Source organism: Sphingobium sp. RC1 (assembly GCF_059738765.1).
On record NZ_AP027306.1, the window covers coordinates 2,496,930 to 2,551,115 of the forward strand.

The window sequence follows — 54,186 nt, forward strand, 5'->3', positions numbered from 1 at the left end:
GGAAGTGGAGAATGTTGCCAAAGGTGAACAGTGGCACATGGAGTAACGTGATCGTGCACAGCTTGCCCAGCAGCACCAGCGGCCAGAGGCGGGCGATATGGGCGAAGGCTCCGGATATCCAGAAGGCCGACGCCTGCGTCCCGCCCTCAGCCAGGCCCAGCGCCACCGCAAGATCGGCAGGTCGATACAATGTATCGTTCAGCTTGGTACGCGACGGGGCCATATGACGTGCGTAACGCACAGATGTTGAAAGAAACTTACCCGACCGGCTGGCAAAACGTTACGGGAGAGGGAACGCCCCTCTCGCGACGCCAAACTTGCCTCAATGTTCGTCCAACAGAGGCCAAAACAGACTGAGCAGAATGAGGCATGCGGTCCCGCAGGACCGCTCACCCTGTTTCCGACTAAACGCGCATCGGCATCAGGACATAGAGCGCAGGGCTGCGATCATTTTCCCGAATGAGCGTCGGCGCTGCCGCGTCGGCGAGGTGTAGTTCGACCGTCTCGCTGTCGATCTGGCCCAGAATGTCGAGCAGATAGCGGGCGTTGAAGCCGATATCAAAGCCCTCGCCCTGAAACGCACCCGGCACTTCTTCAGCCGCCGTGCCGTTTTCGGGACTGGTGACCGACAGGGTGATCTTGTCGCGATCGAGCGTCATCTTGACCGCCCGGGTCTTTTCCGTCGCGATCGTAGCGACGCGGTCCACGCCCTCCTCGAAGCTGCGCGGGTCGATCTTGAGCAGCTTGTCGTTCGCGGTGGGAATGACGCGGCTGTAATCGGGGAAAGTGCCGTCGATCAGCTTGCTGGTGAGGATCGCGCTGCCAAGCCCGAACCGGATCTTGCTCGCCGACAGGGTGATCTGGACCGAGCCCTCGACTTCATCGAGCAGCTTGCGGAGTTCGCCAATGCACTTGCGGGGGATGATGATGCCCGGCATGCCGTCGGCGCCATCGGGACGCGGCACGGTGACGCGGGCGAGGCGGTGCCCGTCGGTAGCCGCTGCCTTCAGGACCGGCTGGCCCTCATCCGACACATGGAAATAAATGCCGTTCAGATAATAGCGTGTCTCTTCGGTCGAGATGGCAAAGCGCGTCTTGTCGATGATCTGCTTCAGCGTCTCTGCGGGCAGTTCGAAGCTGGTCGGCAGGTCGCCTTCCGCGATAACCGGGAAGTCATCGCGCGGCAGGGTCGACAGGTTGAAGCGGGCGCGGCCCGCCTGGATCAGCATCTTGCCTTCCGCCGCCTGGAGCGACACCTGCGACCCTTCGGGCAGCTTGCGGGCGATGTCGAACAGGGTGTGCGCCGAAATGGTCGTCGCGCCGGGCTGTTCCACCTGCGCGGACACGCTTTCGACAATCTGGAGGTCGAGGTCGGTCGCCATCAGCTTGATCGCGCCATCGGCAGACGCTTCGATCAGCACGTTGGACAGGATCGGAATCGTATTGCGCCGCTCTACCACCGACTGGACGTGGCTGAGGCTCTTGAGGAGCGTGGCGCGTTCGATGGTGGCCTTCATGTCCCTGTTTGTCCGTTTCTTTTCTGCGCAAAGCCCGGATGCGGTCGAATCCGGGCGACAATGATGGATGATCCTTCATAACCACTGTTGCGGCGGCGGCAAGCACCTGCTGATCGTTTCGTGACGGCAAGGGTTGCAAAAGAGGACATGATGGGCTTTGCCAGCGTCATGAAGCACGTCTGGTTCCTGCCCCTGCTGATCGCGACGCCGACATTCGCAAGGGACTCGCTCGGCATGTTCGAGGCTTGGGGGGCGTTCCGTGACCCGGCGGCACCGCGTTGCTATGCCATCTCCAAACCCGTGAGCCGGGCTGGCAATGGCTTCGCCGCCGTTGGGAACTGGCCGCGCCAGCGCGTACGCGGACAGGTGCATTTCCGGCTGAGCCGGGTGCGGGCGGATAGCTCTCCCGTTATCCTGAATGTTGGGGAGAGGCGCTTCCCGCTGGTTGCGGGACAGGCTGATGCGTGGGCGCCCGACCCTCGCGCGGACGCGGCCATCATTGCGGCCATGCGATCGGCAGGCAGCATGAGCGTACAGACGCAGGGCGCAAATGGGCGCGGTTTCGCGGACACCTACACCTTGCGCGGCGCCGCAACAGCGATCGACGCGGCGGCATTGGGCTGCGCGCGGCTGCGGTGAGACGACGCATTGCGTGTTCCTGCGAAGGCAGGAACCCAGATCGAACGACGGGACTGGGCTCCTGCCGTCGTAGACGCACGGCGCATTGATCCACCGGTAGCGCCCGCCCTTTCAAAATTGCGCCAAATCCGCTATGGGCGCTGCCATGCATTCATCCGCCAGCCCCTTGATGCCGATTCCCGGCGCTATCGACCCTGTGCCCGTCCCGCGCGCGGTGACGCCCCGCGAAGATGGACGCACCGACCTGATGGGCCTGTCGCGCCCGCAGATCAAAAGCGCGCTGGAGGAAGCGGGGCTGGATGCCAAGCAGGCAAAGCTGCGGTCGAAACAGCTCTTCCACTGGCTCTATCATCGCGGCGAAACCGATTTCGATGTGATGACCGACCTTGCCAAGCCGATGCGCGGCTGGATGGCGGAGCGCTTTATCGTGGGGCGTCCCGAGGTCGTCGAAGCCCAAGTGTCGAGCGACGGCACCCGTAAATGGCTGCTCCGGTCGGACGACGGGCAGGATTATGAGATGGTGTTCATCCCGGACGCCGATCGCGGAACGCTCTGCGTTTCGAGCCAGGTGGGCTGCACGCTCAATTGCCGTTTCTGTCATACGGGCACCATGCGCCTCGTGCGCAACCTGACGCCCGGCGAAATTGTCGGGCAGGTCATGCTGGCCCGCGATGCGCTGGGCGAATGGCCGAAGGGCAGCATGGCGTCCGCCAATGATGACGAAGCGGACGATAGCTCGCAATATAGCCCCGACGGGCGAATGCTCACCAACATCGTGATGATGGGGATGGGCGAGCCGCTTTATAATTTCGATCATGTGCGCGACGCGCTGAAGGTCGTCATGGACGGCGATGGCCTCGCTCTGTCGAAGCGGCGGATCACCCTCTCCACCTCCGGCGTAGTGCCGATGATGGCGCGCGCGGGGGAAGAGATTGGCGTAAACCTTGCCGTGTCACTCCATGCCGTGACGAAGGACGTGCGCGACGAACTCGTGCCGCTCAACAAGAAGTTCGGGATCGAACAGCTGCTGCAAGCCTGCGCCGACTATCCGAACGCGAATAATGCGCGCCGCATCACATTCGAATATGTGATGATCAAGGACAAGAATGACAGCGACGAGGATGCGCGCGAACTGGTTCGCCTGCTGCGTCACTACAAGCTGCCTGCCAAGGTCAACCTGATCCCCTTCAACCCGTGGCCGGGCACCGACTATGAATGTTCGACGCCCGAGCGGATCAAGCGCTTTTCGGAAATCGTGTTCGAAGGCGGCATCTCCGCCCCGGTGCGCACGCCGCGCGGACGGGACATCATGGCCGCCTGCGGGCAGCTCAAGTCGGCGAGCGAGAAGAAGAGCCGGGCGGAGCTGGACCGGCTGGCGGCGGAAAAGCAGGCGGCGCTGGGGTAACTCCGCGCCTCAGCGCGGCGCGCCGGGTTCGCTGATCTTCTCTTCCGCGTCCCGTTCATTCTCCTCGGGCTTGAGCGGTGCCATGACCCAGAAAGTCAGTAGCGTGAAGCCGGTGAGAACCACCGCCACATCATAGCTGCCAAGCCCCGCTGCAACGCCAATCGCCCCCGTGATCCAGAGGCTCGCGGCGGTCGCGGTGCCCTTGACGGCATGTCTCTGCTGCAGGATCGCACCGCCGCCCAGAAATCCTATGCCCGCGATCACGCCTTCCAGCACACGGGCAAGCGCCGACGGATCCTGCGCCATCAGTCCTTCCACCGTCTGGACAAAGCCACAGCTGGCGACAGCGACCAGCGGAAAGGTGCGCAGGCCAGCGCTGCGTTCCGCTCGCTCCCGGTTCCAGCCGATAGGCAGAGCCAGGCAATAGGCGATGACGATAGGGACCAGATGCGGCAGCACCGAAAAATTGTCGCTCATCCACCCGAAACGCATAAAGGTGAATTCGGATGCGCAACGATGCAGCTAACTGTTGCCGGGCTCTTCCAGCAGACCGGGAATCAGCGGCAGCAATTCGCGCGCCAGAAATCCGACAGGCCCCATGGTGCGGGCAAGTTCGCGCCCTGCCCGGCCGTGCAGCCAGCTGCCCCAGGCGGCCGCCCGCAACGGGTCAGCACCGCGTGCCGCCAAACCGCCGACGATCCCGGCCAGCACATCGCCCGAACCGCCGGTGGCCAGGCCGACGCAACCGCCCTCATACAACAGGCAGGCGCCATCCGGAGCCGCGACCACGCTGCGGTCGCCCTTCAGGATGACCACCGCCTGAAATTCCCGGGCCACTTGCAGCGCGATCTTCGCGGGATCGGCCGAAACGGCCTCGACGCTTTGCCCGGTCAGGATCGCCATCTCGCCATGATGGGGCGTTAGGATGATATGCCCCTCATGCCCGGCAACAGTGGATCGCAACTCGCGCGCAGTAGTCAGCGCCGCCGCATCGAGGACGATGGTGACCGGCGGATCGGTGGCGGCTAATATGGCCGCGACCAGTTCGTCCGTCTGGGCACTCACGCTCATGCCCGGTCCCAGAACCAGAGCGTCGCAGCGGGCGAGCTGCGGCGCCAGACGCTCAGCTGCTCCAGCGGCGATCTCGCCATTCTCCTCCGCAGGCAGCGCCGTCATCGCGGCTTCGGGAACCAGCACGCCCAGCGACATGGCCGCGGAACGAACCGTCGCCATCTGCAACTTTCCAGCACCCGCCCGTAGTGCCGCTTCGCCCGTCAGGCGGAGCGCACCGGGCACGAATTCCGCGCCACCGACGACCAACACACGACCCCGCCCATCCTTGTCGGAGTCATGGTCGGGAATCGGGATGGGGTGCGTCCGCAACCATGCGATATCGAGAGTCTCTGGCGTCATCCGCGCGCTCCAGCGATGGCATCGGGTTCGCGTGTGACAGGGGTCGCCTCTTCCTCCATCGGCGCGGTCACATTGTAACGGCGCAGCACCAGCCCGCCATTGCGCCCGTGGGAAGGGTCATAAATATAGTCACTGATCGCGCAGTTCGCGACATCGCCAGCCCGATCGATCGCCAGTATTTCCGCTTCATTCAACCCTTCGATGATATAGCGAAGGCACAACACCACGACCTGATGCGTGAAGATCATCACGCGTCGTCCGGCATAATGCAGCGATATGGTATCCATCACCGACCGCAGCCGCAGGATGACGTCGCACCAGCTTTCTCCGCCCGGCGGCCGATGATAGAATTTTCCGAGCATCTGGCGGAATTCATACTGGTCGGCCTCCAGATTGCGGATGCCCGTCGTCGTCAGCCCATCCAATATTCCGAATTCCTTTTCGCGCAGCCGTTCATCGAAGCAGATCGGTTCCTCGGCGGCGGCTCCGCCGACCTTGCGGAAAATCTGCGCGGTCTGAAATGCCCGCAGATAGGGGGACGACAATAGAACCTCCGGCCTGTGATCTTCCGCCTCGCTGGCGAACCAATGGCCCAGCGCCTGCGCCTGCTCACGGCCCAACCCACTTAACGGAACGTCCGCATCACGCACGGACAAGGCTATACGATCGGACTGTGCTTCAGTTGCGGCGTCGCGCGCCACATTTCCGGCGCTCTGGCCATGACGTACGATGATGAGCTGGCTCGGCCAATGAAGTGACGCCACGAGTCCTGCTGCCTTCCATGCCGGTTGCTAAGGCATAAAGAACGACCGCGCTGCCGCTTTGATCCCGGCAGAACGCTGCTCATGATGAAGGTTGCGCCTGGAAAATGGTGACCCCTACGGGAATCGAACCCGTGTTTCAGCCGTGGAAGCATTTTCCTGTTTGTTTTCAATGTCGCTTCCCCCATTTTGCCACCACAGACACCCACGGTTTTCCGTGACTTTCAGAGGGGTGGGGGAACTCTGCAGCGCGGTCGGAGACGATTAAATCGCCGCCAATGTTCCTTCGGAAACCCGCTTCCGCGCCCGCTCTATGATGAGCCTGGCGGCGGCGATCGCTGCCAATCCAACTGCCACCCCAACAAGGATGTCGATCAGATAATGCGCGCCGATGATGAGCGCGGCGAAGATCATGGCCGCGTTGAGCAGATAGACTGGCCAGCGCAGTAGGCCCAGGTCGCGACACGTCCACATGAAAATCACGCCGGCGGCAGCATGGAAGCTCGGCAACGACGCCAAGCCGGACGGAACTTTCGCCATGTCGTGGATGCGGCCTTCGCGGAGCCCTTCGATCCAGCCGCCGAATTTCCACTGCCACGGCACGTCGCCCGCGATGGCGGGCAGATCGTTCAGGCTGATCCCATACCGGACATAGGGACCGACCGCCGGGAACAGGGGGAAGATGGCGATCGTGACGATGACCGCGAGCATATAGGCTAGCAGATAGGTCCACACCGTTTCAAACCGGCCGAACGCAAAGGCCAGCATCGGAATGAAGGACAACTGGAGGGCGAAGGAATAATAGGCCGTGCGCGATAGCTCCGCGAGATCAGGATATTGAATGTAGAGCTGGAACAGGCCGCGCCAATCGAACCAGAGGGCGGTATCGACCGCCGCGAGGCCACGATCGACGAACGGGCCACTGATCGTCGCCATGAACACCGACGACACGAACGCCAGCGATCCGATGATCGGCGGAATGGCGAATGTCTCGAGGAACAGGGCGATGCGTGGAAGACCATAGCGCCGGGCAAGAAGGCCGCTCACCGCCACCCAGCAGAAGCCGACGAATGCGAAGACGAGGCCCCGATTGCCGATGGTGAAGCGGCTGTTCGCTAGTCCCAGGACGCAGGCAACCAACCAAACAGCCAAGACGGCATAAAGAACATGAGATCGTCGGTCGAATGGCGATCCAGTTTTCAGCTGACCCGCTCGTAAACGAAAACTCGATAGTGCAGTCGACAGCATGACACCCCCACGCCAACCTCGTTTACATAGGACATTTTCAGCGCGCCGTCAGCAGCTTTACTAGGAACTGCTCGCCAATATGACAGGCGCGCCGGCGAAGGAGCTCAGGCCGCCGGCCGACGCAGCAGCGCCGTCACCATAGCTGTCTGAGAAATAGCGGCAGGTCTGCCCCGTATCGGCTCGCACGCCGAAATTGTTGTCCGTTTGGACGCACAGCGCATAAAGCGTTCCGGCAACGACATTAAGCGGGGACAGCAGCGCGACCTTCTTCGCTTGGTTGGCATTGATCCCCGACTGTGCAGCAGTCTCCGCCAGCTTCGCGCCCCAGGTCGTCGGGGACGAAGCGGCATAGATGACAAGCCGAAAGTTGCCGCCATAGGGCCCCGAGGTGCCGTAGAGAACGGTCAGGAAATTGACAGTGCCGGTGGCGTCGGCAGCCCATGTGCTGCCCGACGTGAACCCGCTGCCGATATTGGCGTTGGTGTTGCCAATCGTCAGGCCGAAGCTCACGGGGACGATGCCGGGACCGCCGCGCGGCGCACCTATCCCCAAAGGGAAGCCCAGCCTCATCAGTAGAGCGCCACGATCGAACTGGCCGTGGTGCTTGTCGAACGCACATGGCTGACGCGGATCGGAAGGATGGCGCCAGCCGTGACGCCCACGAACGTCACGTCCGCGCCATCATCCACCAGCCGACATGCGATATTGCCTGCTGCGCCGACATACAGCGCCTTTGGAACGTCGGTCAGGGGGTTCGTGTCATGCGGGGTGACGGCAACCGCCTTTCGCGCAGGGGCCTGCACCGAGTCGCTGTACTGGAATTTGTCGGCCATCGATCATCGTCCTTTCATGAAGTTGCGGTCACCGCCGACGGAGCGTCGGTCAGAAGAGCTTGAAGAGCTTCAGAATGAGGGTGGCGATCCTGCCAGCTGTGGTCGATTTGAAGTCGTTGAAGACTGACTGGACCAAGGCCCGCCCAATGTCCTCGATCTCGTCGATCGCCACCTCCATGCCCTTGCCGGTGAGGAAGTTCGCCACCAGCGGAAGCGTGTTCGCCAGCACCGCCTCGAACTTGTCCGCGCCCGTCAGGCTCTTCGACGAGATTGCCTCGATGTTGTTCGCCACGGCTGCGCCGATCTCGGTCTGCTTCAGGGCCAGTACCGCCTTCGCCGTTTCGCTGGGGACGATGTTGAGCGCCGTGTCGGCTGCGGCCTTCAGGTCATTAAACCGGCTGTTCGAGATGATGCGCAACCCGAATATCTTCATGGCAACCTCCTGCTGATGATGGGAAAGCGGCCTAGCCGCTGATGTCATTCCAGATGTGAACACAGGCGAGAATGAGCCCGCCGACGATGGTGGCCGCGCCCAGCATGAAGCCGGACGCGGGGGCGATCAGGACATCGCTCATAGGCCCACCATGCAGAGCCGAAATTCGTCTTCTCGGCGGTTGCTCAAGCCCTGCACAACCCGCCCGCCCGCCTTGTTCCAGAACTTGATCGCGGCGCATCCACTCTTGAAATCGCCAGCGTCAAAGCGGCGATCGGCAGTCGATCGGCAATAGGCACCCAAGCCGATATTGTATGCGAGGGAGGTAGCCGCCGCGAGCTGGTACGGCCGATCAGCGATCAGGGGCGTGCAACGCGCAACCGGGCGAGCAAAGCCATCCACCGCCCGATCGAGCATTGCCCGGCATTCAGCATCGGAATAGCGGCGCATCTCGACGCGCGTCTCGCCATAGCACACGGTACGCACGCCCACGATGTCGAAATAGGGATCGTTGCGCTTACCCTCCCACTGGCCGATCAGTGGCGCAGCCAGGAGGATCGCCGCGGCAATGCCTCCCCCGGCGACCTGCTTCCTACTTACGGCCATTCCGCGCCTCCTGCTTAGCCAAGCGCGCAAATGTCACCAGCACGAACACCGCGACGGGCGCCGCAGGCGGAACGATGTCGCGGAGTTCCGGCGGGACGGCGTCGAGCACCTGTTGGAGCTGGTCGGGATTGGCGAGCAGATAGGCCCAGCAGGCCGTTGCGGCCGCACTGATGCGCACGGACCATAGGCGCCACCACGAGCGCCATTCATCGATCAGCTTCATCAGCTGCTCCTTTATCGATTGCGATGTTGAGGGTCGCCGTCAGGCTTTGCGTTGCTTGAACCAATCAAACAGGCTCGCGCCCGCCGTGTCGATGAAGCGTGGCCCAAGATAGGCGATGGCGCCGATCAAGCCTGCGGCCACGGCACCCGGAAGCGCCATATAGACGCTGAGCGAGTAACCGATCATTGACATGCCGATTGCGATTAGCAGCTCAAAGGGCATGTCCTTGCCCCAAAAGCGGCGGCGGCCAGCTTGCACTTCCCTGCTGTGGAACATCAGACGTCCGATGATGCCGGGTGCCAGCCACCAACCATTGTTCGCGGCAGATTCGACCACTTCTTTCATGTCCAATTCTTGGCCCCCCGGCTGCATTGTTAAGTGATAATAATCTGTCGCCGGCGGCCGCCCGATGGAGCGGGACCGGGCGTATTTGGATCGAGGGCAACAAGCAGGTTGCCCTTGAACACCTTCACGCCTGGCGGAAGGCCGGTGAGGACAAGCAAATTTCCCTTTGTGACGGTAACTGCCATCAGACGACCTCATACCCCCATTCGAGATTGGCGGACTGCGCGTCGGACAGAACCCAGGGCGAACTAGTCGCTGGGTTGGTTTCCCATGTATATTGATAGGGCAGCAGGCTCGCCGTCAGGGCGATGCTGCTGGAATAATAGCGCGTGCCAGAAATCAGCAGATAGAACTTGATCGATTGACCGCTGTCGGTCGAAGCGCGGGCTGTCACGGTCACAGCAAGAGCGGTGCCGCTACCGCCTTGGGTCCGCGCCGCCGATTTGAAGCTCGCCTTGTTACCGCTCGACGTCAGGACCTTAAAATCGGAATCGTTGCGGTCATATTCGTCGATGTCGGTATAGGCGCCCGTTCCGTCCGTGTCCGTGCCGGCCGAAGTGGGGGGCTCGCTTTCCAGGCGGCAGCCGACTGTCGACGTGGTGCGGGCGAACACCTCGCTGTAGTAGGTCTGCTGATTCGTTGCGGCGAAGTTGCCCAAGCGGAATTTTGCGATGTTGTCGACCGAGGCCATGGACGCGGAGCCCGACGTCGCCAGCGTCCCATCCACATAGAATTCCATGGACCCCGACCCACCGCAGACGACCTTCAGATCCAGCGTGTATTTCGTCGAGGCCGAATAGGACCAATTGCTACCGATCTGGGTCCAGGAGCTTCCGTTCCAATATTGCACCTGCATGGTGCCGCCGGCCGTCGACTGGAGACGAAAAACGGCCGTGCCGGAATTATTATACAAGGTCAGAGCGGTGCCGGTGCCACTGCCCGACACATAGCCAGTCATGTGATGCCAATAGGTCGTCTGCTGCGCGAAATCGGCGCTGTCCCAAGTGGTCGAACTGTTGGCGTCCAGCCGGATCGGCGCGCGAGCATAATTGCTATCGAACGCGCCGCTCGGCGTCGTTGAGTAGAAGGCGGAGCCACCCTGCGTCAGAACCTCGGTCTCGGAAGCTGAATAGAGGTGCGTCATCAGATGGACCCCAGCAGCGTGATCGCCGCGTTCGCGATCGAGGCGTCGGCTGAGCTGGGGCCGACGATCTTGATCACATCATTGATGGCGATGCTCTTCGCCGTGCCGCTCGCAGTGGCGAAGGTGAAGGCCCCGCCTGTCGAGATAGTAATCGTCCCGATGGTGGAGAAAGCGCCGGTGGCGTTCACCTGCCGCTGCACGTCCAGCGCGAAGGAGGCTGCCGGATTAGAGCCAACCGCCCCCTTGCTGTTGGGCGATGCGAAATTGGCGGGGAAGGTGAACGCCTCCGCCGCGATGTGCAGCAGCAACACTTCCGATGATGCGGGAGCAGAGGTGAAGAAAAAGCCGATGCGGTACTGATTGGCCGACGATGCCACGGTGGACCAGCTCGTTCCATTATGCTGGATCGTCAGGTCCTCGTCACGAATATAGAGCTGATTGCCTTCCGCCGCGACCGTGACGAACAGCCAACCATTCGAGGCGTTGGCGCCGATGGCCAGCGCGAGCTTTCCCGCCTGACCAGACCAGGCGCCCGTGGGTGAAGCGGCGACAAGATAGCAGGCCCCGTCCGAACAGGAGCCAGGAGGCGCAGCGAGGTCGCGATCCTCGATGATGAAGCGTGTGGCCGCGGCGTCGAGCAGGCGGAGCGCGGCATTGACCGTCTCCCACGGCGAAGCCTGCGACGCGGCCCACTCGCCAGCGCCGGTATGCGGCAATGTCATGCTGTTTCCTTCTAGGCTGCGATTTCGAGGCCGAAGCCCCGCAAGGAGAGGGCTGGCGATACCTGATAGAGGTTCACCGTCAGGCTGGCCTGCGGCCCGCCGAAATCAGCAGTCTGCTGCGCGCTGCTGTAGGCGAGCGGCAAGCTGCTGCCGGTGATCGTCCGCACAGCATCGACGCCGTCCATGATGTCGCACGACCAGCTTTCGGCGGTTTCACCGAGCGGCACGTCCTGCCCGTCGATATTCCCGCCGCCGATCCGCGTGCGGCGGGTGGCGTCGATCGACCAGTCGCCCGATCCGCTGTCCAGCGTCAGGATGCCATGGACGGGCGAATAGGGCCTCTGCGCGGCGGCCGTGAACAACACGTCTTCGGCATAGGAGCTGCTCTCGTCCCGCCCTTGGCTGACGGCCTTGTAGTAGTCGATATCGCCGATCTCGCTCGCGCTCATCGCCCGCTTGGCCAGCGTGCTGTCAACCAGCAGGAACCTGTCGCCGGCTGCGTGTCCGCCGATATGCTGTTCCGTGCCACGGCACCCACGAGACAGCCCGGTGAGGGTCCAACTGCCATCGACCTCCAGCGTCGCCGTGCGGAAGCGCAGATATTCCCAACCCTCCGCGCTTTCCAGCAGGGCAAGGTTGAGGCTGTCGCTGGCATCGAACTCGGCATCGCTGACGCTTTCAAGCTCGCCAGTCCGCAGCGTGACACTAATGCTATTGGCGTCGTCACGCAGCCAGGGCAGCGCATCGCCAACTGCATCGATCGCCACGCCCCAGGTGCAGGAATCCAGCGGACCGATCGTGGCCCAGCCAGCCTCGAACGTGTCGTCTGCGCCGTCGTCGGACAGATAGAAGTCCCCGCCGCTCCAATAGCCGGCGGGCGTATAGGGCGCTGCGGCGATCGTCATGAATGGCGACGCCTGATCGTCGATGTCCCGCGCCAGCGGCACGTCGAGCACAAAGCCTCGCGTCAGGCCCGGCACCAGCATGACGGAAGGTGCGCGGCCTTCCATGGCCGCGCCGGTCGCGCCAGACAGCAAGGCGATGTTCGGGTCATCCCGTTCCCACCGTGCCTTGATCATGCCGCCGGCGCTTAACGTCTGCTCCAGCAGGCGAGCGGTGCGGCTGATCCCATCCAGCCCCAGCGTCTTCACATCGGTAGGTTCCAGCGCGAGATATTGAGCGGTGAGCGTGTTTTCGACCTTCTCCCGGCCCGCCCATATGCGGCGAAAATAGCGCTCGGCCAGTTCGCGTGCCTCATCCACTGAAAGCGCCAGGCTGGTCATATTGATATTGAGCTCGCGCACCCCATCGATCGCCACGCTGGGCCGCTGCACCAGAACGCTGTTCGTCTGCTGCTCGGCTGCCGTGTCCGCGAAGCTGAACGTCAATGCGCGGGGAAGATCCGCGTCTTGCGTAATGCTGATCCGGTATCGATCAGGATCTCGGACGAACTGGCCGACGTCGATCGTACCGCTGCTCGCCGCGCCCCGCTTGATGCCCCGCACGGAAAAATCGTGCGGCGCGATGTCGCTGTCGTAGGCGGTGAAGAGCGGATCGAGGATGTCCCTGCCAGCACCCTGCGTCCAATTATAGCCCGCGATCAGCTGATCCAGGTCGGAGAAATCATAGTTGCCAAAGGGCAGTCCGCACCGCTCAGCCACATCGTTGGCGATCTCGCCGAGCGTCACGCCTTCCCCGCCGACGCGATCAAGGTAGCGCCATACGAAATTGGACGATGCCCCTGATTGCGTCAGCAGCGCGTGATTATAGGGATCGTAGATGACCCAGTCGGCCAATTCGCCCACCGCCCAATCGAGAAGATCGACGGTGCGGATGATCGATGCGTCCATCGTCGAATATTCCGTGGGCCCGACCCACAGCGAGGTCTGTCCTGGCAGCGCATGACGGAACGCCATGGGCGGCGTCAGACTGTGGACGCCGACATTCGCGGTCGATGCGGTGATGGTCCAGCTGGACGTGTCCACCAGCATAACCTTGCCGCCCTGCCAAACGAAAAACTCGCCATTGCCGTTGTCGAGCGCGAACGCATCGCCCGTCTCGCCGGTCGTCACCTCATGCACCGCGCCGTTCGGCATCATCGAAAAGGCGATCTTCGGGTCGGTGCCGACCTGGCCGACGGCCCAGGCTTGGCCATTCACATCCTCGAAATAGTGGTTCGCGGAAAAGCCTGGATAGCGCGCTTCAACCCGACCGCTGAACGGGTTGAAATATTGTGTCTGTTGCCAGGAGAATATCGGATAGACGCACACCAGCCCGCCGACATAGGCGCAACCTGCCGGCGGCTCGTCGAAATCGCCGGGCCCAGCGAGAACGGACGATCCACCATCAGGGCCCGTCAGCGCGAGGTACACGCTCGGCCACACGCCGCTGGTGGAATAGAAGGAGCCGCTGGGCGTCATGCCGCCGAACCCGTAGTCCAAGGTCAGCTCGAACATGGCCGTGCGCGCGGCCGAGTCCCACACCGTGACGACGGGCGAGTTGAGATGCCCCGTGTAGAACCGGGAACCGTCAGGGCTCGCCATGATGGAGAAAAGCTGTGGACTCTCTCCCGTGCTCGGCGTGGCATCGACGCTGTCGAAGGGGAAGTTTTCCGCGCCACTGCAGGTGGCCTCGATGGTGATCTGGGGGATGCGGTTGCCGACTTTTTCGAGCGGAATATCCTCGAACACCGCACCGGAGATTCCTCGATAGGCGGGGCAAGAACCGGGACCATGTTCCGCTTCGACCGTCGCCAACATGCGCGGGTCCGGCATCTGATCTTCGGTGCCAAGGAAAAAGCGGATATGCTCCGCGATCCCGAAGCCCTTCTTCAGCGAAAAAGGCGATATCGGCCCGGTGCCGGTGGCGTCATAGACCAGATGCTTGTCGAACCAGATGCGGGTGACTGCGTCGATCTGATGCCCTGCGATCGCTATGGCCCAAGTGCCGTAATAGGTATATTCGTTATATTTGCCGCCCTTGGTCTTCCGCTTTTTCTTCACCTCCCGCAGCGGCTCAGCCCAGATGATCGGAACGCCCTCGAAGCGGCGCGTGCCATAGAAATAGTTGAGCGGGGTGCCATAGTCCGCGACCGTGACGGACAGGTCATCCAGGCGCGGCCCTTCGATCTTCTGACTGGCGGTCAGCGCCATCTGCGTCGCGGTGAGCGCGGCCGTGATGGCAAGGCTGACAGGATCGATTGTCACGCGATGTCCCTCCAGCGGAAGATGCCGACGACGGGCCAGGCCGGGTCGAGCGGAACTTCAATCACGCGGCGCGGCCCCTTGGCATAGGTATGGATCATCCGGCCTTGGCCGGCGTAGAGGCCGAGATGCTGGGGCTTGTCCGCGACGCGCATCAGCAGCACGTCGCCGGGCTCCATTTCCGCGACTTCATCGAACAGTTCGGACAGGCCGCGCCGCAGCAAGGCCGGGTCAACCCGGCGGCGATATTCGGCCGACATGAGCGCATAGACGCTCCGCGCCTCTGGACGGCCGAGCGCCAGCGCGACGCCCGAGATCAGCCCCTTGCAATCGCAGCCCTTGCCCTTGGCCGCCTGCTGCCAGCGGAACGGCGTGCCGATCCACCGGCGCGCCTCGGCGATCACATCGTCACGCACCGGCATTTCCCGGCACGGCATATTTCAGCACCTGGTCGCTGCCGGGCACTTCAGGGAAACCGCGAAAGTTGAGGATATTGTCGTAATCCATGCAGGCGGCACGGCTCTTCAGGCAGCCACGGCGGATCGCCAGCGTGTCGCCGACCTCCGGCGCGGCGGCGAGCGGCGCGAATAGCGTCACGACGCCGGCGGCGGTCCAGTCGAATATCTCGACGGGCGCGGTGCCGGCGAGCGCGCCCGTAGCGAACTCCACCTGGCCGGCATTGAAATAATCATCGGCATAGGAGCCGGTGAAGGTGACGGTGAAGGACAGATCGCCCGCCACCGCATTGACGGTGGCGCTGATCTCCTCCGGCGTCAGGCCGCACCGCGCATCGCCGAAGTCGGCGTTGCAATAGGGCGTGATGACGCTGCCGACGACCTGATTGAAGCGGGCGATGTCGGAGGTGAAGGCGAGGACGAACTTTCCGCCTTCCTTCCGCGCATCCGCGACGTCGACGGCGAGGATCTTGATCGCGCCCGATCCCAGCGATTTCCAGTTGACCTGGAACAGCCGCCCGCGCGCCTTGTTGAAACGACCGCCGAGCAACGCCTCCGCAGAGACAAGCCCTCCGATCGGCCCCGTCACCTCGAAATTATCGGCGTCGAAGCCAGCGGACAACTTTACGTCGCTGGGCAGGATGCCGGTCGCGGACGAATAGCTGATCGCGCCGTCGCCCAGGTCGAACGTCAGATCACGGTCGTGATCGGTGATGCCGATCGACGTCCCATCCTTCAGGTCGATCCGCAGCATCGTGCAGCGGGTGTGCGTGCGGGTGCCGATATGCGCGGTCAGCGGCCCGCCAAGGGTGCGGCTCACTCCCGCACCTCTTTGAGCGTGATCGTCTCGATATGCTCCAGGTCGCCCGTTGGTGCCATCGTCGCCAGGGGACCGTCGAAGCGGACCGGAATATCGAACTCGCCCGTCACGCTGACAACGACGCCGATCGCCGGCGCGACCGAGAATGTCAGAACGCCGGTGTCGTAGTCGATTGCATAGCCGGAGCCTTGCAGAACGCCATTTTTATAGACCTGCATGGCTGAGACGGGCCGCGTGATGTCGCGGCTCACCGTCTCGCCATCGACGGTCCAGCTTTGCGTGATCTGGAAGGCCGTCGTGGCGCCGTCGCCGGTGCCGATCGGTTCGGCCGTCAGCTGATAGTCCGCCCAGTCGCGAAAGCGGAAGCTGTGCAGCAGGCCGCGCGCGGCCTTGTACAGGGCGACGACCGCGAGGAAGACAGCCGCGTTCCGCCTGGACGTCGGGAAGCTCACGTCGAACTCGCGGAGCGATTGGGAGGCCCGCGCGTTGCGGACCTCCCAACCCCCATCGGTCGTCACGATGTCGATATCCTCGACGTCGCGGCGGACCGCCCCCAGCTCCACCTGCCGAGGCAATTGCTGATCAAGGAAGGCCATCAATATCCCTGCTTCTTCGCTGCGGCGACCTTCGCCTGGAACGCGGACGCTGCCTGGCGGCCCGCCTCGCGCGCCTCGCGGGCATTGGTGACGTTGGGAAACACCATCTGGCCGATATGCACCGCAGGCTGGTTATTGTTGGCGGCAATGTCCTGATACTTGCCGACCATGCCGCCCGCGGCGAAACGCGGCGCACCCGACCCTTTGTTGATCGCGTCGAGATGGGCTTTACCGAGCCGGCGCACCGTGGCGGCGTTCAGCACATATTCCCCATTGGAGAGCCATGCCTGGATGCTGTCGGAGGTGCTGGTGCCGGGCCCCATCACCATGCCGCCTCCGGCAAGAGCAAGGGGCATGGCGAAGCTGCCCATGTTCGCCACGGTCCCGGCATGGAGGGAGGCTTCGATCCCGGACAGCCCGGCCGTGTTCACGCCCGGCAGGCCAGAGCCGCCGAATAGCGAACCCGCGAATCCCAGCGCCTGCCCAAGGAAGCCGCCGCCACCACCCATGTGCGATTGCAGCGCCTGCGCGATCGGCCTGATCAGCACCTGATCGATGAACAGGTTGATCAGCCCCTTCAGCAACGGGTCTTCAACGCCAAGGGCGCTGGAGATGGCATCGTTGATGCCGCCGCGGACCGCCTCCAGTTCATCGACCATCAGGCCCTCGACCCGCTCGCCGATCAGCGCCGGATCATTCTGCCGGATATAATTTTCCAGCGGGCTTTCGGTGCTCCGCATGACGCCCTGCTGGCGGAAGCCATAGCGCGCATCGAGAGAGCCAAGGCGTCCCTCCGCGGCGGCGCGATCGGCGGCATTAGCCTGCGGATCGTTCGCGACGCGCTGCAGAGCACGACGCTCTTCCTCCTTTTCGATAGCCAGAATCGACAGCTGCAGGCGGCGCCGATCTTCCTGCGTCACAGCCAGCTGCTCCTGCAGGCTGAGCAGGTCTTTCTGGTTGTCGTTGGCGGCGGTCCAGATCGCCAGCTCTTCCGCCGACTTCCGGCGCATCTCCGCGGTGTTGATGGTGATGAGCTTCTGCTCGGCGATCTGCTTCGCCTTTCCCTCCAGCTCGTCCTTATGCGCCTTGATGATCGGGTTGAGCGCGGCCTTCGCCTCGATGTCCGCAACCAGCTTGTCGCGCTCCACCATGACCTGGTCGCGCGCATATTGCGCGATCTGCTCGGCATCGGTGACATTGGCGCGCTTGGCCGCCAGCAGGTCGCCATCGAGGCCCGCCTGCATGTCGACCAGTTCCTTCGCGCGACGGACCTGCTCGTCGGCAAGGCGTTGCGCCTTCTCCTGGGCGGAAGCCATGCGCCGCGCGGCCTCTTCGGGGGAAGCGGAACCAGTCCAGGCTACATGGAAATGGTCGTCATGATCGCCGGGCTTCGCCGCCGATCGACCAGGGCCAAAGAACTGTTCGACGCCCTTCGCGTTGCGACGGATGCTGACGCCAGCGTCCTTCAGCATCTGCTCGACCTGGGCGGTGCTGTATTGCCCCATGCCGCCCGCTGGCACGAAGTCCACCGCCCGACCGGCATAATGATCGCTGCCCGCGACATGCTTGCCGCCGGTGGTCGACGTGATCGACGCGCCGGGAAACAGCTGCTTGATGAGCGCGGTCATGTCGCCGACGCTGGCTTGGCTCGCGGCATTGCCGCCGGTCGCAGCCTTGGCGGCATCGCGGGCGGCCGCTTCTTCCCGCGCCTGCCGCTTGCCGACTTCGACGATCACGTCCTGGACGCGCACGCCGTCATAGAAGCCGCCCTTCGATCCCTTTTCGATCTCGCGGCGGATGTCGGCATATTTCTGCCGGATCTTCTCCAGCGGATCGAGCGCCTTGGCCGCGAAATCGCCCAGCTGCAGCGCCCGGTTGTTGATCTCAGTCTGGAGGCGGGCGATATCTTCCTGGTTCGCCTTCTGCCGTTCGGCCAGCTGGCCCTCCATCCGGAGCTGTTCCTGCACATAGCCCTGCGGGGCGAGGATGCCGCCTCTCTGGCTCTGCTGGCGCTCCAGGTCAGCCTTCAGCGCCTCGCGCGTGGCGAGCGCGCGCTTCAGGTCAGCTTCCGCCGCCTGCTTGGCCTGGATGACGTAGAGACGGGTATTCTCGGTCGTCTTGGCCTGCGACTGGTTATAATCGTCGATCGCTTTGCGGAGAGCTTCCTGGCTGGCTTTCTGCCGATCGATCGCGTCGGACAGGTCGACATGCGCTTCCTTGGCCTTCTCCGCCGCGTCATTGTCGTTGAGCAGCGCGGTCGCGAGCGCGCCGACGACCGCCGTGCCGACGCCGAGCGCCACGCCCCACGGTCCCGACATGAAGGTGGCGAAGCGGCTCGTGCCGCCCGACATCATCTGGATGGCCTGCACGACCTGCGGACCCTGCTGGGCGAAGATGATCGCCGCCTTGGTGCCGCCGGCGAACTGGACGGCGACGTCGCTCAGCTGGAAGCCGAGCTGCTGCAGGCCCGCCTTGTGCCCGCGGCCGGCGTCGTTGGCGGCTTTACCGAAATTCTTGATGTCGGTGACACTGCGCGAATATTCACCGCGGACCAGGCTCAACGCGGTGCGGGTTTCGAGAATCCGGGTCTTGTACGCCGCAAGGTCGATCTCTCCGGCCTTGTAGGCAGCCTTCGCATCGCGGAACTCGCTGTTGGCCTGGATCTGGGCGGCGGCAACTGCCTTGATCGCCGCCTGCAGCTGGTCATAACCCGACCGGGTGCCAGCGAGATCATTGGCCGTCTGCTTGGCTTCTGCCCCCACACCGTTGAAGCCCGCGCCGATCTGGCGCAGGCTGTCGAGCATGGTCGTCTTGGCGGTCTTCAGATTGTCGGCTGCGCCCTTGCACGCGGCATCCCAGGACGCGGTATTGCCAACGAAGTCGACGCCGATCTGCTGGCTCATCCGCCCATCCGATCCATTTTCAGCATGATCCTGCGTTCCTCTGGGCTCAGGTCGTCGGGCAGCTCATGCGCGTCGTCAGGGAACGGCATGAAGTCGATCGGGTCGATTCTCGATTTCGTGTGCGGCTGCAGCGCCGCCCACATGATGCGCGTCATCCGCAGGTCGGCGCGCTGCTCGCCCTGCGGGTCCAGTTCCCAGAAGGCTTTCCAGTCGGCATATTCGCTGGCCGACAGGCCGTGGGTCATTTCGACCACGGACCGCCAGCCCAGCGCCAGCGCGAGACGGTGCCGGAACCGAAGTTCCCCGTCCCGCTTCAGGCGTTTTTTGCGTCTTCCGCCGCCTTCGGGCCCATGCCGTTATGGGCGAGGATCGCCTTCGAGATCTTCGACACGATCCCCGCTGGCAGTGCCGCCAGGGCAGGTGCGTCGACGTCGGTGAACAGGCGCGTGCCTTTGTCGTCGCAAGCCCCAAGGATCGTGACGGCCACCGAGGCGGGCTTGCTGTCGTCAAGCCGGCCCAGCTGGTCCACTTCCGCGACGGTGAGGGTGGCGACGCCAACCTTGCCGCCCAGCTCTTCGACCTCGACGCTGCCGATGTTGGTATCGACATAGCCGAGCAGCTTATCGCGCGACAGCATCAGACGGTCGTCCAGCTGCCGGAGATGCGGAAGCTGGCGGAGAAGGGCACCTTGCCGTCCACCGCAGCCGAAGGCGCATATTTCTTCACCAGGGCCTTGGCATAGCGCACCGTGCCGTTCGAGAAGACGACCTTCAGCCAGCGGCGGTTCTGCGCGGCCTTCGCCGTTGCCAGTTCCTGCTGGCCCGTGTCGGAGGGCACGAAGTTGCCGGACGTGGTCATGTTGCCTTCATCGGGCAGGCCGATCAGATATTCCTTCGACGTGCTGCCGAGATGGGTGACGTCGATATCCGCCGCTTCGCCCGAGGGCTCGCCGACATCGGACACCTCGCCGACCTGGACGAACGAGGCCGAGCCATAGGCCGTGCTGTCGGCGTCGTTGGACGAGATATAGACCGCCGTGCCCTGCGACTTGATCGCATTGCTCATGGTTCACTTACCTTTCAACGGGAGTGGAAAACAAAATAGTCCTGTAACACGCGGAAATTGCGCGTTTCAGGATCAGGCTCTGGACCGTCCTGATTCTGGAAGGTGGCGGTGATCGTCGGATCGCCAGCCACGGTGATGTTATCGATCGCGAGGCGAACCGCCTCCGCCGTGTTCAGGGCGTCGAGCGCCGTCGCGCCCCAGCTGCTGACCTGGAAGCGCGGCCACTCCAGCGTGTTGGCGCCGTCAAGCCTGCGCGCGCCAGCGGTCGAAATTCGCTGGATCGTGACATAGGGATATTCCGCCCCTTGGCGGCCGCCGACGATGAACACGCGCGCCCCGACAACGCCGCCGACGCCGCTGCTGGCTTTCAGCGCCGCGATCAGCGCCGCCTCGACGCTGGCCATCAGCCGACCTTCAGCCCCAGCCTGCGCGCTACGTCCGCGATGCCCTTCAGCGCCGTGCCTCGGATCGCCTCGACCGCCTTCTGGCCTTTTTCGTCCACAGCCGGTCGCATGAACGGGCGAGCCGCCGAATGCTCGGTCCCATTCTCGACGAAATGGGCATATTTGGACGGGCGGGCAGGCGTCGGCTTCGACTTGCCCTTGCGAATGACCATCGTCCGCTTGCCGGACGGCTTCAGCGACACGACGACCTCACCCTGGCGCTGGTCCGCCTTGCGGCCGACGTGCAGCGTGTTGGCGAGCAGGCCGCTATCGACCGACCCATGCGCGATCAGGTTCGCCTTGGCCTGGTCGTGGATCACTTTCGCCCCGGCGCGCAGCGCCTTCACCACGACCGCCTCCTGCTCGACCTTCGACGGCAGCTGGCGCAACATCGCCTCGATGCCGTCCAGCCCCGTGATCCTGCTTTCGGCCATCAGTTCGCCCCGTTCGTGCTGGTGCAGTGCAGATAGGCGAAGCCGCCCCTGCGCGTGCCGGTGACACCGTCTATCCGCCATGTCCGCCCGCCCCACTGGACACGCGCCAGGCTGTCGATCGAGCGCCAGCGGATAATGAAGACGGCTTTCTCTTCAGCCCGATAATCGCCGACCAGGAATTCCCGGCCCGGCGTTTCCATGACTTTGGCCCAGGGCGTGCAGGCCACCGACCAGCTGTCGATTTCCTCGCCCAGGGCGTTGGTGGATTTGCCGGACGCCTCGACGACGATCTTCTGGTCGAGCGCGCCCGCGTCCATCAGAGGGCGACGCCCGACGCGTGAAACTTGACGTCAAGAACCGTGGTGGACGTCGCGATGCCGACGATGGTGACATACCAGCCCGTCGTCACGTCGGCGACCGGGGCGATGCCGCCCGCCGTCCCGGAGCAATAATAGGCGACGCCGGCGGTGAGCGTGGCGCCGATCGTGATCGGGCCCGCGGTCAGTACCGCGAGAGGCTGGCCCGACGCGGCGGCATGGAGCGCGATGCCCGTCGGCGTGCGAGCCTCCACGGTGGCACTGTTGCAGTCCGCGAGCTTCCAGGTGGAGGTCGCGGCTTCCAGATAGACGAGCTGCCCCGCCGTGACGCTCGCGCCCGCATTCTTGCTGCGATCGATGCTCGCACCGGAAACGGCCGCGACATTCGCGGCGGTGATCGAAAGGTCGGCCATTGCAGAACTCCATGAAAATCCATCCCCTGGTGAGGACGGGCAGGTGGAAAGGGACGAAAATCAGAAGGCGTAGATGCGGAAATTCGCGAGCAGCGCCTCGACCGCGTTCGGCGCGCCCTCGAACCGGCCGTCGATAATGGGCTGCCGAATGTCGAACCATTGGCCGACCAGCAGCTTGAGCGCGTGGATGATCTCTTCGGGGACGGTCGAATAGCCGGCCTGCGCCGTGATCGTCACCGCGGCTGCGGACCTGACCGTCGTCGGCCATGCCTGCGAGTAGACCCGCTCGATCTGCGGCGAGAGGCCGTAGAGCAACGCCTGATAGATGTCGGCCGAGAGCGTCTGCAGCACATTGGCGCTGTCGCGATATTCAATCGTCGCGATGGCAGAGAGCGGCGCGAGGGGCAGGATCATGCTGTCCTCGAACCTGTCGCACCGCAGCTTGACCGTCTGCGGCATCAGTCTGAGGCCGGTATAGGATTCGACATAACCGCGCGCCGCCTTCACCAGCGCGGTGACATAGGCGGTTTCGCCCTCTTCCGCCCGCACATGCCCGAGCGCATCCGCCACGCTCAGCGGCTCGGCCGTGGGACCGACCGTGACCTCGACAGGAAGCCAGTTCATTTGCCGCGCCGCGTCTTTGCCGGAGCGGTCGCGCGCGTTTCCACCGCCGGAGCCTTCGCGGTCGTCTCGATCGGGTCCGTCCAGGGCACGGCGAAGCGCGAGGCGATCATCCGACCAGCCTCCGCCTCGTCGCATTCATGCGCGTCGCCAGGCTGCTTCCCATTGGAAAGACTGACGAGCAGCTTCAGTTTCATGCCTCGGCCTTCAGCACGATGAAGTTGATGACCAGCACATTGTCGCCCGCCGCCGAAGCATGCAGGTTGGTCAGGGTGAGCTGGAACGATCCGTCGGCGACGGCGGTCGCCTCCACGAAGAAGAGCCCCGCCGAAGTGTGGGTCTTGATGCAGGCGAGAACGATGTCGGTCGCCTTGACCTTGCTGTTCGTGACGGTGAAGGACGCTTCCGCGCCGGCGGCGACCGTCTGCGAAACAGTGGTGATGACGCCCGAATAGGCATTGCAGGTGACGCCCGTGGTGATCGAGGTCGCCTGCGTGACCGCAGTCTGCCCCTGGACGACAGGCACGCCATCGGCGTTGCGATAGCCCGTGGTGTTGTAGGAACCGGCCATTTAGCCCTCCTGAAAGAAGTGGGGCGGCGCGCAGCCGCCCCGAGGGGGAAAGGTCAGGCGAGCTTCAGGTGCTTCACCGCCGAGGACTGGATCAGGTCGCCGTCGAGACGGACGATCCCGGCCAGGCCGATGTTCGGCCAGTAATATTCACGCCGCACGCCGATCACCGGGGCACCGACCTTGCGGACATAATATTTGCTGAAATCGCCGAACAGGATCAGCTTCTGGGCGGTGGTGAAGGCCGATGCCATCGCCTGGTTGACGCTGTAGGGCTTGCCCTGGATCGTGTCGGGGGCGCCGTTGCGGATGTCGCCCAGCGACCAGATATACTGGCCGTTGCCGTCCTTCAGCTTCTTCACCGCCGCCAGCACCGTGTCGTGCATCATGAAGCGGGCCTTGGGCGAGGCGCGATAGGCCGGGTCGACCGAGTGGAACAGGTCGATCACTTCGTCTGCCGTGAAGGCCGACGTCGAGGCCGCCGTCTTGCCCGCTGCCGATGCCACGACGATGCCGTTGGGATCGCCGGTGCCGTCGCCGGTGGTCAACTCGGTGTTGACGCGCCGGGCGATGCGTTCGCCGAGCAGCTCGCCGATGAAGGCTTCGACGTCGATATTGCTGTCAGCCAGCAGTTCCATCGAGATCTGCACCCAGCTGGTGTCGTAGGCGAAGGCGTTGAGCGTCATCTTGGCGAAGGTGACATCCTTCGATCCGTCGTCGGTCATCGCCGCCGCTTCGGTGTGCTGCGAGATGGTCGAGGCGGTATCATCGACCGTCGGGAAGTCGATCGGGTTACCCGATGCGGTGTTGAGCACGGTGCAGATCGCATCGTCATACATCGGACCCCAGGCCTTCATCGTCTTGTCGATGGTGGCGGCAAGGTCGGTCGGGACGGTATAACCGCCCGCCGAGTTGGTGCCCACGGTCTGCGAACGAGCTTCCAGCTTCGACACGATACCGGCTTTCAGGGTGGCGCGCTCTTCGGCGGTGAGCTCCTGCGGGTCGAAGCCGGCGCGGGCGAGCGCGACGAAGGCGTCACGATAGCTCGGCTCTTCTGCGTCGTCCTGTCCCTGGCCTTCGCCACCCATCGGAGGACGACGCTTGCCGCGCTCTTCCTCCAGGCGGGCTTCGATCTGGGCCTGACGATCTTCGCGGGCGATATTGGCTTCGACCTTGTCGAACTCGGCCATGATCGCGTCGTGGCGCTGCTCCAGTTCGGTGGCGCGCGCCTCGTCGGTGTTGGCCTTGATTTCGTCGAGGGCTTCGCGGGCCTGGGTGACAAGGCGACCGCGCTGCTCCTGAAGGGCAGTCAGAGACATAGGATTTACCTCATGAAAAAACCCGCCGGGATGGCGGGTCTGCATCGCAGGACAAAGCCCCTGCCGGCCTCCGGTGGTCGCCGGGAAATGCTGTTACAGCTTGCGGAAACGCTGCTCCTGATCAGCCTTGCGTTTCAGATAGCCGGCCTGGTCATGGGTCTTGCGCTCGGCGGCCTTGCGCTCCACTTCCTGCCGGGCCGATTCCAGCGACCGCAACCCGATCTCGGTATCGTCATAGGCCGGGAACGCCACCGCGCTCACCTCGAACAGCTCGACGCTATGGATGGTCCGTGTTGGGATTTCGGTCGTTTCGTCCCATTCGTCATGCGTGACGCGAAAGCCGAACGACATGCCGCTGATGTCGCCGCGCTCCAGCTGCACGGCCAGGTCGCGCCCGTCCGTCGTGTCGGGCAGGTCGATCTCGACGTGCAGCCCCTTGTCGTCTTCCTGAAGCCGCAATGTCCCGGCGGATGATCGGCCGATGACGCGGCCCGTGTCATGATCGATCAGGGCGCGGACATCGGCGTTCTGCAACGAATCCGCGAACGCACCCGGCGCGATGATCTCCCGGAAATAGCCGCCAATGTCGGTTTCGCTATTGAACAGCGCGGCATAGCCCCGCGCGACCTTGGCGCCATTGTCCGCCCGCACTTCAGGCGAGGCAGCAAGGGCGCGACGTTCTATGGTCATGCGCTCGTTCCCTGGTTGTTGGCGGGAGGCGCGGCCTCCCCATTCTGGCTGTCCAGCGGCACGGTCGCGCCCTGGACCAGGAGTTTGTCGGCGTTGCCGCCCTTGGCTGGGCGGTTCTCCAGATCGCGCGCCTCATCCGGCGTCAGCAACGAATTCTGGACGGCCTGCGCGAGGCCCTCCATCCTGGTCTTGAAGTCGCCGCGCAGCAGGCCGTCGAGATTATGCTCGACATAGCGCGCGTTGTTCCGCTGACCGAACAACTTCAGGTTCATCTCCTCTTCCAGCGCCTGCGTCCACTGGGCGATCAGATGCTTGACAAGGTGAAGATCCTGCTGCTCGGCATTGGAGAAGGTGCCGTGCGTCAGATCCTGCAGGAAGACCGGCGGCAACTGATAGATGCGCGCGATCTCCTCGACCTGAAAGCGGCGAGCATCGGTCATCTGCCCCTTTTCGGGCTCGAAGCCGACCTGTTTCAGTTCGTGACCCGGCGGCATCGGGAAGATCGGCTTGTCGGACTCCTTCGCCGCCTCGATCGCGCGGTAAATGTCGCCAACAGCCCTCCGCATCGCGTCGGCCCCCGTGGGCAGCGGGCCGACGACCGCCAGGGGCGGAACGCCGCCGCCGGCGAAGAAGCGGGAACCATACTGGTTCATCGCCAGCGCCAGCTGGATCGCGGGAGCGCCCAACGTGACCGGCCCATAATGTCCGACCCCATCAGCCTTCAACATGAAGGGCACGTCGATCACATCGGCCGCGGGATAGATTTTCCCGGCCACTTCATAGGTCGTGCGACCCAGATCATCGCGCCGAATGCGAACCTTGACCGGATTGACCGGATAGAGCCCCGTGATCGTGCTGCCGGACCGCTCGATCCAGAGCAGGCCGCGCCCGCCGGTGAAGACCTGCTGCCAGAAATATTGGCGCAGCTTGAAGCTGGTCCATTCCCGGTTCGGCGCATCATGGATCAGCGTTTCCAGCCCGCCGCTGATCTTCTGCGGCCCGTCGTCCGTCTTGCGGTAGGCGTGCAGCGGAAGCGCCGCGAGCGAGCGAGGCAGGAACGCGACCGCCGCCGCCACTGCGGGCACGGTCAGCGCGCTGCCGATCGTCACGCTCGGCAGCTTGATGTCGCCCAGCCCGAACACCTGTAGCATGTCGGCGCCAGGGCGTTCGATCCCCGGAATTTCCGTGATCATTCGCACCTCACCCCGACGCGGCGCGACGACAGCGCCATCGCCCGCCCATTTGCGCTCGGCCGCGGCGGCCCGCGTCGACAAACGATAGCTCATGCGGGCATCAGCGAGAAGTTCGGATCATCCCAGGGGGACGACAGCATCGCGGCGACGACCGGGTTCGTTTCCAGCAGCTTGGTCGCGTTGAAGGCCGCGACCAGCGGATCGATCTTGGCGGTTCCCGCCGCATCCTTCACGATCATCACCGACTGTCGGCCTTTCTCTTCCTTGGCGTTGCTGACGCACCAGTCCATCAGGCGCGAGCCCGAATGAACCGCGCCGCCGAATTTCAATTTGCGGGCCAGGCCGACGATCGCGGACATGAGACGAAAACCCTGTCCCACCGCGACCACCGGGGCCGAGGGCGTCCCGGCTTCCAGCCCGATCTTCGCCAGCTCATCGACCAGGTCGGACACACCGTGGGGATCAAGCCCGATCGCCCCGCTGACCGGCAGCCGCCCGCTGTCCTTCACCTGCTGGATGATCTCGATGATCTCGTGGATGTCCTGCGGAACGGCATATTGCTCCTCATCATCCGCGTCCGCTTCCACCTCGCAGAGCACCAGGTCGCCATCAGCGATGAAATCGCGCAGCACCGAATCCAACGACTTGCGGCGCTTCAGCACATCCGGCCAGCACCACGCCTTGGTCCAGTAGAGCCACCGGCCCGTGCCCTGTTCGCGACCAGCCACGCACAAGCCATAAAGGTCGTCCAGGCCGCCGCCGTCGATACCGACGACCGCCACCTCCGATCGCGCCAGCAGCTGCTCCAGCGTCAGGCTGGTATCAGCCGCAGCCTCCCAATAGTCAGCGCCGCGCCAGCGGTCCCGCCGGAGGCGCAGGCCGATCTCGACGTTGAGATATTTAGCGAGGACGATCTGGATGCTGCCCGTGTCGCCGTCATCGTCCAGTTCGCCCCCGGCGGCCTTCTTCAGCTTGCCCGCAATATAGCCCTCGGAAACCGAGCGGCCGATATTAGGATTGGTGACATAGAAATTCTCGGCCTTCAGATACGCCTGAGCCTCCAGCATCGCCTCCGGCCACTCATAGAGCATCCCGAAGGTGCGCGGATCGTCGATCTCGCCGTCGCGGACGCCCCGGAAATAATCCAGCTTGTCCCTGAACACACCTGCGGGCGGCTCGTCACTATGGGTCGTCAGATAGACGACAAAGCCCTCGGGCCGGGATGCCAAGCCGCCGGTAGCTTCCTCCAGCATCGCCTCCGCGTTGGCCCGCTTGCCGAACAACCATAGTTCGTCGACCAGGACGAAGCCGGCCTTCTTGCCGCCGACAATTTCCGCGTCGGCCGCGACCACCATCAGCTCCGCGCCCGTCACCAGGTGCTTGATGATGCGCTGGTGATCGACCGGCTTCAGGATCAGCGACAGTTCGGCCGACGCCCGGACCATCGCCGCCGCCGGCTTAAAGCTGTTCTGCGCGATCTCCTTCGTCGGCGCCAGGATCAGCAGCTCCGCCAGTTCGCGCCAATTCAGCACCAGGGCCGTGATCATGATCCCGGCGGCGATCGTCGACTTGCCGTTCTTCTTGCTGATCAGCAGCATGAACTCGCTGATCAGGCGTTCGCCGGTCTCGGCATCATAGGCGCCGAAGATCGCGCGCACGAAGTCGAAGACGAACTGCTCGCAGGCTTCGCCGAACGTCGGCCTGCCCGGCACATCGACCATGCGGAGCGACTTGAAGATCTCGACCGCCTTGTCGGCCTGATCGGGAAAGAGCGGCTCGAACGGCACCAGCGAACGCCGCCCGACGATCCTATCCTCCCAGTCGACGCACGCCGTCGACCAGCGCCGGTCCAGATGCTCGGTCGTCAGCGCCATATCGTCAGTTCAACCTGGTCGGCGGCGAGGGCGGTTCGTACAGCCCACGAACCTCATGCGCCACCGCCTTGGCTGTTTCCTTCTTGCCCAGCTTCGCGGCCTTGGTCGGCGCAGGCGCGAGCTGCTGCTGCTGGTCACGCTGGCGCAGCCGATCGAGCTGCTTCATCAGTTCCTTCTCAGCAGCGACGTTGCCCGCCTCCGCCTGGGCGTTGAGGCGCGCCAGCTGGGTCATCTCCATCCGCAGCCGCGCCTCCGCCCGCTTTCCGACCTCGGAAAAATATACCTTCCGCAGCGTGGGCGCGGACATCCCGACCGCCGATGCCGCCTGTTTGACCGTCAGGCCGCGCGCAAACGCCAACAACACCTTGTTGGACGTTTCGCGGTTCCAGACGACCTCCGGCCTTCCCGGGCCTTCACGGCTCGGCAACACCGGGTCGCCGAACAGGTCATGACCCAGAAATTCACCAGCCACGGAAAAAAATCTCCAAATGAGGGCAGAGGCGGTGCTGAGGCCCCGACCTGCCCGACTTTTGACCTACCCCCCCCCTTGGGGCCGTGCGCGCGGCTCCCCGCGTCAGGCGCGGCCCTGCGCGCGGGCTCGCCGCGCCGCTGCCGTCTTGACCTGGTGCTCGCCGTAGGTGAGCCACTCGGTATTCGCCGGATCGAGGTCCGCGCCGCCGTCCTTCCGCTCGACCTTGTGGTCGAGGATCATTCGCTCACCCGGCTTTGCCCGCCGAAGCGCAGCCTGATAGTCAGGATCACGACGACGGCGAGCGACCAGCGCGCGCCACTCCGGCGAACTGTAGAACTGCTCGACCACCTTGGGCGCCAGCCTCACCCGCGACGGCATCGGCGCGATGCGAGAACCCATCGCCTTCAGCTTGCCCACGACGTTGTCCCTAAACGGCAGCGACCCGCTGACACTGGGCCAAGCGGGTCGCTGTAGGTGAGGAGAGGATGCCCGATGACGACGAGCGAAGGCATGCCGTCAGCGTATCAATCAATTACTCGAATTGGCCTGCTAGACGAACACAGATTATTTTCGTGATGCAACATTCTAGGGCTTGCGCCGTCTCTATGCGCGCATTTCTGCGGTGTTCAGCGCATTGCAAATGCACGTTACGGCGCGGCCATAGCGCATCCGCAACCCATCTGCGCCGAGCTTCAGGCCCATCGGCTTGAGCAGCTGCCGCCACGGCACACGCTTCCGACCAGCAGCCAGCGCCCGCACGGCCAGCAGCACGAGCCGCCGATCCTGGGCAGGCGCATGGAGCAGCCACGCCGTCGCCTCATCCCGCCGCTTCATCTGCTCGATCGACAGCGGCAACTTGGGCGGCAGCGCGTCGGCCCACCGATCCTTGTCCCAATCCCAGCTCTTGTCGGCCGCGATCAGATGCCACGGACCGTCAGACGCGAACGGCCAGCCACCACCATCGACATGCCACCAGAAGCGCATCGCCTCGATCAGGCGCTCCTCCACATCCGCGAAAGTCCAGAATTGCGACCCTTCCACCACTGGAACCCCCATGCTCTCACCCTTCCACATTCTAAATCAATGAAATCGCTATGTATTTTCTCTATTTTGGAAGCCTTGGAAGGGTTGGAATAGATAACGTATATTTTCGCTCATGCCTGCGCCCGCGCCCGCGCGCACATGCGACGGCAATATATCGGCAACCATTCCATCCCTTCCAAAGGCCCAGAAATCCGCGCTTTTCCCCTTCCACCAACCCTTCCGCCGCCCTTCCACATTGGAAGCCTTCGCGTCGATCAAACTGCCGTCAGAAGTCCGGCACCCAGTCGGCATCTGCATCGGGAGGCGGCCCGGCCGGAGGCGCGCGAACCTCGTCGGGCGCCTCGACCGGCACCTCGCGCACCCGCCCATTCTCATCGACAAAGTCGCCGACCTCCCGCACCAGGCGCATGCCGAGCCACTGGACGCCGTTGCTGGTCTTCTTCACGAAGCCCTTGTCGAGCATCGCCTTGCTGAAGCCGACGGGCGTCCACTCGCGCTCGCCAGCGGCTTTGCACCACGCCTGGAAGACCTCGTAGAGCCGGGACGACTGGACGCGCCCTTGCTGGTCCTGCGCCGTGCAGAGCTTCAGGAATCGCGCCAGCGGGTCGCTGTCCTCACGATATTGCGCCGTGGCCTCGCGCACCGCGTCAGGCTCGATCAGCCCATTGGCGAGCCAATCCAGCAGCCCACGCACCATATGGTTGAGCACGCCCGCGGCCTCGCCGCGCAGCTTTAGCGGCAGCTGCTCGTCGCGATCGCCATCGGCGACATGCGCGTTCCACGGCACCAGCTTCATGCGCCGCCAGATGCCCTCGTCGGTGCCGGGGATCGACGGCTTGTAATTGCCGCCGATATGCAGCTTGAACAGCGGCAGCAGGTCGAAGAAGCCGCGATGCAGCGCGCGTACCGCCATCGGTTCGCCGCCCGTCGCCGCCTTGATGAGCGCCTCATTGAGCTTCGCCCCGCGCTCCGGCTCCGACGCGCGCAACAGGCGTACGCCGCCAAGCCTTGCCAGATCCGGCGAGGCGGCATCGCCCCGCTTCTTGATGCCCTGGTCGAGGAAGGTTTCGATCCCGATCGTGCCGGCATAGTCGCCCAGCACATACGCCCACAGGTCCATCGCCGTCGACTTGCCGTTCGCGCCCAGGCCATAATGGAACCACAGCTTCTGCTCGCCCGTGTCGCCCGTCGCGGTATAGCCGACGACCTGGTGCAGATAGCGCCGCATACCCCCGTCAGGATGCGCCCAGGCAAAGAAATCGTCATAGATCGGGGAGATCGCGTCGGGATCGAACGCCACTGGCGCCAGCTTCGTGTTCAGATCCTCGCGCCGATGTGCCTCCAGGCTGAACCGCGCGCGCCGGCGGCCGTCGCTGTCCCGATACCGCTCGAAGCGCAGCGTGCCGTTCAGCACGTTGATGGCGAACGGATCGCAGTCGAACGCCTCGATCGACACCGTCAGCCATTTCTGCGCCAGCTTGGCGATCGAGCTGGGCTTGCCCGCCGTCTCGCTTTCGCGCCCGAACTTGGCGAGCAGCGCCGACAGCAGCACATTCTTCCTGCCGGAGGGGATCAGCCGGTCGAGCCCATGCGGATTGCTGTCAGGATCATGGATGCCTGTCTGCCGCACCGCCCGCGCCTCAGCCTGGATGGCGCGGATCGTGTCGAAGATCGCCGATTGCAGCTCCGATGGCGGCGGACCATCCTTGTCCTGGTCGAGCACCCGCCAGCGCCGATCGTCCCACCCCAGCCAGCCTTTCGCCGTGGTAAAGCGAAAGGCCGTGCCATGCCGCGCGATCAGGCGCTCGCCGATGCCGAAATCGGTCATCGGGTGCAGGACGCAGCCGAGCGTCACCAGATCCGGCCCGATGTCCCAGGCCCGGTTGATGCCGTCGCCCAGCGCCCGCTCCACATCGGCGGGCTGCAGGTCGGGCAGCGCGTCGAGCCGCGCCAGCAGCTTGTCCTTGACCTCGGCCTCCGCCAGCAGCCCCGCGCCGACACGGCGACCGGCGACGAAGGCGAGCCGCAGCACGGCATCCTTGTTCGAATCCAGCCTTTCGATCCGGGAATCGAACCAGGCCCCGGCCATCGCCTTCAGCCGCGCCTGCACCGGCTCGGGCTGTTCGGACAGAGCTTCCAGCCTTCCGAATGGAAGGGTTTCGATGTCGCGCGCCCAGGGCGGCGGCGGCGGGAAGGCGGCGTCGAACCGCGCCCGCCAGTCGCTCAGATATTGGGCGCGGGTTTCCTCGTCAGCGATCGCGCCCGCCATGCCGGCGAGCCGCTTCCAGATCGCGGCCCGGCCTTCAGGGGTAGCATGGTCGCCATCGGCCAGCACACCCTGCCACAGCGCGTCGGCGATCGGCACGGCCGCGTCGATCAGCGCATCGATCGCCGCCCGCCCCTGCGATCGCACCAGATCGTCGGGATCGGAACCGTCAGGAAGGGTTGCGATCAACAGCGAGCGGCCCGGCCCGACGAGCGGAAGCGCCCGTTCGCAGGCGCGCAGCGCAGCCTTCCGGCCTGCCGCGTCGCCGTCCATCAGCAGCACCGGGCGCTCAATCACGCGCCAGGCGCGCTCCAGCTGCTGCGGCGTGATCGCGGTGCCCATCGGCGCCACGGCTTCGGCAATGCCGGCCTGGTCGAGCGCGATGACGTCGAAATAGCCCTCGACGATGATCAGCCGCCGCGCCGATCGCGCCGCCGGCGCCGCGCGGTGCAGATTATAGAGGGTGGCGCCCTTGTCGAAGCTGCCGCCCTCGCTGTTCACATATTTGGGCTCCTGCCCCGGACGGGTGGCGCGGCCGCCAAAGGCGATGACGCGGCCGCGCGCATCCTGGATCGGCACCATCAGCCGCCCGCGGAACCGATCGCGATAGCCGTCGTCCGTGTCGATCAGCAGCCCGGCGTCGACCAGCTGGGCCGGCGCGATGCCGCTGCCGCCGATCGACCGCTGCCCCGGCGCATAGCCCAGGCCAAAGCGCGCGATCGATGCGGTGGAGATCCCGCGCGCCTCCAGCTGCGCCAGCGCCCGCGATTCCCCGTGCAGCTGCCGCTGGAACCATTCGGCCGCGCTGCCCATGACATCGCTGGTTTCGCTGCGGCGGCGCTCGCGCTGGGCATCCTCCGGCGATCGCGCCGGCATCTCGATCCCCGCCTTCGCCGCCAGTTCCTTCACCGCGTCGATGAAGTCCATGCCGGCATGATCGGTCAGCCAGCGGATGGCATCGCCATGCGCGCCGCAACCGAAGCAGTGATAGAAGCCCTTGTCGTCATTGATCGTGAAGCTGGCGGTCTTCTCGCCGTGGAAGGGGCAGCACGCCTTATGCTCGCGCCCCGCCTTTTCGATCTTGATCGACGCGCCGATCAGTGCCGATAGCGAGGTGCGATCACGGATGCTGTCCAGGAACGATTGTGGAAGAGACACGAATTCCCACCCCGAAAATCAGGCTTGCAGATGCAGATTGGTCCGGGCGGCAGTTGCCTTTGGGTCGGTAGATCGGGCACCATGCCCGACCCTCCATGCGCCCCGGTGCGCGGAAGAAGGGGAGGTCAGCCGGGCGGAGCACCAGGCCGGATCACCTCTTTGTTGCGCTGCTCGGTGAAGGTGAACACGACGATGTCGTTGGAATGATCCTCGATATACTGCGCCGCCGCTCTGTTTAGCGCAGCGGCAAAACCATCGGGATCGATGAAGCCTTCCCATCCCTGCTCGCCGAACCGATCGCCGTTGACGTCGCTAAACCGGTCGATCGCCTCTTCGACCGTGTCCGCGTCGAACAGGTCAGTGATGAACGGCCCATCCTGCGTAGCTTCGACAATCACGAAGGTGGCATCGTCGCCATATTCACGCCTGGCAACCGCGATTGCCCCATCTCGCGTCAATTCATTGATCTGATAGCACTCAGCATCCTCGCCTTCAGCTGCCCACCAGGACCAGCGCCGCTTATCTTCGGCCATCATTCCTCCCCCGCGCCGACGATGGCGCTGATTTCCGACATGATCTTCGTCGCCCGCGCGACATCGCGCAGCGCGCATCCTCTGCTGGTGCAGTCCATCACCACGCGCGCCAGCTCCTCGACCTTGCGGGCGCGGCGGTAGAGTTCACCAGGAGGAAGGAATCGCTGCAGCTCGGCCATGGCTCACACCCTCAGCGGCATCAGGACATAGAGGCGGGCAGCATCGTCGCTGGTCTGCCAGAGCGATGGCGCCGTCGGGTCCGCCAGCTTCACCCTGGCCCGTTCATCCCCGCCGCCCTTCAGGTGCCGCAGCACGTCGAGCAGATAGCTGCCGTTGAAACCGATCCGCAGCGCCTCGCCCTCATATTCGCACGGCACTTCCTCGCTCGCCGTCCCGTTTTCCGGGCTGACGACCTCCAGCGTGATCGCCTTGGCGTCGAAGGTGAACGCGATCGACCGCGACTTGTCGCTGCTGATCGTCAGCACCCGCTCGACCGCCTCGGCCAACGGGCCGGGCTCGAACCAGCAATCGAGCCGGTTGGCGGCGGGAATGACGCGGGTGTAATCGGGGAAGGTGCCGTCGATCAGCTTGCCCGTCAGCACGGTCGTCCCGATCTCGAACCGAAATTTCGACGTGCTCACCGCGACATCGACCTTGCCGCCCTCTTCGTCCAGCAGCTGGGCGAGCGCGGCGACCGCCTTGCGCGGCAGGATAATGCCCGGCATTTCCTCCGCGCCCTCCGCCGCATCGCAATGGAAACGCGCGAGCCGGTGGCCATCGGTCGCCGCGGCGAACTGGCATTCCGAGCCATCGGGCACATGCACATAGATGCCGTTCAGATAATAGCGGGCTTCCTCTGTCGAGATGGCGAAGCGCACGCTCTCAATCATCTGCACCAGCTGGGTGCCGTCCTGCTCCCACTGGGCGTCCCAGTCGCCGCCGGCCAGCAGCGGGAAGTCGTCGGCCGACAGCGTCGGCAGCTTGAACCGGGCGCGGCCGCACTTGATCGTGATGCCGGTGTTGCCGTCGCTCTCGATCGTCGCGACGCCCTCCGCCGGCAGCTTGCCCGCGATCGACGCGAGGGTCGAGGCATCGACGCAGAAGGACATGGCCTTGTTCGCGCCCGCATCCTCCAGGTCGACCGTCTTCTCGATCATGATGTCGAGGTCGGTGCCGGTCAGGAACATCTGGCCGGGGGTCGACCGCACCAGCACGGTCGCACAGATCGACACCGTCGTCCGCTTCTCGACCACGGCGTTGATCGCCTTCAGCGCCCCGCGCAGCGTCTTGACGTTGACCTGGATCATCCGAGCTGCTCCCGCCGCGCAAAGATGATCTCGACGATGAAGCCGCCCCACTGGATCAGCAGGCCGCGCCCTTCGAACCATTCATATCGGTCGTCGGCATCGATGCCGCCCAGCCCGTGGTCGGTGAACTCAAAACGCGGCAAGAATCGCATCATCGTCAATGCCTCCGGAAAGCTATGGATTTGGCGGACTGCCAGCACAGCGCGCAGGTCGCGCAGCAGTCGGTGGCGCCGGTCTGGGCCGGGCACAGGATGGCGTCGCCGTCGGCTTCATCGCCGCTGACCAACCGGCTCGCCCGCTCCGAACCAGGGCGGCCCGAAAAGCGCAGCGCGAACCGCTGCCAGTCGGCCGAAGCAAGCTGGTCCAGCGCCTGCCCGATGGGATCGCAGCCGGGATCACGCGCCGAAAAGCCGAAGACATGGAGAGCAGGAAACGCCTTCAGCGCCCGCGCCCACAGGTCGACATAGCCGACCGAATAGAAGTCGCCCAGGATATGGACCCGCACCAGATAGCCGCCGGGATGGGCGCGCTGCAGCTGCTCCAGCTCGCGCCACAGGCCCGCCTCCAGCGCATCGTCCGCGACGATCCGCTCGGCCGCCTGCATGTTATTGCCATAGCACCAGCCCCATGCCTGGCAGCTGCGCGGACAGGTGGCCCGTTCCTCCAGCGTCAAGGTGAAGATCGGCCAGCCCTTGCGATGGCCCTTCATCACCACCTTGCCGATCTTGCGCGACTGGTGGCCGGTCTTCAGCACCCGCTTGACTTCGCCCGCCTCGAACACGCGCGACGGAAAGATGCTGCGCCCCGCCCGATAGGCGGGATGCAGCGCCGACACCGACACGGTCTTCCCGCCGGGCAGGACGGAGGCGTGCCGCCGCAAGGAAGGGCCGCCCCGCATCAGTCGTCCGCCAGCGCTTCGTCGAGCGCGTCGGCGATCGCCTGCTTGGCGGCGGCGCGCATGTTCAGGTCGGGCTTGTCCGCCTTGACCCGCTGGATGTCGCGAACCCAATCGGCCTGAGTGCCCCCCCCCCAGCACCGCCTGCAGGAAGGCGATGTCGGAATCCGCCAGCGGACGGGGCAGGCGCGCGACCGCCGCCGCGATGCCCGGAAAGATCGTGCCGAAATAGCGCAGAACTTGGTCGGCGAACGCCTGGGCGGAAACCATGCAGGAGCGGCGCAACACATGCTCGCCATACTGGCTGAGACACCATTGCAGCCCGCCCACATTGCCTACTTGGCCCGGCTTCCAGCTGTCGTAATTGGTGGTGGCGGCAAGCGACAGCCCGGCATCCTTCAACGCCCGGTCGATCGTGCGCGCCTCCTCGTCATGGGCGACCAACGCGGCGCGAAAGATCTCCAGCTTAGTCAGCGGCCGCCGCTGCTGGTTCATGGCAACGAAGGTCGCCGCTTCCTCGTCGGCCGATTGCGACGGCATGACGACGCAGGGCAGGTCATAGATGTCGCTACGAAGCCGTGCGGCGGCGAGCCGGTGCTGGCCGTCCACCACCCACAACGAACCGTCATCCCGCTTGGCGACGGTCAGGGGCTGGCACAGCCCCCAGTCCCAGTGCATGGCGATGCGCCGGATCAGCGACTGGCTCCCGCCGACATCGATCGAGCGCTGATAGGTCGGGTCGATCCCCAGCGAATGGAGCGGGCGGAATTCCAGGCTGGGCCGCAGCCCGCGCATCGGCTGCACTTTCAGCCGTGCCGTGACGGGCCGGCTCACGCGGCCCGCTCCTCGATTTCAGCGACATTGTCGCCATGCGGGTTTTCCGCCCAGGCTTCGATCGACGGCCAGACCGGGCCTATGCTGCCAGCACACTCCAGCAACTCTTCCAGATCGTCATAATAGGAGCCGTCGAGATCCTCGCCCGCATACTCCTGCTCGTCGGCATAGCCGCCATTCTCCCAGCGGAAATGCGCCAGCCCGTCGACCAGGATGACGATCGGGGCCGGGTCCATCGCCAGCACTTCGGCCCGACGGGCCTCCAGCGCAGCAGCGGCTTCCGCCTTCGCCCTTTCCTCGGCTTCGCGCCGCGCGGCCTTCTCGGCCTCCTGCAGCAGATATTCCTTCTGGGCATCCTCCAGCCGTGCGTCGATCTCTTCCGGCGTTACCAGGATCGACATGCCGACCGTGTAGCATTCGCCAAGGCCGTCCTGCTCGACGGTGCGACCGAGATGGGGCTGTGTCGTTTCCCACCATATCCGTCCCTCCGGGCGGTCCCGGTAGTGATCCCGCGCCACCAGCCAGGCCGCGACGCCCCGGATCGACGCCGCGCGCCGCTCAGCCGCATATTCCGCGTCCGACTTGCGGGGTGCCGTCTGCTGCGGCGGAATAAGATCGCTGAGCCGCGCGCCAGGAACGAAGAACTGCTCATGGACGATCAGCTTGCCATTATATTCGACGCCATAGACGCCGACGATGTCGATCCCTTTGGCCGCGGCCTGGTCGCGCAGCTCGGGATAGGCCGGAATGTCCTGCCGCCAATAGGGCCGCTCGACCAGGACATAGCCCTTCGGTGCGGTCGGGAAGCGTCCGATCCGCAACCCTGGGCACGGCAGCAGATCGCTCGTCGTCGGATGCGAAGCCTGCGCCTCGCTCAACAGCCGGGCCTGCTGGAAATGCGCGCGATCGGCGGCGGTCGTGACGATGATGTCGGGATCGATCAGCTTGCGGCCGTCATGGCCCTCAGCGTCGGCGAATAGGTCATCTTCATAGCGCCCGCCTTTCTTCTCATAATCCGCCTTGCCGACGAATTTGAACAGCGGGTCGCCGGTCCGCATCTGGGCATTGACGATGCCGCCCCGGATGCTCTGTACGCCGTGGCCCCAGGTGCCCTTCTTCGCCTCGGCATGGAATATCTTGAGCTGCAGCTTCTGATCCTGCGTTCCGGCATAGGCCATCGCCGCGTCGATCGTCAGCTTGCCCTGCCGCATGGCGTCGAGGATCTCGGGCACCAGGCCCGCCAGCCTAAGCCGCTGCTTCACATAACGCTCGGAAAAGCCGAACCGCTTGGCGAGATCGGCGGGCGACAGCGTGCCCGGCCGCATCAACTCCTGGAACGCTAGGAATTCGTCCGCCGGGTTCATATCCCGCTTCGCCAGATTTTCCGACAGCGACAGCTCGACCGCCTCGGCCTGGTCGCGGATCAGCACCGGGACCGCGAAGCTGTCGTCCAGCAGGCCGCGCTCCCGCAGCACATGCAACGCCTGGAGCCGCCGACCGCCGCCGACGACATAGACCATCACCGCGTCAATGTCGGCATAGCCGATCAGGTTCTGCAGCAGGCCCTTGGCCGCGATGTCGTCGGCCAGGCTGTCGACATCGGCCGCCTTGTCCGTGTGGCGCACATTTTCTGGCGCGCGGACGAGACGGCCGAGCGGCACCGGCTGAATGGCCATAGGTGCGACCCGAAGGCCCTCCGGTGCTATGATCTCCTCTGGCGCCACTGCCGGCGCCGCTTTCTTCGCTCTGGGCATGATGGGACGTCCTTCTCTGGTGGTGCGCCGGTTCCGGCTTATGGTTGTTCGGGATCGGCGGGGGCGGCTGCTATGGGGACCGCCCCCGCCATGCCGCCGCCTGAGAGGGGCGCAGCGGCAATCTGTTGTTGGGTGGCGCGGTCGATCTCGTCGGCCCAATGCTCGGCCGTGTCGAAATCGACGCCGAAGATGTCGGCGAGGTTGGCCAGCAACGCGCGGCCGACCTGGTTGTACCGCGCCTCGAAATGGCGGCGGGTGATGGTCATGTCGACGAAGCTCACGAACGGACCTCCGCCGTCAGATGATAGGCATGGTCGCGGATCGCCAGCGCGGCTCCGATGGCGGCATAGAGCGCCTGCGCGTCCTGCTCACTGATCTCCGCCATGCCCTCCGGCGTAGCCAGCAGCACCTTGCGCGTGACGGGCTGATAGAATGCGTCGATCCCGCTGGCGAAGCGCCATTGCTGCCGACGAGGAATCCCCTGCTGCGCGCGATAATATTCCATCGACCCGCTGCCGACGCAGCAGTCGCAGAAATAGGCGGGCACATAGCCGGGTACGCGAAGCGCGTCCCATCCATCGGGCAGCGCGACACCGGCTACCACCACGCCTTGGGCGGGGCAGCGGAAACACTGGATCAGTTCCTCCCTGTCGGCCGCGATCATCCCTTCCCCGCTCACAGCATCGCCCTCCGTGTCTGCTTGCCTGTGGCCGCGATCGTCACCACCCGCCGTTCGAGCGGCGACGGCTCCTCGATCGCGATCTTTCCTGCGGCGACCAGTCGGCGCATCCGGTAGCTGGCGGACGCTGCACCGGCGAGGCCGACACGCCGCGCCAACTCGCCATTGGTCGGGCACGGATGTCCTTTGTCTGCCGCCGTCACGAGTATCTTCAGGATCATGCGCTCAGCTGTGTAGTGGCCCTTGAGCTCGCGCCGCGCAAAGCGGCCACGATGCTCGGGCAGACGAACGGGGCGGGGATCGGGCAGTCGCTGCGCGATGAAGCGAAACCCACCCGCCGACCGCTTGCTGGTCATCGTCACCAGCCCCCGCTCATGCAGTGCGCGCACCGCCGCGCCGATCGCCTCGCTCGGCCGCTGGCCGGTGCAATAGACCACGTCCTCGCCGGGCACCGCCCGCGCGACCCAGGCTTCGAACTGATCGGGCGACAATGCCTGCATCTTCAACGCTGCCCCTCCTGGTCCGCGAGCCGGCGATCGAGCGATGCCAGCGTTTCCTGCATCCGAAGAATGTCGGCGCGGATGCTCTCGCGCTCCCGCGCCGAAACCGCCTCGCCCTGGTCGCCATGCGCGCTGAGCGCCGCGCGGATGCTGTTCGACAGGTCGCCCAGTTCGCCGGCCAACTCGACCACCGTCAGCGTCAGCCCGCCCGCATCCTCGCTGGCATCGGGCATCCGCACGAACACCCCGCCCAGCTGGCGGCACATGGCCCGCACGATGAAGGGATGACCGTCAGTGCGCGTCCCCAGCAGATCGATCGTCACCGCGTCGCGGATCGCGATGCTGTCCCGGTCATTGACCGATCCGCAGCGCGACAGCTGGCTGCGCCCCACCGGCGTTTCCTCGGCGCAGCGGTCGAGCCCGCCCGCGGCCTCGACCGCGCGCTTCGTCGCCAGTGCCAGCGCCTTTTCCCCGATGCTGATGTCCCCCCGGATCGGCATGATCTATGCCGCCCCGCGCTTGTGACGAGCTTTCCGGCGCGGCCAAGGAATGACCTTGACCCGACTCCAGTCGATCGTGCCGACCGGGCGCGCGTTGCCCTCCATGTTAATGACGAAGCGGCGCTCGAAGCGGATATCCATCACTCGCTCCCCTTCCGAGGGGAATTTGCCTCTTCATTTCCCGCTGACAGGGACTGTTCCGCAGCCGTATCAGTCAGCGCATGGACAGCAGTTCGAGCCAGACGCACCTCCTCGTTCAAGCCCGCCGCGTCGATGCGACCGCCGGAAAGCTCCTCGACGGCCAACGCAACACGCAGCGAGCAACGCTGCGTCCGCTCGACCTCGCTGGCATGGCCCTTGCTGGACAGCCCGATTTTCCCGGCGAAATCTTCAAGGGTTAACCCCATTTCGGCCCGCAATTCGGAGATGGTGATGCACTCTGCCATTCCTCATAGTTCGGATAATCCGAACTTCTTGTCAATCCAAAAAGTTCGGGTCGCGGGAAGCGAACTATTTGCCCAAAGTTCGTATCATCCGGACATGGCAAGGAAGCAGGCCCCGTCGACATCGATCGGTCCAGACTGGTTTCTGGTGGACTGGATGCGGTCGTTGAAAGTCAGTCAAGCCACCCTCGGTCGCGAAACCGGGTGGAGCAAGGCGACCGTCAACGACATCTATCACGGCAAGACGAGCTACTATCGCCAGATCGTCAACGAGGCCGCTCGCGCCCTGCACATCCAGCCCCATGAACTGCTGATGCATCCGGACGAGGCCATGGCCATCCGGCGTATGCGCGAGTCCGCTCTGCAGATCGCAGCCGACACCAAACCCGAATTTTCCGAGACATCGAATGTGAGAAAGCTGGGGGCAGCTTAGTCTTTTACAGGAGGGGGAATGCTGAGAGATCTATGGGCCACCATTCAGGGCAAGAGTTCAGCCGTTCCCCATCCGAACTTCTTCTCTCCTTCACTTCCCGACATTGACGACACGCCCGAGCCGATCACCACCGACCTGCCCAAGTGGGAAGCCCAGGAACTGTCGGGCGCCGCCTGCATCATCCATTATTCCGACAGTCGCGGCCAGCTGAGTCAGCGCCGCGTCACCTGCCAGCGTCTCGACCAGGCAAAGGAACAGCTCTACCTCCATGCCTGGTGCCATGAGCGCGCCGCCCATCGCATGTTCCGCACCGATCGGATTTCTGTCGTGATCGACATCATCACCGGGGAAATCTTCGAGCCCGGCGCCATCTTCTTCGCGAATTTCCAGCCCAGTTCGACCAGCGCCGCCGGCATCACCTGGGGCCTGAGCGTCAAGCACCGCGCCGATCTTCTTGCCGCGCTCAACGTCCTCACCTTTCTCGCCAACTGCGACAAGGACTGGCACCCCGCCGAACGTGAACGGATCGAGCAGTTCGTCACCTCCTTCTGGATCAGGGGCGAGTTTCGTCATGACCCGCCCATGGACGCAATCATGGCCCGCGCCGATCGCATGGCCCCGGATGCCGAAACCTTCTACGTGTCGCTCGACCGATGCGGGCGGCAGCCGCTGATCGCCCCGAGCATCCAGCGCGCGATCGGCGACGTTATCGCGGCCGACGGCCGTATCCACGAGCATGAATTCTACTGGGGCCAACAGGTCGACGCCTATTTTCGCTCCCTGTCCTGAACAGCTTTCCTACACGAAAATGATTCGATAGACCTGAACGCGCGCCAGTCGCACGCTTTTATGCCGTTCGGATAGACCGAACTTTTTGCATTGACTTTTTGTTCGGATCATCCGAACTATCCTCCCGTAACAGCAACGGGAGGCTTTCATGCTTCAGGTCGAAACCGAATTTCCCAATCCGGGCAGCATCGCTCTGTTCGATGGCCTGCGCTGGCGGGTGCTGAGCCACAATGCTGACGGCACGGCACTCATCATGCGCGAAGGCGTTGCCGCCAGCCTGAGCCGCCGCGCCGCGATCGACGAGCTGGTCGATCCCAAGGCCGCCGATGACAACGCCCTGATCGCACTGACCGACGCCAGCGAGGCGGGCAAGCGCATCGGCCTGTTCATCGCCCGCCAGTTGCGCGACGCCAATGAGATCACGCTGGCCGATCTGCGCCGCGACCTGAGCGAGGCCGCGCGCGAAGGCCGCGTCCCCGCGCCGCGCGATAATTTCCAGATCGCCATGCTCCTGCGGAAGCTGGGCTGGCGCAAGATTGGCAACATCGCGCAAGGCAGCCGGTCGTCCATCTATGTCCGGGCCGCGACCCAATGAGCGCCGCCAGCCAGATCGCAGCGCTGGTCTTCGCTAGCACCTTCCTGCTCGCAGGCTGGACGATCGCCACCATGTTCGCGGCCTATCGCGACAAGATGGTCGCCGCCCTGCTGTTCGAGCCGATCCCACGCGACACGCCAATCATCGTGCGGAGCCGCGGCCGTTGAGCGCCCGCTTCCACATTCGCGGCACCGACCCGCTTCTAGTTCCGCCGCGCACGCCCTGGCAGCGCGAGCGGTCCAGCGGCCCCCTGCTGCCGATGCATGCGCCCCGCCATGGCTGGCTGTGCCGGCTGATCGGGAGGCGCCGGTGAGCAAGGTCCACTTCCTCAGACATTGCGCCGAGTGCGGCGAGATCGGCGCGGAGGATGACGGCATCTGCATCAGCTGCCGCCCGTCCTATCCGCGCACCAGCGCGCCCGCCGACCGCTTCAGCGACGATGTCGATCCGGCCGACCCGGACCGCCAGCCGTGACGCGGTCCGCCCTCTTCTTTGCCGCCCTCATTGCGATCGGCGCGCTGTTCATGCTCGCCAGCTTCGATTTCGGGACTCTGCCGACGCCCACGACACAGTGGACGCGCTGCCCCTGATCCCATTCCGCCGGATCACCGGCAACCCAAGCACCCCGGCACACGACGCCGGATGCCCACCGAAAAGCGGTGGATGTTCAAAGCGAAAGGACCAAGGATGAACACGATTACCCTAACGCCCGAGACGATCACGGAATATGATTTCGTCATCGGCCTGGACGCCTCCGGCTCGATGGCATCGCCCTCGACCCGTTATCCCGGCAAGACCCGCTGGCAGGAAGCCCAGGAGACCATCTTCGGCCTCGCGTCGATCCTCGGCCAGTACGACACCGACGGCATCGACATCGTCGTGTTCGGCGGCTCGGTCGAAGTCCATGAGGGCGTGACGGCCGACAAGGTCGCCTCGATCTTCCAGGCCCGCAGCCCGCGCGGCTCGACTCCGCTGGCCGAAGCGATCCAGAAGATCGACGCCCTCAACGGCGACGGCAAGAAGGCGGTCGCGCTGATCTTCACCGATGGCGAGCCCGACGATCGCGCCGCAGCCGAAGCGGCGATCGTCAGCGCCGCTGGCAAGCTGGAGAAGGACGAGGACTTCACCATCCTCTTTGTCCAGATCGGTGACGACGCCGGCGCGGCGAAGTTCCTCGCGCACCTGGATGACGGCCTGACGTCGGCCAAGTTCGACATCGTCGACACGATCAGCGCGGCCGAAGCCGACAAGCTGGAGCCGATCGACCTGATCAACAAGGCCATCAACGACTGATCGGGGGTGGACGGCGGGGACACGACCCCCGCCGTCCTATTCGCCTGCGAAAGGACAAGCGAACGTGGAAATGTTCAACACCCTCCTCGCCAAGGGCAAGGCGCTTTTCGTCGACCTCGAAGCCCGCTGGTCGGGCATCCAGTCGCCCGCCGCGAAGATCGCAGTCGCGGCCTTCGTTGCCGTGCTGCTCGCCATGATCGTGTGGGCCATCCTGCCCTGGATCGGTTTCTTCATCGCCGTCGGCCTGGTCGCCTTCATCGTCCGCCTTTTCTGGCCGAACGACCAGCCCCGCGCCTGACATCACTCCCTTTTCCCAACCAGCCAAACAGGAGAATGCAATGGCTGATACCGTGACCGCCGACGACAACTGGGTCGGCAAATATGTGATCGTGCGCTGCCGCGATGCGGGCGTGCATGCCGGTGTGCTGAAAAGCCGCACCGACCGCGCCTGTGAACTGAGCGATTCCCGCCGCCTCTGGTACTGGAAGCCTGCCAACAAGGCAGCCTTCCTCTCCGGCGTCGCGACCGAGGGCTTGCACGACGATAGCAAGATCGGTGCGCCGGTCGACATCGTGCTGACCGAGAATTGCGAGATCATCGCATGCACCGAAACCGCCGAGCAGAGCATCCGCGCGCTCGCCAGCCATCCGGGCCGCTAATGTGGGCGGGCTATCAGGGCAGGCAGGCTACGGCGACGGCGACGGCGACGGCTACGGCTCCGGCTACGGCGACGGCTCCGGCTACGGCGACGGCTACGGCGACGGCGACGGCTCCGGCTACGGCGACGGCTACGGCGACGGCGACGGCTACGGCTACGGCGACGGCTCCGGCGACGGCGACGGCTGAGCCGTTCGAAGATCGAGGGGGCGCTGCCCCCTCGATCATGACCTTGCGCTCCCCTCGACGGCATCAACGCAGCCGCAAGCGCGGCGCGACGACCCCGGAGGGGATTATCTACTGTGGCCGCCCGACCATTCGCGGCAACCCTTTCCGCGCCGATCGCTTTGGCCATGCCCGATCGGTGCGCCTTTACCGCCGCTGGCTCTCACGCGCGCTGACGATCGGCGATCTGGAGCGGCTCGGTTTCAACCAGTCCGAGATCAACGGCCTGGTCCAGTGGCGCAACCGCCTCGATCGTGAACTGCCCACGCTGCGCGGGCGCGACCTGCAATGCTGGTGCCCGCTCAGCTCGCGCTGGTGCCATGTCGATGCCCTGTTGGAGGCAGCGAACCCATGAGCGCCTATCTCGGTCGTGACCCCCTGCCGCCTGCCGACCTCGTCGCCACAGCGTCCGAGGAGCGGGCCCGCCGCCGCGAAGCATCGCTGGCGGCGGTCAAGGCAGGCCAGATCACAGCCGAGAAGGCCGACTGGGACGACATCATCTGGTCCAATATCGTCCACTTCATGCGCGTCCTGGGCGGTGATCGCCGAGAACCGCGGCACTGGCACCAGGACGACAAGGATCTGCTGGCCCGCAGTGTCCGCGCAACAAAGCAGCGGATGCTCATCGCCTACGACAACAGCGCCCCCGGCATGACGCGCCAGAGGATCGATGCCATGACGCATGTCTGGTACGCCATCGAATTCACGCTTCTCTACACCAAGGTCCATCCGATCCCGGTCGATCGTCGAGGAGCGGCCGCCTGACATGGGCAAGCACGTCAACATCGCGCCGATCGCGCCGCGCCTCGTCGACGAGGAAACCGCCGCCGCCTATCTCGGTCGCGGCCGCACCCGCTTTCGCGAGCAGGTGAAGGCCCGCCAGCTGCCGGGCCCGGCCGATCGCAACGGCAATGTCGACCTTTGGGATCTGCGCGCGCTCGACCGCTATGTTGACCAGCGCTCCGGTTTCAGATCATCTCTTGGGGAATGGGACTAGTGGACATCGAGGGCGTTTGCCAAAAGAAGGGCCTGACCTACCGGCGCTTCCGCTACTATGATGCTGACGGCAAACGGAAAGATCGCTACGTCAGGCTCCCCGATCCCTCCGATCCGAAGTTCGCAACCGAGCTGGCCCGCGTCAATGCCGAGGCCGAACAGGCCGCGAATCGGGCAGAACAGCGATGGGTGCCTATGCCGGGCTCCTTCGGCGCGCTGGCCCGAGAGTTCCGTGCCGCCCTGGCCGCAGGCTGGACCCGCAAGAAGCGGAAGAAGGGCGCCAAAGCCCTCTCCGAGAACACGATGGCCAATTATCTACGCTATGTCGCGATGTTCGAGGCGGAGGATTTCACCTTCCGCATGAAGACCGGCGAGGACAAGGCCGTCCGCGATATGTCGGTTGGGGGGATGCGGCCGACCCATGTCTATCAGCTGCGCGATGCCATGGCCGACAAGCCTGGCAAGGCCAACAACTGGCTCAACGTCCTGAAGCTCATGTTCATCTACGCCTGTGAACGCGACTGGCGGGGTGATAACCCGGCAGACGGCATCGCCCCGCTGCCGATCGGCGAGCATGAGCCCTGGCCACGCGACGTCCTGGCCGAAGCGCTGGAACATGCCACGCCGATGCTACGCCTCGCAATCGTCACCGGCCTCTGCACCGGCCAGCGCGTCAGCGACGTGATCCGTGTCCGCCACAACTGGCTGACGGGCGGCATCATGGAACTGTCCCAGGTGAAGACCGATGTCGACGTTGCCGTGCCCGTCCATCCCTGGTGGCGCGAGGAAATCGCCAAGATCGAGAAGAAGGCCGTCACCCTGCTCTATGATCGGTCGGGCAAGCCCTTCACCGGCGAGGATCGCATCCAGGAGCGCATGCGCGTGCTGATGCGCCAGCTCGGCCACGTCGACGACGAGAACCAGCTGCTCTACACCTTCCACGGCCTGCGGAAGAACGCCTGCTGCTACCTGCTCGAAACCGGCCTCAGCGACACCGATGTCGGCGCGATCCTGGGCATGACGCCGGAGACCGTGAGGCACTATGGCAAGCGCGCCCGCGCCTACATGATCGCGGTCGGCGCATCGGAGAAGATGACCAACGTCACCCCGCTCAAAATGGGGCGCTAAATCGAGGTGGGGGAACTTTTCCCCCACCAACTGGGGGAACTCTCTATGGAGAGTTAAAAAAAACCCTGCAAAAGCAAGGTGGTGACCCCTACGGGAATCGAACCCGTGTTTCAGCCGTGAAAGGGCCGCGTCCTAACCGCTAGACGAAGGGGCCACATGCAGAACCGCTTGGGCGGCGCTGCGAAGCGAGGGCGGCTTTAGGGGGGGAGCTTGCGGCGGTCAACCCCTTTGGGGCAGGAAAACGACCACTTCTTTCAATCGGCCCAGGCGGCATCTTCCAGATGCAGTTCAGCGGCGGGCCGACTGCCCCAATCATCGATCTTTGCGCGGCCCGCAACCCACAGGCGACGGTCACGCGGCGCGCCGAGGATGGCTTGCCCCAACTCGCTCTCCGCCTGGCGGAAGGCGATGGTCTTGATGGAGCGGCCATCGTCCCCCGCCATGACGGCGCGCAGATGGCCATTGCCGACAACATCCGCCTTGATGACGCGCATCGGTCCAGCCGCGATGAGCGGAGAGGGCCAGCCAGCGCCATAGGGACCGCCTGCCTCGATCGCGGCCACGAAGTCCGGATTGACGCCCGCCGGAGCAAGCACGGCGTCGATCAACAATGCGCGGTCATCACGGGCGCGGGCGACGGCAGGAGCGAGCCTCTCGTCCAGAAAATCAGCCAGCGCGTCCAGCTTGTCAGCCGCGACGGTCAGCCCCGCCGCCATGGCGTGGCCGCCACCGGCGACCAGCAAGCCGCTGTCCTTGGCCGCCAGCACGGCCGCGCCAAGATCAACGCCGGAGATCGAACGGCCGGAACCCTTACCCGTACCGGCCTCATCAATCGCCACGACGATTGCGGGACGCCCCGCCTTTTCCTTGATGCGTCCGGCGACGATGCCGATCACGCCGGGATGCCAGCCAGCCCCGGCTATGAGCGCCACGGCCCGGTTGCCCTGCGCCGCCAGCAGTTCCTCCGCCTCGACCTGTACCGCCGCCTCGATCACGCGACGTTCCTCGTTGAACTGGTCCAACTCGGCAGCGATGCTCGCGGCCTCGATCGGGTCTTCAGTCGTCAGCAGGCGCACGCCCAGATCAGCCTTGCCTACCCGCCCGCCAGCATTGATGCGGGGACCGAGCGCAAATCCCAGATCATGGCATAATGGCGCACGGTTAAGGCGGCTGGCATCGATCAGCGCGGAGATGCCGATGTTACGGCGCTTGGCCATGACCTTGAGGCCCTGTGCAACGAAGGCGCGGTTAAGCCCCTTGAGCTGCGCCACGTCCGCCACGGTGCCGAGCGCCACGATGTCGAGCAATTCCATCAGGGCAGGCTCGGCCCGTTGCGCGAACCATCCCCGCTTGCGCAACACGCGGATAAGCGCGGCGCCCAAGAGAAATGCGACCCCCACCGCCGCCAGATGGCCATGAGCGGCTGCTTCCTCCACCTCGTCAAGCCGATTGGGGTTCACGAGCGCAAAGGCTGCGGGAAGCGCGGCGGCGCATTTATGATGATCGACCACTACGACATCGACGCCCACTGCCTTCGCCATGGCCAACGCCTCGAACGCCTGCGCGCCGCAGTCGACGGTGACGATCAGCGTTGCCCCTTCCCCTGCCAGCCGCACCAATGCCTCGCCCGAGGGGCCATAGCCTTCCATCAGCCGGTCAGGAATATAAGGCCGCGCGGACAGGCCGAGGTCGCGTAGCAGGCGGATCAGCAAGGCCGCGCTAGTCGCGCCGTCAACATCATAGTCGCCGAAGATACGGACATGCTCGCCGCTCTGCACCGCATCCGCGAGCCGTTCGGCAGCGCTGTCCATGTCGCGGAACAGGCTGGGATCGGGCATGAAATGGCGGATGGTCGGATTACGATGCGCCTCCACGGCTTCGCGCGGACAGCCACGGGCCAGCAGCAACTGCGTGACCAAGTCGTCGGGCAGATAGCCGGGTTCCCGCGCATCCGCACCTGCGCCCCGCCAGCGCCACGGTTGTCCAAGGATAGAGCGGGATACATTCAGCGCTATGGTCATTTCTGATCCCTAAACCGGGCCGACGCCTGAGGGAAGCGGTTCACGGCCAGCGGCGGAACCGAAACAAGCCCTTGCGCGTATTCGTCTTCCCCGCGTGCACGGCGGACGGAAAGGGGCAGTTGAATTTACATGGGTTCCAGGCAGGCGAAACGCGCCCGGCGTGCCTTGGGCGTTCTGATGATCGCTGCGTCACCCCTGTCGCTGCAAGCGCAGACATCCGCTGGTACGGTTGCTGCAGGGCAGGAGCCGCCGATTCTGCCCGACGAGGAATTTGAAGCGCGGTTGCCCGAGGCTGGCGAGAGCGACGCAGCCAACCCTTCCGCTCCGCTGCCGTCGATAGACAGCTGGATCGACCAGCAAATGCCGCAGGCCAGCGCCCCCGCCGAACTGCCGCCCGCCACTGAACCTCCAGCGGAAGCGGAGCTGGCACAGCCCCTGCCCCCGCTCGACAGCGTGACCGTGCCTACACAGGTGGCAAGCGACAGCCCGCACGAAAAGACGGCGGAGATCCGCTACGCCGTGGAGATTGATGGTTTCGGCAAGACCGGCCTTGAAGATGAATTCCGAGGCGAGTCATCGCTGGTCGATGGCAAAGGACGCGCCGACACTGCCGCTATGGTGCAGGCGCGCGCCCATGAGGATGAAGCGCTCGCCGTGCGGCTGCTCTATTCGGAAGGCTATTATGACGCGACCGCCCTCGCCTCGCTCGACCAGACGGGCAACGGCACGCTGAAGGCAGTGCTGTCCGTCACCCCCGGCAAGCGGTACAAGATCGGCGACATCGTCATCAACGCCGGGCCAACCGAGCCGCCCGACCTCGTCCGCGATAGCCTGCCGCTCAAGACCGGCGACTATATTGTGGCCGCCGATGTGGAAAGCGCGGAGGCCAATGTCGGTGTGAAGCTGCCCGAAAATGGCTACCCCTTCGCCAAGGTCGGGGAACGGGACATATTGCTCGACCCCGCGACGATCACCGGCGACTACACCCTGCCGGTTGAGGTCGGCCCACGCGGGTCGTTCCGAGGCATCACCACCTCTGGCCGCAAGCAAGCCTTCGGCGCTGACCATATGAAGGTCATCAGCCGCTTCAAACCCGGCGAACTATATGACAGCCGCAAGGTGGATGACCTGCGCCGCGCCCTTGTCGCGACGGGCCTCTTCTCCAGCGTCGCGGTCGATCCGGTGCGCACGAACGAGCCCGGCCCCGATGGCACCGAATATGTCGACCTGCATGTCGATCAGGAGGCGGGTCCGCCCCGCACCCTGGCGGGCGAGCTTGGCTACGGCACGGGACAGGGCTTCCGCGCCGAGGGCACTTGGACGCACCGCAACCTCTTCCCGCCAGAAGGCGCGCTGATCGCGAAGGTTATCGCGGGCACGCAGGAACAGGGCGTCTCCGGCACCTTCCGCCGCTCCAATGCGGGCAAGCGGGACAAGACCTTCCAGGCTGGCGCCCTGCTCAACCATCAAAATTATGATGCCTATGAAGCCTTCACCGCAGGCCTCAATATCAGCTGGTCGCGCCAATCTACGCCGATTTTCCAGAAGCGCTGGACCTACACCTATGGCGCGGAAATCCTGCTCTCAAACGAGCAGACGACGATCGATCCGGCAACGGCGGAAAAGCGGCGCCTGACCTATTTCATCGGCTCGTTGCCGGTGCAGATCGGCTATGACCGGTCGGACGATCTGCTCAACCCAACCAAGGGCTTCCGCGCCAATTTGCGCCTGTCGCCCGAAGCATCGCTACAGGGCAACCTGTCCCCCTATGTGCGCGGCACGTTTGATCTCAGCGGCTACTACCCCGTCTCCGATGCGCTGGTGATCGCGGCGCGAACCCGGCTGGGCACGATCAGCGGCGCTGCGCGCGACCAGATCGCTCCATCGCGCCGCGTCTATGCAGGCGGCGGCGGGTCGGTGCGCGGCTTTGGCTATCAGGAACTGGGGCCAAAGGACGTCAATGACGACCCGATCGGCGGCCGGTCCCTCAATGAATTCGCTGTCGAAGGCCGCTACCGCTTCGGCAATTATGGGGTGGTTGCCTTCGTCGATGCGGGCCAGGTCTATGAAAGCGCCATCCCGAAATTCTCCGACATCCGATATGGCGTAGGTTTGGGCGGCCGCTTCTATACCGACTTCGGCCCCTTCCGGGCGGACATAGCCATGCCGATCAACCGTCAGCCCGGCGAGTCCAAATTCACCCTCTATATCGGCATTGGGCAGGCTTTCTGATGGCTGAAGACACGCCTCCTCCCGATTCTGAAAGCCAGACCGTGGTCATCCGGGAAGGGCGGCCGCTCTGGCAAAAGATAGTGCTGGGTGTCACCCTCCTGATCCTTGGCATCGTCGTGCTAGGCGCTGGATTGCTGCTTTCCCTGAACACCCCGCCGGGCAAGAAATTCCTGATCCGCCAGATCGCGGCGCTGAAGCTGGAATCGGGCATGACGATAGAGGTCGGGCGGATCGAAGGGTCGGTCTATAGCGACATGGTCATCCATGACCTTGTCCTGCGCGACCCCAAAGGCCCGTTCGCGGCATCGCCACGCGTGCACGTCGTGTGGAGCCCCTTCCGCTACCTCAACAATCATATCTCCGTCCGCCTGCTGGAAAGCCCGCTGGTCGTGCTGGCGCGCAGCCCGCAGTTCAACATCACGAAAAGCGACCCCAACGCGCCGATCCTCCCCGACCTCGACATCGACGTCGATCGCTTGAAGATCGCCAAGTTCGTGCTGGCCAAGCCGGTGATCGGCCAGAAGCGCGAAATCGCCATCGATGGCGTCACCCACATAGCCGATGGCCGCGCGCAGCTTAGCGCCAATGCCGTCGTCGACAGCGGCGACCGGCTTCAGGCGTGGCTGGACGCCGTGCCGGAACAGAGCCGCCTCGCCATGAAGGGCACGCTGACCGCACCCAAGGGCGGCGTCATCGCAAAGATGAGCGGCCTCACGGATGGCCTGACCGCAACGTTGGACGGGCGCGGCACATGGCAGGCGTGGAATGGCCGGGTCGTCGCCAATTCACCCAAGGGAGAGCTTGCAAACATCGCCCTCGCCGCGCGCGACGGCAACTTCACGGCCAAGGGTCCTGTGCGCCCCGGCCTCGTCTTTGCCGGAACTGTCGATCGACTGACCACACCCGCCCTTAATCTCGATCTCTTCGCCGGGCTCAACGAGCGGCGCGTGAACATCAAGGGGTCACTGCGCTCCACCGCGCTTGCCGCAACGGCGCAGGGGCTCATCGACCTTGGCAAGAGTCGGCTCAGCGGGCTCAAGATCGACGCGGCGTTGCTGACGCCCGGCGCGATCATGGAAAAGGTGCGGGGCAAGGATGTGCGCGCTTCGATCATCCTCGATGGCCCGATGGCGACGCCGTTCATCGATTATGACCTGAGCGCCGCAATGCTTGCCTTCGACCAGACCGGCATCGAGGGATTGAAGGCCAGCGGCCGGGCGGTGATTGACGCCGATCGCATCCGCATTCCCGTCAACGCGACTGCACGACGCGTGACCGGCCTCAATGCCGCCGCGGGCGGGCTGCTGCAAAACCTGCGGGTCAAGGGCGACTTCGCCTACGCCGCGGGCAAGCTGATCAGCGACAACCTCAAGATCGACAGCGACCGGGTCGATGCCACCGCCATCGTCCTCGCCGACCTCGACAACGCCATTTACCGGGGCGCACTCAAGGGGCGTGTGAACGATTACAAGATTGATGGCGTCGGCATCGTCAACCTCAACACCGATGTGAAGCTAGTGCCCGGACCCAAGGGAGGCTGGGGCCTTTCAGGCAAGTTCGGCGTCCGCACGGCCCGCTGGGAGAACGCCTCCGTCCGTGATTTCCTGGGCGGCAACGCTGTCGCCTCAGGCCGCATCGGCATGACGCCGGAAGGGAAATTCACCCTTGCCGACCTGAAGGGCGCGGCACCCAATTTCCGCATCCATTCCGGATCGGGCAGCTACGACACGAATGGCGCGATCACGTTCGACGCCTCGGCCACGTCAAACCAATATGGCCCGCTGGCGCTCAACGTTCGCGGTACGATGGAACGGCCCCAAGCAGTCCTGCGCGCGGCCCGGCCCAATGTCGGCGTGCAGCTCTCCAATGTCGTCGCGAAGCTGAATGGCGAGGTGGGCGGCTATCGGCTGGAGGCGACAGGCGGCTCTGCCTATGGCCCCTTCTTCGCCAATGTGCTGATCCGCACGGCCAAGGGTCCGCTCACCATCGACATCACGCGCGCGCGCTTCGCTGGCGTCGATATGAACGGCCGCCTCCAGCAGACAGCCGCAGGACCGTTCGCCGGACAGCTCGCCATGAACGGCTCAGGCATCACCGGCGCCGCACGACTTTCAGCGGTAGGCAAGGCGCAGGGCATCGCGGTGAACGCGAAGGCCAGCAACGCCCGCCTGCCCGGCGAGGCCGATGTGGTGATCGGCCGAGCGATCGCGACGGTGGACATCATACTCACCGACCAACCCCGCATCACCGCCGATGTCCAGATGGCGAACGCCGCCTATGGCGACTATGTCGTGCGAAAAAGCCGCGTCCGGATCAATTATCAAGGCGGCCGGGGCCGCGCGCAACTGGTGGCCGACGGATCGACGGGCGTGCCCTTCTCCATCGCGGTGAATGCAGCACTTCGCCCAAACCTCTACGCCGTCGCGCTGGAAGGCAAGGCGAGCAACATCCCCTTCCGCTTCACCCAACCCGCGATCATCCGCATCGAACCGCAGAGCTATCAGCTGGAGCCAGCGACGCTCGTCCTGCCTCAAGGTAAGGTCGATCTCGCCGGACGCTTCGGCAACCAAACCGCCCTCCAGGCGCGGTTCAAGGATTTCGATCTCGCCATCATGAACATCGCCAGCCCCGGCCTCGGCATCAGTGGCAAGGCGACAGGCGCGATCGACTTCAACCAGAGCGGCAACGCCTTCCCCACCGCCACGACGCGCATCGCGATCAACGACTTCCGCCGTTCCAGCCTGTCCGCCGTGTCCGATCCTGTCTCCATGGCGATTGAAGGCCGTCTCTCGGGGCGCGGCGGCGACCTGCGCGGAATCATCCGGCGCGGCAATGCATCGCTCGGCCGCTTTATCGCCACGCTCGCGCCTCCCGGCCCCGGATCAAGCTGGACAGAGCAGCTCCAATCCGCCCCGATCGGTGGCGGCATCCGCTATGCCGGGCCTGCCGATGTGCTCTTCTCCTTCTCTGGTCTCGCTGACCAGCAACTCACCGGCCCCATCGCCGTGGCGGCGGACTTCAGCGGCCGTCTCACCGCCCCGCGACTCAACGGCCTCGTCCGTGCCAACGCGCTGACCTACGAAAATGAGACCTTCGGCACGCGCCTGACGCAAATGCGCCTCGATGGCCGCTTCACCAACGATCGGTTGGAGATACGCGACTTTTCCGGCCGCGCGGGCGACGGCACCGTGCAGGCGAGCGGCTCGGTCGGTCTCGCGGCCGAAAGCGG

The 54,186-nt window shown here is 64.7% G+C and carries 68 protein-coding genes and 1 tRNA gene (2 of these 69 running past the window's edge); 18 read left to right on the forward strand and 51 right to left on the reverse strand.

Annotated elements, in window-relative coordinates; genetic code table 11:
• The 3 genes from AC6JBC_RS12425 to AC6JBC_RS12435 form a co-directional block, all read right to left on the reverse strand.
• Nucleotides 1-223: the start of an EAL domain-containing protein gene (locus AC6JBC_RS12425; protein WP_464789232.1), read on the reverse strand. The gene continues 2,387 nt to the left of window position 1, outside the view; 223 of the gene's 2,610 nt are visible here — the first part of the coding sequence; it begins with the start codon at nt 221-223; its stop codon lies off the left edge, out of view.
• A gap of 181 nt (nt 224-404) precedes the next feature.
• Nucleotides 405-1,517, reverse strand: coding sequence for a DNA polymerase III subunit beta (gene dnaN, locus AC6JBC_RS12430; RefSeq protein WP_498024564.1), 1,113 nt, complete (start codon nt 1,515-1,517; stop codon nt 405-407).
• Nucleotides 1,514-1,687 carry a hypothetical protein gene (locus AC6JBC_RS12435; protein WP_196225143.1) on the reverse strand — a complete coding sequence of 58 codons (174 nt, stop codon included), beginning with the start codon at nt 1,685-1,687 and terminating at the stop codon, nt 1,514-1,516. The genes dnaN (AC6JBC_RS12430) and AC6JBC_RS12435 overlap by 4 nt, the downstream gene beginning before the upstream one ends.
• On the opposite strand from AC6JBC_RS12435, the gene AC6JBC_RS12440 reads away from it, so the two are divergent.
• Together AC6JBC_RS12440 and rlmN are read left to right on the forward strand one after the other, a co-directional pair.
• Entirely contained in the window at nt 1,686-2,156 is a 471-nt protein-coding gene (locus AC6JBC_RS12440; RefSeq protein ID WP_498024565.1) for a hypothetical protein, read from the forward strand. The two genes, AC6JBC_RS12435 and AC6JBC_RS12440, sit on opposite strands and share 2 nt — an antisense overlap.
• Before the next feature lie 145 nt (nt 2,157-2,301).
• On the forward strand, nt 2,302-3,561 hold the full coding sequence (gene rlmN, locus AC6JBC_RS12445; RefSeq protein WP_498024566.1) for a dual-specificity RNA methyltransferase RlmN: 1,260 nt from the start codon (nt 2,302-2,304) through the stop codon (nt 3,559-3,561).
• Nucleotides 3,562-3,570: 9 nt separating this feature from the next.
• Here the strand turns inward: rlmN and AC6JBC_RS12450 are convergent, their stop codons facing one another.
• From AC6JBC_RS12450 to AC6JBC_RS12675, 46 genes are all read right to left on the reverse strand, one after another.
• Complete coding sequence (locus AC6JBC_RS12450) at nt 3,571-4,038, reverse strand: MgtC/SapB family protein (RefSeq protein ID WP_498024567.1); 468 nt, start codon at nt 4,036-4,038, stop codon at nt 3,571-3,573.
• A gap of 45 nt (nt 4,039-4,083) precedes the next feature.
• Complete coding sequence (locus tag AC6JBC_RS12455; RefSeq protein ID WP_498024568.1) at nt 4,084-4,974, reverse strand: NAD(P)H-hydrate dehydratase; 891 nt, start codon at nt 4,972-4,974, stop codon at nt 4,084-4,086.
• Nucleotides 4,971-5,738 carry a histidine phosphatase family protein gene (locus AC6JBC_RS12460; RefSeq protein ID WP_498024570.1) on the reverse strand — a complete coding sequence of 256 codons (768 nt, stop codon included), beginning with the start codon at nt 5,736-5,738 and terminating at the stop codon, nt 4,971-4,973. Before AC6JBC_RS12460 ends, AC6JBC_RS12455 begins: the two co-directional genes overlap by 4 nt.
• A 261-nt stretch (nt 5,739-5,999) precedes the next feature.
• Nucleotides 6,000-6,887 (reverse strand): phosphatase PAP2 family protein, encoded by an 888-nt coding sequence (locus tag AC6JBC_RS12465; RefSeq protein WP_498024571.1) that lies wholly within the window; start codon nt 6,885-6,887, stop codon nt 6,000-6,002.
• A gap of 156 nt (nt 6,888-7,043) precedes the next feature.
• On the reverse strand, nt 7,044-7,553 hold the full coding sequence (locus AC6JBC_RS12470) for a hypothetical protein (RefSeq protein WP_498024572.1): 510 nt from the start codon (nt 7,551-7,553) through the stop codon (nt 7,044-7,046).
• Nucleotides 7,553-7,816 carry a spike base protein, RCAP_Rcc01079 family gene (locus tag AC6JBC_RS12475; RefSeq protein WP_498024573.1) on the reverse strand — a complete coding sequence of 88 codons (264 nt, stop codon included), beginning with the start codon at nt 7,814-7,816 and terminating at the stop codon, nt 7,553-7,555. Before AC6JBC_RS12475 ends, AC6JBC_RS12470 begins: the two co-directional genes overlap by 1 nt.
• Before the next feature lie 49 nt (nt 7,817-7,865).
• Entirely contained in the window at nt 7,866-8,249 is a 384-nt protein-coding gene (locus AC6JBC_RS12480; protein ID WP_498024575.1) for a hypothetical protein, read from the reverse strand.
• 138 nt (nt 8,250-8,387) lie between these two features.
• Nucleotides 8,388-8,855: a lysozyme gene (locus AC6JBC_RS12485; protein ID WP_498024577.1), complete on the reverse strand. Its 468-nt coding sequence runs from the start codon at nt 8,853-8,855 to the stop codon at nt 8,388-8,390.
• Complete coding sequence (locus tag AC6JBC_RS12490) at nt 8,842-9,078, reverse strand: DUF7940 domain-containing protein (protein ID WP_498024578.1); 237 nt, start codon at nt 9,076-9,078, stop codon at nt 8,842-8,844. The genes AC6JBC_RS12485 and AC6JBC_RS12490 overlap by 14 nt, the downstream gene beginning before the upstream one ends.
• A 39-nt stretch (nt 9,079-9,117) precedes the next feature.
• Nucleotides 9,118-9,423: a phage holin family protein gene (locus AC6JBC_RS12495; RefSeq protein WP_498024580.1), complete on the reverse strand. Its 306-nt coding sequence runs from the start codon at nt 9,421-9,423 to the stop codon at nt 9,118-9,120.
• A 184-nt stretch (nt 9,424-9,607) separates the two neighbouring features.
• Nucleotides 9,608-10,567, reverse strand: coding sequence for a hypothetical protein (locus AC6JBC_RS12500; protein WP_498024581.1), 960 nt, complete (start codon nt 10,565-10,567; stop codon nt 9,608-9,610).
• Nucleotides 10,567-11,289, reverse strand: coding sequence for a DUF2793 domain-containing protein (locus AC6JBC_RS12505; RefSeq protein ID WP_498024582.1), 723 nt, complete (start codon nt 11,287-11,289; stop codon nt 10,567-10,569). Before AC6JBC_RS12505 ends, AC6JBC_RS12500 begins: the two co-directional genes overlap by 1 nt.
• Nucleotides 11,290-11,300: 11 nt before the next feature.
• Nucleotides 11,301-14,495 carry a phage tail protein gene (locus AC6JBC_RS12510; protein ID WP_498024583.1) on the reverse strand — a complete coding sequence of 1,065 codons (3,195 nt, stop codon included), beginning with the start codon at nt 14,493-14,495 and terminating at the stop codon, nt 11,301-11,303.
• Nucleotides 14,492-14,908 carry an NlpC/P60 family protein gene (locus tag AC6JBC_RS12515; protein WP_498024584.1) on the reverse strand — a complete coding sequence of 139 codons (417 nt, stop codon included), beginning with the start codon at nt 14,906-14,908 and terminating at the stop codon, nt 14,492-14,494. Before AC6JBC_RS12515 ends, AC6JBC_RS12510 begins: the two co-directional genes overlap by 4 nt.
• Entirely contained in the window at nt 14,901-15,767 is an 867-nt protein-coding gene (locus AC6JBC_RS12520) for a phage/gene transfer agent baseplate hub protein (RefSeq protein ID WP_498024585.1), read from the reverse strand. Before AC6JBC_RS12520 ends, AC6JBC_RS12515 begins: the two co-directional genes overlap by 8 nt.
• Complete coding sequence (locus AC6JBC_RS12525; RefSeq protein WP_498024587.1) at nt 15,764-16,363, reverse strand: DUF2460 domain-containing protein; 600 nt, start codon at nt 16,361-16,363, stop codon at nt 15,764-15,766. Before AC6JBC_RS12525 ends, AC6JBC_RS12520 begins: the two co-directional genes overlap by 4 nt.
• Nucleotides 16,363-19,266, reverse strand: coding sequence for a phage tail length tape measure family protein (locus AC6JBC_RS12530; protein ID WP_498024589.1), 2,904 nt, complete (start codon nt 19,264-19,266; stop codon nt 16,363-16,365). Before AC6JBC_RS12530 ends, AC6JBC_RS12525 begins: the two co-directional genes overlap by 1 nt.
• Entirely contained in the window at nt 19,263-19,511 is a 249-nt protein-coding gene (locus AC6JBC_RS12535) for a phage tail assembly protein T (RefSeq protein WP_498024591.1), read from the reverse strand. Before AC6JBC_RS12535 ends, AC6JBC_RS12530 begins: the two co-directional genes overlap by 4 nt.
• Nucleotides 19,512-19,579: 68 nt before the next feature.
• Complete coding sequence (locus tag AC6JBC_RS12540) at nt 19,580-19,903, reverse strand: hypothetical protein (RefSeq protein WP_498024593.1); 324 nt, start codon at nt 19,901-19,903, stop codon at nt 19,580-19,582.
• Complete coding sequence (locus tag AC6JBC_RS12545; protein WP_498024595.1) at nt 19,903-20,331, reverse strand: phage tail tube protein; 429 nt, start codon at nt 20,329-20,331, stop codon at nt 19,903-19,905. Before AC6JBC_RS12545 ends, AC6JBC_RS12540 begins: the two co-directional genes overlap by 1 nt.
• A gap of 14 nt (nt 20,332-20,345) precedes the next feature.
• Complete coding sequence (gene gp17, locus AC6JBC_RS12550) at nt 20,346-20,735, reverse strand: tail completion protein gp17 (RefSeq protein WP_498024596.1); 390 nt, start codon at nt 20,733-20,735, stop codon at nt 20,346-20,348.
• A complete protein-coding gene (locus AC6JBC_RS12555) occupies nt 20,735-21,208 on the reverse strand; it encodes an HK97-gp10 family putative phage morphogenesis protein (protein ID WP_498024597.1) in 474 nt (157 codons plus the stop codon). Before AC6JBC_RS12555 ends, gp17 begins: the two co-directional genes overlap by 1 nt.
• Nucleotides 21,208-21,525 (reverse strand): head-tail adaptor protein, encoded by a 318-nt coding sequence (locus AC6JBC_RS12560; RefSeq protein ID WP_498024598.1) that lies wholly within the window; start codon nt 21,523-21,525, stop codon nt 21,208-21,210. The genes AC6JBC_RS12555 and AC6JBC_RS12560 overlap by 1 nt, the downstream gene beginning before the upstream one ends.
• Entirely contained in the window at nt 21,525-21,938 is a 414-nt protein-coding gene (locus tag AC6JBC_RS12565; protein ID WP_498024599.1) for a hypothetical protein, read from the reverse strand. Before AC6JBC_RS12565 ends, AC6JBC_RS12560 begins: the two co-directional genes overlap by 1 nt.
• Nucleotides 21,939-21,998: 60 nt before the next feature.
• Nucleotides 21,999-22,562 carry a head-tail connector protein gene (locus tag AC6JBC_RS12570; protein ID WP_498024601.1) on the reverse strand — a complete coding sequence of 188 codons (564 nt, stop codon included), beginning with the start codon at nt 22,560-22,562 and terminating at the stop codon, nt 21,999-22,001.
• Entirely contained in the window at nt 22,559-22,756 is a 198-nt protein-coding gene (locus AC6JBC_RS12575) for a hypothetical protein (RefSeq protein WP_498024602.1), read from the reverse strand. The genes AC6JBC_RS12570 and AC6JBC_RS12575 overlap by 4 nt, the downstream gene beginning before the upstream one ends.
• A complete protein-coding gene (locus AC6JBC_RS12580) occupies nt 22,753-23,130 on the reverse strand; it encodes a hypothetical protein (RefSeq protein ID WP_498024603.1) in 378 nt (125 codons plus the stop codon). Before AC6JBC_RS12580 ends, AC6JBC_RS12575 begins: the two co-directional genes overlap by 4 nt.
• A 53-nt stretch (nt 23,131-23,183) precedes the next feature.
• The gene (locus AC6JBC_RS12585) at nt 23,184-24,446 is read right to left on the reverse strand and encodes a phage major capsid protein (RefSeq protein WP_498024604.1); all 1,263 of its coding nucleotides are present in this window, start codon (nt 24,444-24,446) and stop codon (nt 23,184-23,186) included.
• Between the two features lie 93 nt (nt 24,447-24,539).
• Nucleotides 24,540-25,136: an HK97 family phage prohead protease gene (locus AC6JBC_RS12590; protein WP_498024605.1), complete on the reverse strand. Its 597-nt coding sequence runs from the start codon at nt 25,134-25,136 to the stop codon at nt 24,540-24,542.
• Complete coding sequence (locus AC6JBC_RS12595) at nt 25,133-26,422, reverse strand: phage portal protein (RefSeq protein WP_498024606.1); 1,290 nt, start codon at nt 26,420-26,422, stop codon at nt 25,133-25,135. Before AC6JBC_RS12595 ends, AC6JBC_RS12590 begins: the two co-directional genes overlap by 4 nt.
• Entirely contained in the window at nt 26,419-28,203 is a 1,785-nt protein-coding gene (locus AC6JBC_RS12600; RefSeq protein ID WP_498024608.1) for a terminase large subunit, read from the reverse strand. Before AC6JBC_RS12600 ends, AC6JBC_RS12595 begins: the two co-directional genes overlap by 4 nt.
• Before the next feature lie 4 nt (nt 28,204-28,207).
• Nucleotides 28,208-28,675, reverse strand: a complete 468-nt coding sequence (locus AC6JBC_RS12605; RefSeq protein WP_498024610.1) for a hypothetical protein — start codon at nt 28,673-28,675, stop codon at nt 28,208-28,210.
• A gap of 102 nt (nt 28,676-28,777) precedes the next feature.
• Nucleotides 28,778-29,074 carry an HNH endonuclease signature motif containing protein gene (locus tag AC6JBC_RS12610; RefSeq protein WP_498024611.1) on the reverse strand — a complete coding sequence of 99 codons (297 nt, stop codon included), beginning with the start codon at nt 29,072-29,074 and terminating at the stop codon, nt 28,778-28,780.
• 204 nt (nt 29,075-29,278) lie between these two features.
• On the reverse strand, nt 29,279-29,731 hold the full coding sequence (locus AC6JBC_RS12615) for a hypothetical protein (protein WP_062119230.1): 453 nt from the start codon (nt 29,729-29,731) through the stop codon (nt 29,279-29,281).
• Between the two features lie 253 nt (nt 29,732-29,984).
• Nucleotides 29,985-33,143, reverse strand: a complete 3,159-nt coding sequence (gene dnaG / locus AC6JBC_RS12620) for a DNA primase (RefSeq protein ID WP_498024613.1) — start codon at nt 33,141-33,143, stop codon at nt 29,985-29,987.
• A 125-nt stretch (nt 33,144-33,268) separates the two neighbouring features.
• Entirely contained in the window at nt 33,269-33,676 is a 408-nt protein-coding gene (locus tag AC6JBC_RS12625) for a hypothetical protein (protein WP_498024614.1), read from the reverse strand.
• Nucleotides 33,676-33,855 carry a hypothetical protein gene (locus tag AC6JBC_RS12630; RefSeq protein WP_062119237.1) on the reverse strand — a complete coding sequence of 60 codons (180 nt, stop codon included), beginning with the start codon at nt 33,853-33,855 and terminating at the stop codon, nt 33,676-33,678. The genes AC6JBC_RS12625 and AC6JBC_RS12630 overlap by 1 nt, the downstream gene beginning before the upstream one ends.
• 3 nt (nt 33,856-33,858) lie before the next feature.
• On the reverse strand, nt 33,859-34,983 hold the full coding sequence (gene dnaN / locus AC6JBC_RS12635) for a DNA polymerase III subunit beta (protein WP_498024616.1): 1,125 nt from the start codon (nt 34,981-34,983) through the stop codon (nt 33,859-33,861).
• The gene (locus AC6JBC_RS12640) at nt 34,980-35,138 is read right to left on the reverse strand and encodes a hypothetical protein (protein ID WP_498024618.1); all 159 of its coding nucleotides are present in this window, start codon (nt 35,136-35,138) and stop codon (nt 34,980-34,982) included. The genes dnaN (AC6JBC_RS12635) and AC6JBC_RS12640 overlap by 4 nt, the downstream gene beginning before the upstream one ends.
• Before the next feature lie 2 nt (nt 35,139-35,140).
• Nucleotides 35,141-36,712, reverse strand: a complete 1,572-nt coding sequence (locus AC6JBC_RS12645; protein WP_498024619.1) for a DUF6551 family protein — start codon at nt 36,710-36,712, stop codon at nt 35,141-35,143.
• A complete protein-coding gene (locus AC6JBC_RS12650; RefSeq protein ID WP_498024620.1) occupies nt 36,709-38,466 on the reverse strand; it encodes a ParB/RepB/Spo0J family partition protein in 1,758 nt (585 codons plus the stop codon). The genes AC6JBC_RS12645 and AC6JBC_RS12650 overlap by 4 nt, the downstream gene beginning before the upstream one ends.
• Nucleotides 38,467-38,504: 38 nt before the next feature.
• On the reverse strand, nt 38,505-38,747 hold the full coding sequence (locus tag AC6JBC_RS12655) for a hypothetical protein (RefSeq protein ID WP_062119248.1): 243 nt from the start codon (nt 38,745-38,747) through the stop codon (nt 38,505-38,507).
• Entirely contained in the window at nt 38,744-39,145 is a 402-nt protein-coding gene (locus AC6JBC_RS12660) for a hypothetical protein (RefSeq protein WP_498024621.1), read from the reverse strand. The genes AC6JBC_RS12655 and AC6JBC_RS12660 overlap by 4 nt, the downstream gene beginning before the upstream one ends.
• On the reverse strand, nt 39,142-39,651 hold the full coding sequence (locus AC6JBC_RS12665; protein ID WP_498024623.1) for a winged helix-turn-helix domain-containing protein: 510 nt from the start codon (nt 39,649-39,651) through the stop codon (nt 39,142-39,144). Before AC6JBC_RS12665 ends, AC6JBC_RS12660 begins: the two co-directional genes overlap by 4 nt.
• On the reverse strand, nt 39,648-40,145 hold the full coding sequence (locus tag AC6JBC_RS12670) for a phage regulatory CII family protein (protein WP_498024624.1): 498 nt from the start codon (nt 40,143-40,145) through the stop codon (nt 39,648-39,650). The genes AC6JBC_RS12665 and AC6JBC_RS12670 overlap by 4 nt, the downstream gene beginning before the upstream one ends.
• A gap of 3 nt (nt 40,146-40,148) precedes the next feature.
• A complete protein-coding gene (locus AC6JBC_RS12675; protein ID WP_498024626.1) occupies nt 40,149-40,286 on the reverse strand; it encodes a hypothetical protein in 138 nt (45 codons plus the stop codon).
• An 80-nt stretch (nt 40,287-40,366) separates the two neighbouring features.
• Between AC6JBC_RS12675 and AC6JBC_RS12680 the strand changes: the two genes are divergently transcribed.
• From AC6JBC_RS12680 to AC6JBC_RS12745, 14 genes are all read left to right on the forward strand, one after another.
• The gene (locus tag AC6JBC_RS12680) at nt 40,367-40,546 is read left to right on the forward strand and encodes a hypothetical protein (RefSeq protein ID WP_498024628.1); all 180 of its coding nucleotides are present in this window, start codon (nt 40,367-40,369) and stop codon (nt 40,544-40,546) included.
• Nucleotides 40,503-41,021 carry a helix-turn-helix domain-containing protein gene (locus AC6JBC_RS12685; RefSeq protein ID WP_498024629.1) on the forward strand — a complete coding sequence of 173 codons (519 nt, stop codon included), beginning with the start codon at nt 40,503-40,505 and terminating at the stop codon, nt 41,019-41,021. Before AC6JBC_RS12680 ends, AC6JBC_RS12685 begins: the two co-directional genes overlap by 44 nt.
• An 18-nt stretch (nt 41,022-41,039) precedes the next feature.
• Complete coding sequence (locus AC6JBC_RS12690) at nt 41,040-41,810, forward strand: WYL domain-containing protein (RefSeq protein ID WP_498024631.1); 771 nt, start codon at nt 41,040-41,042, stop codon at nt 41,808-41,810.
• A gap of 148 nt (nt 41,811-41,958) precedes the next feature.
• A complete protein-coding gene (locus tag AC6JBC_RS12695) occupies nt 41,959-42,405 on the forward strand; it encodes a hypothetical protein (RefSeq protein ID WP_498024633.1) in 447 nt (148 codons plus the stop codon).
• The gene (locus AC6JBC_RS12700) at nt 42,402-42,572 is read left to right on the forward strand and encodes a hypothetical protein (protein ID WP_498024634.1); all 171 of its coding nucleotides are present in this window, start codon (nt 42,402-42,404) and stop codon (nt 42,570-42,572) included. Before AC6JBC_RS12695 ends, AC6JBC_RS12700 begins: the two co-directional genes overlap by 4 nt.
• 142 nt (nt 42,573-42,714) lie before the next feature.
• Nucleotides 42,715-42,879 (forward strand): hypothetical protein, encoded by a 165-nt coding sequence (locus AC6JBC_RS12705; RefSeq protein WP_498024636.1) that lies wholly within the window; start codon nt 42,715-42,717, stop codon nt 42,877-42,879.
• Nucleotides 42,880-43,092: 213 nt separating this feature from the next.
• The gene (locus AC6JBC_RS12710) at nt 43,093-43,698 is read left to right on the forward strand and encodes a VWA domain-containing protein (RefSeq protein ID WP_063619072.1); all 606 of its coding nucleotides are present in this window, start codon (nt 43,093-43,095) and stop codon (nt 43,696-43,698) included.
• A gap of 70 nt (nt 43,699-43,768) precedes the next feature.
• Entirely contained in the window at nt 43,769-43,996 is a 228-nt protein-coding gene (locus AC6JBC_RS12715; RefSeq protein ID WP_062119275.1) for a hypothetical protein, read from the forward strand.
• A gap of 40 nt (nt 43,997-44,036) precedes the next feature.
• Nucleotides 44,037-44,357, forward strand: a complete 321-nt coding sequence (locus tag AC6JBC_RS12720; RefSeq protein WP_498024638.1) for a DUF6948 domain-containing protein — start codon at nt 44,037-44,039, stop codon at nt 44,355-44,357.
• Between the two features lies 1 nt (nt 44,358).
• On the forward strand, nt 44,359-44,544 hold the full coding sequence (locus tag AC6JBC_RS12725) for a hypothetical protein (protein ID WP_498024639.1): 186 nt from the start codon (nt 44,359-44,361) through the stop codon (nt 44,542-44,544).
• 37 nt (nt 44,545-44,581) lie between these two features.
• Nucleotides 44,582-44,935: a DUF4326 domain-containing protein gene (locus tag AC6JBC_RS12730; protein ID WP_498024640.1), complete on the forward strand. Its 354-nt coding sequence runs from the start codon at nt 44,582-44,584 to the stop codon at nt 44,933-44,935.
• Nucleotides 44,932-45,345, forward strand: a complete 414-nt coding sequence (locus AC6JBC_RS12735; RefSeq protein ID WP_498024641.1) for a hypothetical protein — start codon at nt 44,932-44,934, stop codon at nt 45,343-45,345. The genes AC6JBC_RS12730 and AC6JBC_RS12735 overlap by 4 nt, the downstream gene beginning before the upstream one ends.
• A gap of 1 nt (nt 45,346) precedes the next feature.
• Nucleotides 45,347-45,577, forward strand: a complete 231-nt coding sequence (locus tag AC6JBC_RS12740) for a hypothetical protein (protein ID WP_062119290.1) — start codon at nt 45,347-45,349, stop codon at nt 45,575-45,577.
• Nucleotides 45,568-46,704, forward strand: a complete 1,137-nt coding sequence (locus tag AC6JBC_RS12745) for a tyrosine-type recombinase/integrase (protein ID WP_498024642.1) — start codon at nt 45,568-45,570, stop codon at nt 46,702-46,704. Before AC6JBC_RS12740 ends, AC6JBC_RS12745 begins: the two co-directional genes overlap by 10 nt.
• Nucleotides 46,705-46,783: 79 nt before the next feature.
• On the opposite strand, the gene AC6JBC_RS12750 is transcribed toward AC6JBC_RS12745, so the two are convergent.
• Nucleotides 46,784-46,858: transfer RNA gene (locus tag AC6JBC_RS12750), tRNA-Glu, on the reverse strand.
• Nucleotides 46,859-46,958: 100 nt separating this feature from the next.
• Complete coding sequence (gene recJ, locus AC6JBC_RS12755) at nt 46,959-48,725, reverse strand: single-stranded-DNA-specific exonuclease RecJ (RefSeq protein WP_498024643.1); 1,767 nt, start codon at nt 48,723-48,725, stop codon at nt 46,959-46,961.
• 129 nt (nt 48,726-48,854) lie between these two features.
• Here recJ and AC6JBC_RS12760 point away from each other — a divergent pair, with 129 nt between their 5' ends.
• Together AC6JBC_RS12760 and AC6JBC_RS12765 are read left to right on the forward strand one after the other, a co-directional pair.
• Nucleotides 48,855-50,957 (forward strand): autotransporter assembly complex protein TamA, encoded by a 2,103-nt coding sequence (locus AC6JBC_RS12760; protein ID WP_498024644.1) that lies wholly within the window; start codon nt 48,855-48,857, stop codon nt 50,955-50,957.
• A protein-coding gene (locus AC6JBC_RS12765; protein ID WP_498024646.1) for a translocation/assembly module TamB domain-containing protein crosses the window boundary here: on the forward strand, nt 50,957-54,186 show its 5' portion. It continues 985 nt past the right edge of the window; 3,230 of the gene's 4,215 nt are visible here — the first part of the coding sequence; it begins with the start codon at nt 50,957-50,959; its stop codon lies off the right edge, out of view. The genes AC6JBC_RS12760 and AC6JBC_RS12765 overlap by 1 nt, the downstream gene beginning before the upstream one ends.

Bases quoted from the DNA above. Each gene is read 5' to 3' on its own strand.
- dnaN (WP_498024564.1), bottom strand. From the start codon at position 1,517: ATGAAGGCCACCATCGAACGCGCCACGCTCCTCAAGAGCCTCAGCCAC.
- AC6JBC_RS12440 (WP_498024565.1), top strand. From the start codon at position 1,686: ATGAAGCACGTCTGGTTCCTGCCCCTGCTGATCGCGACGCCGACATTC.
- AC6JBC_RS12435 (WP_196225143.1), bottom strand. From the start codon at position 1,687: ATGACGCTGGCAAAGCCCATCATGTCCTCTTTTGCAACCCTTGCCGTC.
- rlmN (WP_498024566.1), top strand. From the start codon at position 2,302: ATGCATTCATCCGCCAGCCCCTTGATGCCGATTCCCGGCGCTATCGAC.
- AC6JBC_RS12450 (WP_498024567.1), bottom strand. From the start codon at position 4,038: ATGAGCGACAATTTTTCGGTGCTGCCGCATCTGGTCCCTATCGTCATC.
- AC6JBC_RS12455 (WP_498024568.1), bottom strand. From the start codon at position 4,974: ATGACGCCAGAGACTCTCGATATCGCATGGTTGCGGACGCACCCCATC.
- AC6JBC_RS12470 (WP_498024572.1), bottom strand. From the start codon at position 7,553: ATGAGGCTGGGCTTCCCTTTGGGGATAGGTGCGCCGCGCGGCGGTCCC.
- AC6JBC_RS12475 (WP_498024573.1), bottom strand. From the start codon at position 7,816: ATGGCCGACAAATTCCAGTACAGCGACTCGGTGCAGGCCCCTGCGCGA.
- AC6JBC_RS12480 (WP_498024575.1), bottom strand. From the start codon at position 8,249: ATGAAGATATTCGGGTTGCGCATCATCTCGAACAGCCGGTTTAATGAC.
- AC6JBC_RS12485 (WP_498024577.1), bottom strand. From the start codon at position 8,855: ATGGCCGTAAGTAGGAAGCAGGTCGCCGGGGGAGGCATTGCCGCGGCG.
- AC6JBC_RS12490 (WP_498024578.1), bottom strand. From the start codon at position 9,078: ATGAAGCTGATCGATGAATGGCGCTCGTGGTGGCGCCTATGGTCCGTG.
- AC6JBC_RS12495 (WP_498024580.1), bottom strand. From the start codon at position 9,423: ATGAAAGAAGTGGTCGAATCTGCCGCGAACAATGGTTGGTGGCTGGCA.
- AC6JBC_RS12500 (WP_498024581.1), bottom strand. From the start codon at position 10,567: ATGACGCACCTCTATTCAGCTTCCGAGACCGAGGTTCTGACGCAGGGT.
- AC6JBC_RS12505 (WP_498024582.1), bottom strand. From the start codon at position 11,289: ATGACATTGCCGCATACCGGCGCTGGCGAGTGGGCCGCGTCGCAGGCT.
- AC6JBC_RS12525 (WP_498024587.1), bottom strand. From the start codon at position 16,363: ATGGCCTTCCTTGATCAGCAATTGCCTCGGCAGGTGGAGCTGGGGGCG.
- AC6JBC_RS12530 (WP_498024589.1), bottom strand. From the start codon at position 19,266: ATGAGCCAGCAGATCGGCGTCGACTTCGTTGGCAATACCGCGTCCTGG.
- AC6JBC_RS12535 (WP_498024591.1), bottom strand. From the start codon at position 19,511: ATGACCCACGGCCTGTCGGCCAGCGAATATGCCGACTGGAAAGCCTTC.
- AC6JBC_RS12540 (WP_498024593.1), bottom strand. From the start codon at position 19,903: ATGCTGTCGCGCGATAAGCTGCTCGGCTATGTCGATACCAACATCGGC.
- AC6JBC_RS12545 (WP_498024595.1), bottom strand. From the start codon at position 20,331: ATGAGCAATGCGATCAAGTCGCAGGGCACGGCGGTCTATATCTCGTCC.
- gp17 (WP_498024596.1), bottom strand. From the start codon at position 20,735: ATGGCCAGCGTCGAGGCGGCGCTGATCGCGGCGCTGAAAGCCAGCAGC.
- AC6JBC_RS12555 (WP_498024597.1), bottom strand. From the start codon at position 21,208: ATGGCCGAAAGCAGGATCACGGGGCTGGACGGCATCGAGGCGATGTTG.
- AC6JBC_RS12560 (WP_498024598.1), bottom strand. From the start codon at position 21,525: ATGGACGCGGGCGCGCTCGACCAGAAGATCGTCGTCGAGGCGTCCGGC.
- AC6JBC_RS12565 (WP_498024599.1), bottom strand. From the start codon at position 21,938: ATGGCCGACCTTTCGATCACCGCCGCGAATGTCGCGGCCGTTTCCGGT.
- AC6JBC_RS12570 (WP_498024601.1), bottom strand. From the start codon at position 22,562: ATGAACTGGCTTCCTGTCGAGGTCACGGTCGGTCCCACGGCCGAGCCG.
- AC6JBC_RS12575 (WP_498024602.1), bottom strand. From the start codon at position 22,756: ATGAAACTGAAGCTGCTCGTCAGTCTTTCCAATGGGAAGCAGCCTGGC.
- AC6JBC_RS12580 (WP_498024603.1), bottom strand. From the start codon at position 23,130: ATGGCCGGTTCCTACAACACCACGGGCTATCGCAACGCCGATGGCGTG.
- AC6JBC_RS12585 (WP_498024604.1), bottom strand. From the start codon at position 24,446: ATGTCTCTGACTGCCCTTCAGGAGCAGCGCGGTCGCCTTGTCACCCAG.
- AC6JBC_RS12590 (WP_498024605.1), bottom strand. From the start codon at position 25,136: ATGACCATAGAACGTCGCGCCCTTGCTGCCTCGCCTGAAGTGCGGGCG.
- AC6JBC_RS12595 (WP_498024606.1), bottom strand. From the start codon at position 26,422: ATGAGCTATCGTTTGTCGACGCGGGCCGCCGCGGCCGAGCGCAAATGG.
- AC6JBC_RS12600 (WP_498024608.1), bottom strand. From the start codon at position 28,203: ATGGCGCTGACGACCGAGCATCTGGACCGGCGCTGGTCGACGGCGTGC.
- AC6JBC_RS12610 (WP_498024611.1), bottom strand. From the start codon at position 29,074: ATGGGTTCTCGCATCGCGCCGATGCCGTCGCGGGTGAGGCTGGCGCCC.
- AC6JBC_RS12615 (WP_062119230.1), bottom strand. From the start codon at position 29,731: ATGGGGGTTCCAGTGGTGGAAGGGTCGCAATTCTGGACTTTCGCGGAT.
- AC6JBC_RS12625 (WP_498024614.1), bottom strand. From the start codon at position 33,676: ATGGCCGAAGATAAGCGGCGCTGGTCCTGGTGGGCAGCTGAAGGCGAG.
- AC6JBC_RS12630 (WP_062119237.1), bottom strand. From the start codon at position 33,855: ATGGCCGAGCTGCAGCGATTCCTTCCTCCTGGTGAACTCTACCGCCGC.
- dnaN (WP_498024616.1), bottom strand. From the start codon at position 34,983: ATGATCCAGGTCAACGTCAAGACGCTGCGCGGGGCGCTGAAGGCGATC.
- AC6JBC_RS12640 (WP_498024618.1), bottom strand. From the start codon at position 35,138: ATGATGCGATTCTTGCCGCGTTTTGAGTTCACCGACCACGGGCTGGGC.
- AC6JBC_RS12650 (WP_498024620.1), bottom strand. From the start codon at position 38,466: ATGCCCAGAGCGAAGAAAGCGGCGCCGGCAGTGGCGCCAGAGGAGATC.
- AC6JBC_RS12670 (WP_498024624.1), bottom strand. From the start codon at position 40,145: ATGCCGATCCGGGGGGACATCAGCATCGGGGAAAAGGCGCTGGCACTG.
- AC6JBC_RS12675 (WP_498024626.1), bottom strand. From the start codon at position 40,286: ATGGATATCCGCTTCGAGCGCCGCTTCGTCATTAACATGGAGGGCAAC.
- AC6JBC_RS12680 (WP_498024628.1), top strand. From the start codon at position 40,367: ATGGACAGCAGTTCGAGCCAGACGCACCTCCTCGTTCAAGCCCGCCGC.
- AC6JBC_RS12690 (WP_498024631.1), top strand. From the start codon at position 41,040: ATGCTGAGAGATCTATGGGCCACCATTCAGGGCAAGAGTTCAGCCGTT.
- AC6JBC_RS12695 (WP_498024633.1), top strand. From the start codon at position 41,959: ATGCTTCAGGTCGAAACCGAATTTCCCAATCCGGGCAGCATCGCTCTG.
- AC6JBC_RS12700 (WP_498024634.1), top strand. From the start codon at position 42,402: ATGAGCGCCGCCAGCCAGATCGCAGCGCTGGTCTTCGCTAGCACCTTC.
- AC6JBC_RS12710 (WP_063619072.1), top strand. From the start codon at position 43,093: ATGAACACGATTACCCTAACGCCCGAGACGATCACGGAATATGATTTC.
- AC6JBC_RS12715 (WP_062119275.1), top strand. From the start codon at position 43,769: ATGTTCAACACCCTCCTCGCCAAGGGCAAGGCGCTTTTCGTCGACCTC.
- AC6JBC_RS12720 (WP_498024638.1), top strand. From the start codon at position 44,037: ATGGCTGATACCGTGACCGCCGACGACAACTGGGTCGGCAAATATGTG.
- AC6JBC_RS12730 (WP_498024640.1), top strand. From the start codon at position 44,582: ATGACCTTGCGCTCCCCTCGACGGCATCAACGCAGCCGCAAGCGCGGC.
- AC6JBC_RS12735 (WP_498024641.1), top strand. From the start codon at position 44,932: ATGAGCGCCTATCTCGGTCGTGACCCCCTGCCGCCTGCCGACCTCGTC.
- AC6JBC_RS12740 (WP_062119290.1), top strand. From the start codon at position 45,347: ATGGGCAAGCACGTCAACATCGCGCCGATCGCGCCGCGCCTCGTCGAC.
- AC6JBC_RS12745 (WP_498024642.1), top strand. From the start codon at position 45,568: ATGGGACTAGTGGACATCGAGGGCGTTTGCCAAAAGAAGGGCCTGACC.
- recJ (WP_498024643.1), bottom strand. From the start codon at position 48,725: ATGACCATAGCGCTGAATGTATCCCGCTCTATCCTTGGACAACCGTGG.
- AC6JBC_RS12760 (WP_498024644.1), top strand. From the start codon at position 48,855: ATGGGTTCCAGGCAGGCGAAACGCGCCCGGCGTGCCTTGGGCGTTCTG.